The sequence below is a fragment of the Limosilactobacillus albertensis genome (assembly GCF_014145555.1).
Taxonomy (GTDB): domain Bacteria; phylum Bacillota; class Bacilli; order Lactobacillales; family Lactobacillaceae; genus Limosilactobacillus; species Limosilactobacillus albertensis.
Genome location: NZ_JACIVD010000077.1, coordinates 1 through 57,671 on the forward strand (window position 1 = coordinate 1; position 57,671 = coordinate 57,671).

The following is a 57,671-nucleotide window of genomic DNA, read 5'->3' on the forward strand; positions in this document are numbered from 1 at the left end:
ATATTTAAATCGGGTTCATTAACATCTCTCTCCCAATTCGATAGTGCCTGCCGGGTAACATTCAATTCCCCGGCTAGTTCTTCCTGTGTCATTCCCAATTGTGTTCGCAGATGACGTATTTGCTTTCCTGTTGTAATATTCGTCTGTTCCTGGTTCAAAATAGTTTCTCCTCTCTGATACTGATTTTATCAATGATATTTCGCAATAGCCAGCAATGAACGCTTGCATTGCGCAAGACGTTACATTATCTTCTGAAACATATAGCGCACCTTGTCCAGGCGGCTGTTTGGACGGCGGGGCTGGATGACTGGCTTGCCGACAGCGGCCTGATACCCTTTCAGTTCTGTAAGGCATACGCTCTGCCCGTTGGTGTAAAAGGCCAGATCAGTACGGTATGCCTGTATACAGCGGGCGGGAATCTCGCCAGTAAAGACAACTTCATCCTTTTTTACCTGGACCGTTTCGATGGTGGCACAGTATTTCGGTGCATCATGATAAGCCCTGGAAAGATATTCCCGGGGCGCATAGAGGGTGAAGGAGAGATAAGGTTCCAGCAGTTGCGTCCCTGATTCCTTCAATGCCTGTTCCAATACAATCGGGGCCAATGAGCGGAAGTCCGCCGGCGTGCTGACCGGACTGTAATAAAGCCCGTATTCAAAGCAAATCTTACAGTCCGTTACGTTCCAGCCGAACAAGCCCTGCTCCAGCCCGTAACGGATACCATCCCTGACAGCGTTTTGAAAACTCTGGTTCAAGTATCCCAGCGAAACCCGGCTCTCGTATTGTACACCGGAGCCAAGCGGGAGTGGTGTAACAGACAGTCCGATGGATGCCCAAAACGGGTTGGGCGGCACCTCGATATGGATGGTGTGGCTGGCTGCTTTGAGCGGCCGCTCCATATAAATGACGGTGGGTTCCTTTACCACTGTTTCAAGCTTGTATTTTTCCGACAGCAAAGCGGAAACAACCTCCAACTGCACCCGGCCCAAAAAAGAAAGAATGATCTCATGGGTGATGGAATCCACCTCGCAGCGCAAAAGCGGGTCAGTATCCGCAAGTTGCGTAAGAGCGTCCAGCAGCCGTTCTCTTTGCGCTGCCGTTTTCGGCGCAATCGACGTCCGCAGCATGGGGAGGGGGTCCTCACGCCACCTTTTACGAGGGAGCCGGGTTGGGTCCCCTAATACATCGTTTAACCTCACGCTGTCGCTGGGAAGGATAACAATTTCACCCGGATAAGCGGTGTCTGTCCGAACAATTTCCCCTTTGGATGGAATACGCATCTCTGTGATTTTCAGCTTTTCTCTCCCGGCCAGGGCCACCGTATCCCGCAGGCGCAGCGTTCCGCTGTATAGCCGTAGATAGACACGCCGCTGGCCGCAATCTGTATACTCCACCTTGAAAACGCTGCCGCATAGGGCGGCGCTCCCCTGTTCCCCAATCGGTTGGAACAGCCCTGTCACCGCATCCATCAACGGTTGAATGCCAAGGCCCTTTTTGGCGCTGCCATAATAGACCGGGAACAGGGAGGCGTCTTGAACCCGCCGCTGTTCCTCCCGCACAAGTTTTTCCCGGCTGATTGGTTCTCCTGCGATATACTTTTCCAATAATTTATCGTTATTTTCGATGACCGCATCCCATGCTTCTATGTCGGTATTTTCCTCCAGGACTATTTCCGGGGACAGCGACACCGTCTGCTTGATGATAATATCGGCGGAGAGCTTATCCCGAACAGACTGAACCACGCTCTGCAAATCAACGCCAGCCTGGTCGATCTTGTTGATAAAGATAACGGTGGGAATGTTCATTTTCCGCAGGGCATGGAACAGAATACGGGTCTGGGCCTGCACGCCATCTTTAGCGGAGATCACCAAGATGGCCCCATCTAAAACAGCCAAAGAGCGGTACACCTCCGCCAAAAAATCCATGTGGCCGGGCGTATCCACAATGTTGACTTTACATCTGTGCCACTGGAAGGAAGTGACTGCCGCTTGAATGGTAATCCCACGCTGCCGCTCCAAAAACATGGTGTCCGTCCTCGTTGTCCCTTTTTCGACGCTCCCCGGTTCTGAAATGGCTCCGCTGGCATATAGCAGGCTCTCCGTCAAGGTCGTCTTTCCAGCGTCTACATGGGCAAGAATTCCAATATTGATTATTTTCATGTGATTGTCCTCCCTTTACTGCCCCGAAGGGCATAAAAATCCCCAGCAGTAAAATACTTTTACCACTGGGGATGATAATTTGCGGACATACACATATACAGCATACACCTGTTTGTGAGTGCTGTTTTTGGGGATATGTCAAAATTGATAAGGCAAAAGTATTCTTTTGGGTACAAAAAACTAAGCCCCTACAAAAGGGACTATCATAATCCTTTGTTCCCACTATTTGATTATAGTTTTATTTAAGAATACCTTGCCGCATATTTTTTACTCCTTTTCTGGAATTGAATTATATCACATCAGTTTTAGGAAAACAAGTATCTAAAAGAAATTTTTCTTCCCCTTATATGTAACAATCATACCGGCTTCCTAACGTTCAGAATGGTTTCTACTGTCTGCTGCGGTGTTTGGTTGGAATTGTCCAGCCAAAAGCCGATCCGTGGTGTTGTCTGCATTTTACTAAATACAAATTCAATGTATACAGAAAGAAATATATAAGGAGTGGGAGGGATTCCGCCGTAGTCGGCATTGTAGGAAAATCCAAAAGTTTAGATTTTCTCAAAATGCTTATCTTTTGGTCTTTGGTTCGGAATAGTGTAGTGCTGGCGGTCTATCTATTGTTTTCGGTTGCTTGCTTCTTTACCGTACATGAGCATTATGCCCGGGGTTAAAGAAGCAAACGCACTTGAAAAGATGTTAAAGCAGCACCCGGTTTTTGGAATGGAGTATCGGATTGTCAACGTTGTTAAAAATGGGGATAACGAAGGAGTTGCCTCCGAAAGCGATGTTGATTTAGTAAAAGATGCCATCGGAGATGACCCGGCCAAGACAAAGACGATTACCCTCACAGTCCGTAAATTGACCACTGGGGTTACCATCAAGCCGTGGACGGGCGTGTTGTTCCTCTCTAACACTAATAGTGCGATGCAGTACCTACAGGCAGCCTTTAGAGCACAAACGCCGTATTCTTCAGAATCATTTGGTACAAAGACCGACTGCTATATTTTCGATTTTGCTCCAGACCGAGCGTTAACTGTCATGGCAGCGTCAACGCAGCTAAACACTGGTGTTGGTAAACGAACGAGTTCAGCGCAAAAGGGCAAAATGGCTGAACTCATGAATTTCTTGCCGATCATTGGTGAAACCGGCAATGGGATGAAGCCGTTTAAGGTCGATACCATGTTGGCCAAAATTAAGCGGGTTTATGCTGAAAAGGCAGTCCGAACCGGCTTTGATGATGATTCACTCTACAGTGATGAATTGTTAATGCTGAAAGATGCTGATCTAAAGGATTTTAATAATCTTAAAGCCATTGTAGGGACGACCAAAGCAGAAAAGAAACCGTTAAAAGTTAAAATCAATGATCAAGGATTGACAGACGAAGAATACAATGATGCCTTAAAGGGTAAAAAACGTAAAAAGAAAGATCGGACTCCAGAGCAAGAAGCTGCAATGGACAAAATGAAGCAGTTAAAGAAGCAGCGGAAGACGATGATTTCCATCCTTCGGTCCATTTCTATTCGAATTCCAATGATGATTTACGGAATGGATGTTGAGCTGGATGAGGATGTTAACATCAACAAGTTTACTAACAAAGTTGATGATCAATCGTGGAAAGAATTTATGCCCAAAGGGGTTACTAAAGAACTCTTTAAGAAATTTTCTAAATACTATGACCAGGATGTCTTTATTGAGGCAGGGCGAATTATTCGTAATCGGGTCAAGTCACTAGATCAAAGTGACCCAATCGAGCGGGCTCGACAGCTAGTAATGATTTTTGGCACCTTTAGGAACCCAGATAAGGAAACCGTCCTGACACCATGGCGGGTGGTTAATATGCACCTTGGCAAGACAATCGGCGGCTATTCTTTCTACGATGATGACTTCAATAACACGACGGTTGATGGAGTTGATGCCAGTCACTGGATTCACACCGATTACACTTCTCAGGTCTTTAAACGTGATTCTCATATTTTGGAAATCAACTCCAAAACTGGCCTTTATCCGCTTTATGCTGCAATGTCCTTGTATTGGCAGGAATTTCAGAAGCAAAAGCAAGCTACGGCTGACAATGTTTCCTTTGAAAATAAGCTGATGATTTGGCAACAGATTCTGCGTGAAAATATTTTTTGCGTTGCCAAAACACCAATGGCAAAGGCGATTGCGACGCGAACTCTAGTTGGGTACCGAGACTTTGACACTAACATTGAATTTGTCGATAACATTGTTGAGAATGCAAAGAAGGATGCCAAAGCGGAAGCGGACAAGATTAAGGAGGTATTTGGTAACTTGAAATTTGATGTGGTGATTGGGAATCCTCCTTATCAACAAGAAGGCAAAGGCGATAATGCTCGTGACGAACCAATTTATAATGATTTCATGGAGCTATCCTATAAACTAGCTAATCTGGTAACTCTTATTACTCCTGGGAGGTTTTTATTTAATGCTGGCCAGACGCCAAAATCCTGGAATAAGAAGATGCTTAATGATGAACATTTGAAGATAATCTTATATGAACAGAATAGTGACAAAATCTTTCCAAGGACAGACATAAAAGGTGGTGTAGCTATTACTTTAAGAGATAGTCATCAGCAATTTGGTAAGATTGGTGATTTCACTCCATATTCAGAATTAAATTCTATACTGAAGAAAGTATGGCGTAATGATAAAGAATCCTTTAGCACTCTGGTTTCTTCTCGTGGAACATTTAGATTTTCAAACAAATTCTTTGAAGACTGGCCCCAAGCTAAGAAAAAATTAGGCAAAGGATCGGGTAATATGATTGTATCTAATGCATTCGACAAATTACCTGAGATCTTTAGAGAACAAGGATCAATTGATGATGGCGATTTAAAACTTTTAGGGCGTTTAAATGGACATCGCTTATTTAGATATATTAAACGTCAATATGTTCTTAATAATGGTTATATTGATAAATATAAGATTATGGTGCCTGAGGCTAATGGAACAGGTGCTATTGGTGAAATATTAAGTACCCCTCTCATTGGAGAGCCCCTCATCGGAGCTACTGATACTTTTATTTCTATAGGTCCCTTTGATAAGAAAAACATTGCTGAAAATGTACTTAAATATATTAAAAGTAAATTTGCTAGAACGATGCTTGGTGTAAAGAAGATTACGCAACATAATCCGCGTGCAACATGGGCTAAAGTACCAATGCAGAATTTTACTCCAGAATCAGATATTGATTGGTCAAAATCAATTTTTGAAATTGATCAACAGCTTTACAGAAAATACGGACTTTCAGAAAATGAGATTAATTTTATAGAGTCAAAGGTGCAGGAGATGAAGTAATGGATAGATTGGATGAAATACTAAGATCGCTGGCATACCTGATGACACAAAAGCAATGATTAATAGTCTCGGTGATGATGCTAAGGCAGCTTTGAATTCGTACTATGATGAGACATCGGCGTTTTATCAGAATGCTCAGCCAGCATTATTGGCGCATCGTTTTTTAGCAGACCCTGAGGATAATCCCATACTGTTTTACTACACTACGGCCAATGCAGTAAAATCTATTTTGAGATCAAAAACATTTTTGGTTGGTTCTATCAAACATATGAATGATGGTCTTGAGATTAAGTATACTGTTAAGTTATGTTGCAAAATACTTAAGCAACTTGGTGCAAGTTCAAGTGAGATTGAAAATTTCACGAATCATTTTCAAAATAAAGCGGATTTGTTTGACACCTATATCTGGTGTTTTAATCCTAATGGTGATTCCATGGCTATGGAACGATATGGAGATATTGCATTAGGATTTGACAATCAAGAAGTACAAAAAGAAATGGCTACTGAATTGACTCCATTAAATTTTGCACATGGCTTTATGAAGATAGGCGACGCGTTCGTTTTCCCGCTAAAAGTGAATTATAATAAAAAATTTCAGACAAATTATTTAATGCCAATTATTAAGGTTATACTGGCATGCATAAGGAATATTAACATTGATCCTTATGATATGAATCAAATACTAGATAGTAGCATTAGTTCACTATACCTTTTGTCGCTATGCTTTAAAAGAGAATCAATCCGTGAAGAGAATGAGATTAGATTTGCTGCATTAAAATTGACAAGCAACGGAGAAACACAAGAAGATGTAATTTATGATAATAAACCTATGATTAAGGTACAATTAAAAAAAGCAATGCTGAGATTTGTGGTTATTAATCATGACTGGGATGGTCGTGAAAATGAAATTAATGATTTAGTTAGTCAGGCAGAATTTGATATGGCAACAGTAAGAAAAACTAAAATTCCTTATAAAGGTCGATGGTGATGGAAAAAGTTATAAAATCATCTGATCGTGTTAAAGATCATGGTGAAGTTTTTACCCCTAAACGAATCGTGAATTTGATGCTAGATCAACCTGAAATTCAGTCTAAAATTAATGATTTGCAGGCAACATTTTTTGAGCCTTCTGCAGGAGAAGGGGCTTTTCTAGTTGAGTTGTTAAAAAGAAAACTTAAGGTTGCAAAGAATGAAAGCGTTTCCGCTAAATTGTTTAATACTAAAAGCTTGCTGGCCTTATCAACCTTGTATGGTATCGAACTTCTGGAAGATAATGTTGAGATGTTAGTAATGAATATGATTACGACCTTTAATATTGAGTACAGCAACATTATTCAGGAAAAGTTTGGTGGCAAGGTTAACCAGCACGTTTTCGATAGTGCTAAAGTAATTATTCAGGCTAACATGGTTCAGGGAAATACATTAGAAAAAATTACTTCTGATGGTTCACCTATTATTTTTAGTGAGTGGAAACCAGTGTCCGGCAATAAAGTGCAGAGGACCGAATATACTTTTGAGTCGATCATTAATCAAAGTGGACCAACAGGGACGGTTCAAGGTGCTACAGAAGAAATGGATTTATTTGCGGATACGGACTTTTTTGCAGATTTGCAGAAGAAAGAGCCTCGGATGAAGAAGTATGCCCTGTGTGGTTGGACTAGTATTTATAAACAAGAAATTGTGTAAATGATAGTAGATGAAATTTGAGTGCAGATAAAGCTAAAATGCAATAATACCCCACAATTCAAAATGAGTTGTGGGGCTTATTTATAGGTCAAACATATTTTTTAGTTTGGTACCAATAATGTGGTGAGCTGTTTTATCTTTGAAAAATTGAATAACTGCTTTGCTATTGTATTCACCCTCAAGGTAGTTCTTTAATTTTCCACGCATTGCAATATATTTAGCGTTACTCTTATGAAGGTTGTTTACTGTATCTTCATATTCGTTGAGGCGACTTCTAACATATGCTTCAACATTGCCATACTGCCTGGTAATACCTTTATCAATTGCACGAATGTCGTTATCCGTTAGAACTACTTTGAAGGCATCACTATTGCCCTTGATAGCATTTGGCAAGTTTTTTCGGATGTATTTAATTACTGGTTCTTTAGAGGGGATCATATCATCTAAACTTGCCATTTCTTTCTTTATATGGATACCCTTGCGTGTTTTGTAATGATTTAACAATTCGTCGTGTAACTCAAGGTTTACGTAGCTTTCAACACTGTTTACGTTTATCTTCGAATCACTAAAAATATCATTTGGACTGACTTTAATTAACTCAAATCTCTCTGGGTTAGCCTTTTTAAAATCTTTTGCTTTCTTAATGAGTGTTTTTGAATTAATATTCGTATTTGGTGCAGAGACATGCCCATATGCCTGATGCCCTTGGATCTCATAAGTCGTTCTAGTAATACTATAATAAAGCGGAGGAAAAGCATCTTTAGGGTCATATTTTTCGATCAGTCCCCATGATTCTTCTATGTATGGTGAATTGTCATTTTTTGTATTTTTTGTTGGATTCATTGTCCTAATTGAATTAACCAGTTTTACCATGTCAGTACTACTGATAACATTTACTTTATTTAGCGAAGCAGTATGTTCATCATTTGGATAGGGTGCATGGTAACCAATTATTAATTTAATCTGGGATCTATCTAAAGTTCGCCAATCAATATTGCTTTTCTTCATAATTTTGTTAAGCCTAGTAGGCGAAATACTATTGGCCTGATTGGCTTCTGTTTGGTTGTTAATGATTCTTAATACTTCTTCAATAGCAAAATAAACTTTACCATTATCCAGGTTCAGATAAGTCTGTTCCTGGATTTCTTTGTATTCTGACATATTCATCCTCCAATTCTTGAACGCAAAAAAGTGTCCGTATTTTTAATTTTGCATATGAGTCACAATAAGAGTGTCAAAAGGAAAACGGCCGTTTGAAATTTGATATCAACAATTAAATTTTAGCATTCTCTACAAAATAAAGTGTTAATGGTCGTTAGTAGTTGGTCAACGGTTAATTAGGAAAGTTAACTTGAACTACTGATATCACAACACTTACGGCGTGCAAACGCCGTTGCCGAGCTCCGTCAACGGCAGTCGCCAGGAAAGCCGTCAGGACAGCTTTCGTGGTAACAGCCGAAGAGCAGTGGGTTGGTGATGAATGTGCATGAAATCAATGATTATTGAGCATTATAGGGCTAATAACAATAACAGGGTAGCTTGAACGAGGATGACGGTTAAAAGCCCTTGCTGTCAGTCTTACAACCGCTACCCAGAAAGGATGAGAAGTAATGTCCGATGATAAGAAAGCCGAAACCATTGAAGAACAGTATGCAAAAGCTACTGATTACTTGAAGCGGTATTCTCATTCCAATCGACAACTATATCAAGCAATTCTACACGCGTTACCACCACTGAAAATCAATGATCAATTTAATTCAGAAAATATTGATTTAGCTATTAAAGCTGGTGAGGTACTGGATCTGCTTGGTGAGGCATCGCGAACCTGGAACATTTCGATTCACTGGTTATTCACAGTTTGCAATCCGAAGATTACTGATCAATCCAACCCAAAGTACAGTCCAGTATATAAGCAGCATGCCACTAAATTACCGCAAAACCGTTTCGGTGAACTGAATCGGCTAGTGATGGATGAGAGTGGAAATCTAATTCGAGCTGGTGACAAATTGGTGGGTGATGATCGATTTGTTGGTACAGGTTGCGAAGATTATGGCTCAGCTTGGGATAACGATGGTGATGTTATTAAGCGTGATGCTCATGGGCAGCCAATCCTAGATGGTTTTACTGAATGGGTGGCACAACACGTTAATGAACTGCAACAAATGTGTTGTCGGAATCCGAACCGTGACCGCCACTTTGCAGCATTTCAAATCAACCATACGCGAGATGATCAGCAGAACCAGCGAAATGGTGACGTTGAACATAAGGAGTCGCATAGTCATCTGGTGATAGATATGCCTACTCGTCGGACACGTTACAGGATGATGGAATTGATGGGGTATAACTTTGATGATCTTGTCGAAACGTTTGAGTGGATTGATAAGATTAATAACAAGCGAAACGAACGCATTAAGGCATTTCTTGGGACGTTGCAAGGTGCCATGCAGAATTATGTTGTGACTAAGCACTACATTTCTTCACTGCAATATTTGGTTCACCAGAGTTCCAAGGCCAAATGTGACCAAAAAACGCCATATGCGATCAATGAAGTGATTAGTTGGTTACCCGATGACCCAGGTAAGTCATATTCCAGTATTGCCGGTGTGTATGATGACGAAATAGTTGCTAACGGTATTGATTCGGCGATTGTTCGTAATTTACACAGCCCATATAATCTAGCTCACCACACAGCGAGATTGGTAGGACGAAACGATGGCGATCGAGTTTTTTCTGGTCATCAGCTCTCTAAGCTGAGGAGTTTAGGAACCAAGGGTGCTGGGAAAATGAACTTCAGCAAGCAATCAAAAAAGCTTATTTTGGATCAGTTAATGGAGTGGATTTATTCGGGTCGGATGCAGGTGACTGATTGGAAAGATGCTCTTCATGCAGCCTTTGATGATAGTGATGCGACAGGCTTAATTGCTGATCAAGATTTCATTAAACGATTAACTGCTGTTATGAATGATCAGCGGGAATCAACTATTAATGATATTAATGCTGACCGTGACATGACTACAATCTTCATTACCGCAGCGCAGGGCGGGATCGGTAAGTCTTATTTAGCGAGCCGATTGTGTCAGTATTTAGAAAAAGGACGCACACCTTATATGACGGCAGCGGAAGACAAAGGTAAGACGGTCGACTATTGGCAAGATTATCAGGATCAAGCTTCTGCTGTAATTGATGAAGTATCGCCGTCATCAATTGAGTGGAGTGCGCTTAAGGATATGTTAGATCCTCACAAGATTCCCAGGGTTTCTAGTCGTTTCCATAACACCAGTCCTTGGAACTTGAACCTTTTGGTGATGACCAATGTTTATGCCGATGGGGTTGCGGAATATGTGAGAGATGTTCTTCATTACGCTCCTGGTGTGGTAAAACTCGGTTACTTAGAACAAAGTGATTCATACGGTAAAACTTGGGAATTAAAGACCGATGATCCTGAGGCTGGGCAAGTCTATTTATCTCAGCTAAGTCAACTGTTACGACGACTTCCAATCAATGTTCATATGATCCCGACAGACGATGGTAAAGGAACAGAAATTATTGTTTCAATCATCAATTTCCGTCCCGGTGGGCGTGCTATTCAATATTACGATTACGTCTATACTCGTGAATCTGACCATATCTTTAATGTTGTAATTAATGAAGATTTATCTGATCAGGATATGGAACGTGTTGTAAAGCATGTTGCCAAAATGATTAATAATCTTAAGAATCAAGCTAAGAAAGTTTTTCAAAAAGATCCCAATGCCATTCTTAATGGCTCAAACGGATTTTTGGAACGACGAGCTGACTTTGGAGTCTATCTTCGAAATGGGAAAGCTTATCTTTCTGAAGAACAGCATGAAAATAATTCAAGTTACCAGAATCTGTTTAACGATTCAGCGACAACCTCATCTGCAACAAATATGCTATCTACTCTTAATAAGTTGAAGTATGAATTATGGCCTGAATTTAAAGGTAAGGATGCGAATTTCCAACCAGAATTGAACCAGTTTACAGCGCTGATGCGTGGCTATTGGGTGCCAATTCGACGAGATTATGGCGATGATTGGGTAGTAATAAAACTGAGCAATAAGGCGATGAATTTGCTTAGAACTCATCGGGCTACTGATGTGGTTATGCATCTTAACACAATCACTTCTATTAATGATGACGATGACTTTTTCGAGATGAGTAAGAGTAGTGAAGTTGCCCGGATTTTAACTAGTTGATAATGAGTGAGTGCCGTACAAATGCGGCGGGTTAGTGGTGGGTATTTGCCTACTTTGAACTTGAAAGTAGGGCGTGTTCTGGTTCTCTTTTCGTCAAAAAGAGAAGGTGGAACCCAAACTAAACAGGACCCAAATTGGGTGGCTTAGGTTGCTGAGTTTTGCTTCGTTTGTCGCACTACAAATGATGGCCCAAAGGAGATTATTAAGAACAAAATCGGCAGACTTAGTTCTTGATTATAAGGGTGCAGGGGGAACAACATTCCCTTTGCCAAGTATGCCTGGTGATATCACCAGGTAACTACTTGCCCGTTGCTTTTCTGACCATCATTGCTAGTGGATTGACACGTGTAGTCAATCCACATGAAAGAGGAAACTAAAAGGCCTGAAGGCCTTTGTTGACGAAATGAAGCTTAGCAATTTAATTGGTGTTTTGACACCAATTAACGGCCAGAATTGCAACGTTAGAAAGGGGTAATTTAATGCTAAACAATGATCAGTTAATCAAACGGAAACAACAAATTGATTCACATCGGCGAGTGCCTGAAAAAAAGCATTCTTACCTGCTACGAATTCCGCAAAGCGACTTTGAAAAATTGCAAGCAATCGCCGGTAATGAGTCGATGAGTAAAGTGTTGCTTCGCGGACTGAAAACAGAATGGTATTACTATTTGGCAGTACAAAGTTTGATGAGCGAGCTACCAAATTTTACGTCGACTCAACAACTTGATCAGTGGCGATTTGAACATTTTAAGGATTGCCCTGAGTTGCTAGCCAGTTATGTGATGCCGATGATGATTAAAGCCTATTTGATCCGTCTGGAACAACACGATAAGTTGCAGCACTTTGCGTTGATTCAATGGAATGCCATTGTTTACTATCTGAATCGAATTGGCGTTAACGTGAATCAGTTAGCTCATAGGGCGAATCAAGGTGGTCAAGTAGATGGTGAAGAACTGCGAAAGCTAACACAGGCAATTATGACCTTGTCACAAATCATTAATGACAAATTTAAGGAGAGTGGCGCTGATGTACGTGAAAAGTAATTACATTACAAATATGTATGGTCGACTGAAGTATTTGTTTGATGAACCGGCACATGACGGTTCCGCCCATCGGGTACTTGGTGTTAATGGGTCCCATGTATATCTATGGGGGTCACGTGGTCAACCCTACCCTGCTCAGAGTGGTTATTTTATTAACCAACAATTCAAAATGGTTAGACGTCGGGCGATGAACAAACGAAAACGGCAACAGGCCCAACACTTAATTTGTTCCTTTTCCGATCGTGAGATGCCAACTGGCAACTCGGACAACATTAATGTAGAAGTAGGTCAGATTAATCAACTTGTGGGTGGATTTATGAAACAGTACTTTCCCCAAACGCAATGGGTGTCCGCAATTCAGGCTGATGGGCAAGAAGGCCACAAGCTTCATTGCCACATTTTGATTAACAGCGTGCGGCCAGATGGCAAATGTGTTCGAACTAATGAGTTTAGTGTTGGCAGGTTACGGCATGAGTGGAACAACTACCTTAAAGAACACTATCTAGAAGTGACCGGTCATGTGTATGTCAATCCTTTTGACAAAGCTAGACCGGGCAAGGTAGTTAAGCCGCAAGGATGGCAAGCAGTTCTAAAAGGAACATTACAATGGGCGCGTGATCAAGCCCAGTCCATTAAAGAATATTTGGGATTGCTAAAAACAAAGAATGTGACTGTAACTAAACGCAACAAGAAGGGTGACTGGTCATATCACACTACTGTCAATGGTAAGAAGAAAACAGTGCGTGATTTTTACCAGCGACGCGATCGAAAGACAGGTTTAGTGAAAGCTACCCGTGGTATGGGCCAAGAATTTACCCCATTTGAATTAAACAAATATTTTAAGCAGAAGCAACAAGGCAAAAACAAGGAGGTTTCGGTTGATGAAGAAAAATCTCAACAATGCGATGGGCGATCTAAACGGCTTGCTGAATCCAGAAGACAACAGCAACGGTTCAATGCCTACATCGCAAAACAACAGCTTGAAGCAGATGATGAAGAATCTAGCTACCAAACAGGATCTTCAAAATTGGACCGGCGACGTCACCAAGTCCCTCGACAATCAGCAGATGACCTTGAACCAGGGAGTTAGTGACATTGCTCATCAAGCAATTAAGGATGCCTGGCAGAACGGACGTACAAAGTCATATGAAGATCTGGAGCAAAAGTTTGAAGGTCAGCAGGCTCGAATTGACCGGATGAACGCTTCAAAGGTGCAGTCTGAAGTGATGGCTAGTGCTGATCATTCAAAGGTTGAGCAGTTGAACCAGGTTGTTAATAAGTTAGTTAAAGTGATTAATCATAATAGTAACTTGTTGCAACAGTTGATCAATGCCGTTCAACAGCCGATTAACATTGATGGTCATGACTTATTGCGCGTGATGCGTGAAGAAGCTAATTCAACAACTAATCAGCTCCTGAGTAAGGAAGTTGTTACCTATATCAACCAAGTCAAAGATTCGATTGCAGAAGACAAACAAGAGGTTGTTCAGTCACACCAAGTAATGAAGAATGTTCTAACTAAGTTTGCGAATGGGTCGTTAATTGTATTAGCCGGAGTCGTTTTAGCCAGTGTCATGCCCTGGTGGCCGGTAAAGGTCATTGTTGGTATTGGCTCAATTATTGGAGGTTTTATCTATGGTAAAGATGAATAAGCGTCGTTGTAGTGGCTTTAATGGTGAGGTACAAAAGGCTTCACCGTTAGCAATGGAAAATACACAGGAGTTTCGTGACGTTATTGCGATGGCAAAGTTTAAGCTTAGTGCAAGCGTTGATTTTTTGGAAAAACCGTTTGATCGATTGGCCAATTCTATTCAGAAGTTGTGGCTGGATGAGGGAGCATCAGTGCCAGGTTTTGCTACCAAATTTGTCGATTGCTGGTCAGTTACCGATTATGCAGTATTTTGTGAACAAGTAAAACTATGGGCGTTAGATCATAATGTTGATCCGTTTAAAGAGTTACGGCGCCGAGTACGGGAGCTTATTTTGTGTGATAAGAAGTCTCTTCAGCTACTAACAATCACTAAGTTGCTTAATAATGCGAACGATGATGAGAAAGTTTTGTTTGTCCAGCAAGCTAATATTCAACAGCTATGTAATGAGATTGGTGACAAGGATGATCAAATCTTTGTAGAAAGCAACGATTTTAAAAATTCAAGCAGTCAGTTTGAACGATTAAAGTCATTAATTCAAGCAATGCGGATGCATTCTAGTTATCTTGTTAACCAACGTTATACTCGTCGACGTTTGGTGAGTGTGAATGCGGAAAAAGAGGCTAACTTTATCACTAAACCTGTGAAGTCGAATCAGGCGCATAGCTATTCTAAAGTGACTAAAGCAAAGGATCATGACGATGAACTGGAAATGTAAACAAAAAAGCGACTATCCCCAGCTACCAACTTTGGAAAGTCACTTCTTAATAACAATACTAATGTTGTTATCCAGTTCATTATCCACCTTGAAAGTGTAGATGTAAATCACCTGAGTAGTGATGGAATGAAGCTTTGAATTAGAAGGAAGGATGATGAATGTTATGAAGAAGGTAATGAATTATCAAGATTTACGAGATCTTGGATATCCACAAAATCAAGCTCGGCGAATTATTCGCCAAGCTAAACGTAATCTTGTTAAACAGGGTTTTGCCTTCTATAATGGTAAACGAGTTGGCATTGTACCAACAACTGCCATTGCTGAAATTATCGCGCTTCCTGAACTGGAGGACGGTAAGTAATGAAATCAATGAAAATTGATGGATATAAATATGTCCGGGTCGATGAGAACGGGCATTTTTTCTACCAAGTGTTTTTAGGACGCGATAGTGAAGGCAAACAGCGATTTAAAAAGGGTCGTAAAGATCAAAAGGGACTGAAATTTAGTTCACCTAAGGCGGCCGAAGCCGAGGCCATGCGAGTTAAAGTTGAATATATGAACCGACAAGCTGAAGACTTGAAGCGTATGAGCTATGGCAAATTTATTCGTCAGGACTTTTTACCCAAGTATAAGGCGGATGTGGAAGCTAGTACCTATGATTCACATCAACGGATGATTATGTTATCGGTGGACAGGTTTGATACAAAAATCTTGGATGAAATTAGTGTTCGGGATTGTGAAGAATATCGAACTTGGCTAATGAGTGATTCAGGGTTCTCACGTGACTATGCTAACGTATGCTATGTAGCTTTTCGGCAAGCACTTGGATATGCTGAACACTTAGGATTGATTACTACTAATGTTTCAATGAAAACTAAAGCAATTCCAAAGGGAAAAGCTGTAGCTAAATATTGGACGAAAGCAGAGTTCGAAAAGGTTTTAGCACAGATTAGCACCCAAGGCTTCTATGAACATTGCATTTATGTCATGTTGCTATTCTATTATCGGACTGGTGTACGGGTCTCGGAGGGCTTTGCTCTAACTTGGAATGATATTGACTTAGTTAATCAAAAAGCACGGATTTTCCATACCCTGTACTATAAAAATAAGGACAATTACCGAATTAAGCCTTATACAAAGACTAAAGCTGGCAAACGCATTATCACCTTAGATGATGAAATAGTTCAAATTTTGCGAGAATGGCGTGAGTTGCAATTAGCTCATGGTGTTAAGAAATTTGTTCTTTCCTATGATGATCGGCCTATGATTAAATCGACGCTTAATAATGTTTTGCATAAGTATGCCAAGTTGGCTGGTGTGCCAGGTATCAATGGCCGGGGGTTACGACACTCCCATGCTTCGTACTTGATTGCTGAACTGGGTGCAGACGTTTTAACGGTTTCTAAACGGTTAGGTCATAGTAGTCCAGCAGTTACGCTTCGGTATTATGCGCACATGTTTGATCGGAATGATGAACTAATTGCGGATAAGATGGTGGGTTCAATGGACCTAACACCAGCTAAGAAGTCACAAGTTAAATTTAACGGCAACCAGATTATTCCATTTAGTAAAGTGGTTTGATGTTTGCCAAAATGTTTGCCACAAAAGTAAATAAACGCGCAAACCCTTGATATGAATGACATGTAGAATTAATTTCTATTATTGAGTACGAATAATGTTGCTTTTTAACTTGATAGCGGAATACCGATATAACGGCATTTGAACGGTACTAAATCAATTCAAATCTACTAAAAACAACATTATTCCCTACCAAAACCCTACCAAAAATTATTAGGGGTATTGTCTTAATGTTATGGGAAAGGTACTACGTAAGTTCTATTATGTAGTATCTTTTTTGGTATAAGCTTTAAGAAATTAAATTTAGTGAGGCATTGGAGAAATGGATCATAAAACTTTGACTAATATAATAAAGTTCGCACCAAATGAGAATGAAACATGGGATTTTAAGGAAAAGTGGCATGAATCAAATGGTGAATTATTACGTGATATCATTAATTTTGCAAATACACCAAGCCATGGTGACTCTTATATAATATTTGGAATTAGTGACGAAGATGGTAGTGTTCATGGGGTTGATAAAAATGATCCTAATAGGAAAAATAAGCAACAATTGCAGGATTATTTGAGAACTATACCATTTGCTCAAAATTATTATCCTAAAACTAATGTGGAAACTCTGGAGATTAAGGGGAAATTAGTTGATATTTTAACAGTTTATAATACTAATAATGTTCCTTTATTCTTAATGCAAGATGTTGTCAGAGTAGATAACAATAATAAGAAAAAGAAAAAAGGAAAGCCTTTAGAAAGAGGCTTAATTTATTCAAGAATAGGTGATTCCAATACTCCAGTTGATCAATCTACTACTGATGAGAGAATGGAAGAACTGTGGCAGAAAAGGTTTAGATTAGATGTAAATGTATATGATCGATTTAAATATATTTTGAAAGATTATAAGAATTGGACATATGTGCCTCGGCTAAATAATGCTACTTATTACATATATACAAAAGACCCTGACTTTCTTATTGAGGAAATATATGATGATGAGCTTAAAAATAGAGATTCATTCATGTCATACTCTTTATCCCAATTTAAGTTGCGAATTGGATGGAATATAGTTAGACTAAAATATCGAGGAACTATTTTGTATGATAATTTCTTTAACTATTTTGACAATGCAACTTTTGGTGCAATCATACCTGATGAAAGGTTTATAAAGATTCATGATAAAGATTATAGTAGTGGTGCATACTCTTATTATTTAAAAGATGATTTTCCCTTTTTAATAACTATGCTTATTACTAATTTAAGGGGTGGACTAACTAACGATCGAGGACGATTTACATTTAATACATTTAAAAAGGATGTATTGCTTATTGACGATGAATCTCAAAGGTTAGAATTAGAAAAGCAAACTGAAAACTATCTAAAAGATAATATAAGGGAAGTTATACCTAAAGCTACCGAAGTTAAGAGCGTTAAATCTCAGATGAAATTAGATATGGGAATAGATGATAAACCAAAATATGATGATCAAAAGGTAATGAATATGATACTAGATAATAAGCTGACTCATTTAATGATAAAAATATACAATTCAAGTAAAAATAATAGCAAAGAGGAAAATTAAAAATATGAATTATAATCATTTAATAATTTCAGAGCTTAGTTTTATTACTAATACATCAGATTTTGGCTTTTTTGATAAAGTGTTAACGGAGAAAATACCACAAAAAATGGTTGTAAGAAATAATAACGATTTTTTGAAAAATAACATTCAGGTTTCAAAAAAATTTATAAATTCTTATGGAAGAATGAGATATAAAGAAGCCTATAATAAAATGGGTCTATTTTACTGGTTTGATTTTCCAAATGATATGGTAAAGCAGTTGGAGGAGATAAGGCAAGGAATTATAGATAATAATGATATTCCCGCTAAAAAGATGGTTGATAATGTATATGGCCTATTTTTAAAAAAGGTTCGAAAAAATTTAATTGTATTGTCTACGGCAATATGGATGGTTAAAGATTCGTGTGTGCAAGAGAATTATACATATTTATTTACAAATACGGGGTATGAAAATACTTCAACAATAATGAGAGATTATTCTTTAGCTAATGGTGAACATCATACTATAGAATTAACAAATTTTGAGTTAAAACAAGTGGAAAAATATTATAACTTATTGATGCCAATTATGTTAAAAGATTTAAAAGCGTCTCCTAAGAAAAACTATAGTTCAGAGGTAGCTTACACAATTGAAGTGGATGCACTTGATAGGAGTAAAGAATCAAGCTTTGTCAGAGCATTAATTGCTTTACAAAACGCACGTTCAAGTAGTCAACTACCTGTAAAAATTGATTTTTATATCCAGCTTCTTCAATGTATATATGGCCTTGAAGGTAAAAGCCAAAGAATTAAAGGAATGTTGGAAAAATATACTGTAAGATTGCTAAATTTAAACAATGAGGAAGCCTCGTCTTTTAAAGAAAATTTAAATAGGATTAAGAGCTTAAATAATACAAGAGAAAGGATAATCGGAGCTGCCTTTAATATAAGATCTAAGCAGACTCATGGAAATAAAATAAATAATGATAGTGAAGAGATAAAAGAAACGGCAGTCTTACTTGATGAGTACATTCGTGAAATTTTAAAAATTATTTTGCCTCAAAAAGAATTAGATTATAATACTAAAAAAGAAGCCAAAGAAGTAAATAAGTATTTTCGTGATTTAGTAAAAAAATAATACATATAATAAGGTAGGTACTACATAATTGTCAAAAGTGTAGTACCTACCTTATTTAGTAGAATTATTATTCTTTATTGAGGTTGATCAAGCCCAGAACATTCTTTGAAACTTGTTCAGCCTTTTCATCATCCATCTTGTTAAGGGCCTGCCAAAGTTTCTTCTGGTAGTAGCCCATTTCAGCCTCATCAGTTGAACCATTTGCCAAATTATCCATACTTGTCTTAAGTACTTCCGCTATTGATAGTAGCGTCTTAGCACTGACATTATTAGCAGTTCCAACTAACCCAACCACGCCTACTAAGCCAGATGATGGCAACAAGGATCATGGTGACACACCAATCGACCCATCTCAACCTTCTAAGGGCGATGATAACAAGGGTGGCGAAACGCCAACTAACCCAACCACACCTACTAAGCCAGACGATGGTCACGCTTCCTCAGCAGGCACTCAAGGTCAATACATCAACGTTGTATCTAAGGACAGTGTAGCTTCACAAGCTGGTATTCAAGCACCTGCAAGCATGGAAACTACTAGCGTAAGTTTTTGGTACTAAGATGAGTGAACCAATGACTCGTGAAGAATACAAGGCTCAACAAGCTAAGTTGCCACAAACTAACGCCAATAGTAAGGAAGAAAACACAATGGCAATTGCTGGATTAGGTATTCTGGCAGCCACTACCTTTACTACCTTGGATGGTGCTACTAAGCGGAAGTACAACTAAGATTAAGACGTAATATGTTATCCAATTTTCGATAAGTTAAAAGGCGATGGACAAATTTGTTCATCGCCTTTTTTAGATGTAATAAAAACGAAGCTATGTTATAACTTCTGACGATTCCATCTGATATAATAAGAACTAATCAATTTACTGGAGAAAGTATTAATTATGGATAACTCTAAGTTAAGTTTTGCAGATCAAATAGAATGGCTAAAGAATCATGGTGTCGGTGTAGAAGACGAACCTGAAGCCCAGAAATATTTGAAGTATAAGTCTTATTTTTATAAGATGATTTCTTTTGTTAAGGTGTTTAACAGTACGGAGAATGGTGAACAATGTATTAACAATTTCAATATGTTAGTTGACATATCAACATTGGATATGGAATTGAGATACTGTTTACTGAAGGTTTGTTTGGATATAGAACATGCTATTAAAACGTATCTATTGCGAATCATAACAAATGATCCTGATGAAGATGGATACCATATTGTCCAGGAAGTAATTAATAGAGATGAAAATCCTGAAGGCTTCAAAAGAAAATTATTTTCGAGTGTTTCTCATTATGATAACAACGGTCATTTCATTGTAAATGAAGAATATCAACAATTTTACGATAACCCTCCAATTTGGATAATTATAGAGATTTCTAGCCTAGGGAAATTACGATCATTTGTTGAGTATTTGAGTCGTAAACGCCCCAATAATAAAACGCTGCAACAACTAAGAGAATCTTTTAAATATATTAATAGACTTAGGAACAGTTGTGCTCATAATAGAGTACTTTTCAATAAAGATGCATTAGTTAACGAGGAAGAACCAGTTCCACACAACATATATTCTGTATTAAGAAATGATGATTTAACAAGTAGTGAAATTCACACTCCATTATTATTACAAATTTCACTTGCATTACGTATTCATAAAACTATGTGTAGTCAAAAGTCACATCAACATAAAATAGATGATTTAAAAGAATGGTGTACTAGGATGCAGAGGAACTCTGACTTGTACCAAGGTAAGATTTTTAGTGATCTATTTAATAGTATTTGCAATAGTATAACCATATACAGTGATTAATTCATTGACTATTTACCATGGTAAGGTATAATTGTAGATAGAAAATATGGCGAGAGCCGCTTCACCCCTTTATTAAGGGGTGTTGTATTTTTAAACTGAAAAAGGTGATGAACAATTTCTGCTCATCACCTTTTTTGATTTTTCCAGTTAATAGCGATATATGAATTAGCTAATGATATAAGAATTCGAACACGAAAATTGAAAAAGTTACGAAAGCCATAAGCTGTACGCTTAATTACCTTAATTTTATTATTAGTTCCTTCAACAGGTCCGTTAGTATAGGTATCATATTTGAAACTATTGTAAATCTCTTGCCTATGAGTACGTAGTGTGCGTTGAACTTTTTGAAGTGGTTGTGGAAGTTGCGTCCATTTAACAGCTAAAAGTTGATCTAATGCCTCTCTCGTTGTCTGATGGCAAGAACTAGGTCTTGATAGTAGTGATATAGGCTTGCTTTAAGTCTTCATCGAAATCTAACAGTCGGTGGACGACTTCAACGTCAGTTAATTGGGCATAGCCAAAGTTACGTCGTGACCAATAATTATTGTATTTAAGATTGCCAGCTGGTGTTAGGATTAGTTTCCAGAAATGTTTTAGCGCCCGCCACTACCGCGTTCCTTTTCCTGCTCGATTCATTACCTGAATTCGAATTTTATTTAATGCGCGGTATGCTTGCGTGACGACATGAAAATGATCGGCAATAATGATGGCATGGGGGAAAAGGTCACGAATTAAATGGCGGTATGGAGTATACAAGTCGACGTTCACCGTCTGAACAGCTAGGCGCGCTGAACGGTCATAGCGCAGAAAATAGTTTCGCAAATAACTGTTGCGTCGCGAATAAATAATATCAAGAGTTCGTTTGTTTTCAATGTTCATTAGGATCGTGCTCATTCCGCTGGGCGCAAAGCGCCCAGATTTGAAGTCATCAAAGGCAATATGGCGGGGTAACCAATGGTAATTAGGCTTAAATGATTGATCTAAGTTAGTGATAACGCGTCTAACTGTCCAGTCAGAAACCCCTAATTCCTTACCAATATCGGTTTCCGATTTATTTAGGCTCTACAATATTAAGTACTGATGGAACTTAACATCAGTACTTATTTTAGTTTAAAATTTAAAATAAAAAACGAAAGATGGCTGCACTCCCGTCTTCGTTTAAGAAAGGACCATCTTTCATGGATAATTCTACCAGAACTGCATTGGGAATCAAGAACTCACACATCGAATTAGACAATAGTTTTGCCGAGACAATTGAAGACCAGGGTGACCGCATTATCGTCCACTTAATACAAACCTACTCTATGACTTGCCCGCATTGTGGCAAGCCAATGAGTAAAAATTGTTTTAATAAAGTTTATATTTTAGTCCCTTCCCTACACTATAAACCAACGATTTGGGCGATTAAAAAGCAAAAGTACATCTGTAAGCCTTCAAAAGACTGTCCAGAGATAATTACTAAACTAGCCAGTGTGACTAATCATATTTCACAAGATGTTAAGCAACGCATCATGATGCTTTTAACACTAAATAAAGGGTTATTTCATTATTAACTATTTGACATTATCTCGGAAACCAATATTTATTCGCAAATTTACCAATTGCTTCGCCAAGTTGTTCTGGTGAGGCTTTTATTTTTCCCTGAAGCCAGTCGATAAAGATACCAAATATTCCTGAGACACCATAGACATTCCCAATAATATACTCAAGATCTTCCGAATCATTATAGTTAATTAGTTCTTGTTTGAACTGATCTTGTAAGTAGCTAATAGTTAACCTGTTATTCCGCTTATTAATGAGGATAGAGAATAGCTGCTGTTGTGATGAAACATAGTCGGATAAGGCCCGAAACAGTGGAATGAAATTATTTCCTTTTATAGCCGGTGAGTAGTATTTATCAAAAATCTTTAATAATTCTTGTGCTAATTCATTAATTAATGACTGATACAGGTCATAAATGTCTTGGTAATGAGTATAAAAGGTACCACGACCAATATCAGCTTGCTCGGTTATTTCCGAAACGGTAATTCGAGAAATTTCTTTTTCACTCAGCAGTTTAATAAATGATTCTTTTATTTGACGTTTAGTTCGATTTACGCGACGATCACTCATTTAGCTTTCCTCCGACAAATTATTATGATGTGTTCAAAAATTGACACTGTTGCAAAGATTAATTATTGTTCAGGTTATTGCCCAATAATATACTATACAGTTGTTAAATAATCAACAGATGTTCAAAAAAGGAGAATTTAAACATGGGCTGGCTTAAAAAGAATCACATTGCCGCAATTATTATTTGGCTAGTACTAGCAGTTGTCGCGGTGGTTACCCTCCCTGATATTTCGACATTAGTTAGGCAACAGGGGCATGTTATCTTACCTGCAAGTAGTGAAAGTGCCCGTGCTAATAAACTAGCGCGGGAGATGAGTACGGAGAAAAATACGAATTCGATAGTGGTTGTCTACCATAAGGACGGTAAATTAAATGCTGATGATCAGCAGCAAATTAACCGCAAAGTTAAGGTTCTTGATGAGCATCGTAACCGGTATAATGTGACAAGAATTACTAGTGCTCGAGATGGTCAAGATGTTGCTAGTCAGCTTATTTCAAAAAATCGTCAAACAGAATTAGTAACTGTTAACATTAAGGATACTGCGAAATTTGATCACCAAGCACAGCAGGTAAAGCGTCAATTAAAGGTTAAGGGTTTGCAGACCTATGTGACGAGTGATGATTTATTATCAGATGAATTCTCTAATACAACGGAAAAAGGAATTCAAAAAACTGAAATCATCGCAATTATCTTTATCTTTGTAGTTTTAGTATTAGTTTTTCGTTCGGTTATTATCCCGTTGATTTCGTTACTGACCGTTGGCATTGCAATGATCGTTTCTCTTAGTTTAGTAATGAATCTTGCTAAATATGCTAATTTCCCAATTTCTGATTTTACCCAAGTCTTTCTGGTAATTATTTTATTTGGGGTTGGTACCGACTATAATATTTTGCTTTACGATAAATTTAAGGAAGAGCTGGGCAAGGGTAACCAGTATCAAGCAATTAATGTCGTTAAACAATCAGCAGGTCGGACAATTATTTATAGTGGATTATCTGTCTTTATTGGTTTTGCAGCGCTGAGTTTTGCTAAGTTCTCATTTTATCAATCGGCAGTTAGCTGTTCGGTCGGCGTTTTGGTCCTATTGGCAGTACTGCTAACTTTGAATTACTTCTTTATGGCAGTTTTGGGTCGAAAAATGTTTTGGCCATCAAAGAATTTCCAGATTCAGCAATCCAGTAAGGTATGGCATTTTCTTGCGCAAAGAGGACTACACCACCCGTTGCTTTATATGGTTATCTTAGCGGGAATTGCAGCAACAGCTATGCTTAACACGCCACACTTATTAAATTATAATTCTGCTGATGAAGTACCAAACAGTAATTCAATCAAGCAGGGATACCTAATTGCCCAACGTGACTTTTCAAAGGGGAAAGTTTCGCCGACAACTATTGATATTAAGCTAGACCATCCTTTAGATAATCAAAAAGACTTAGCGGCAATTGATCAAACTACAAATACAATTAAGAAAGATCCGAATGTTAAAGCGGTGAATTCGGTTACTCAGCCGACAGGAAAACCAATCAAGCAGCTTTATGTTAAAGATCAACTTAAAACTGTTTTGCGAGGATTAGATAAATCGCAGAGTGGGTTAACTACTATTCGTAGCGGCCTGCAAGATACTAGTGATCAAATTGGTCGAGCTAATATCCGGGAAAGTGTCAAGCAAGTTCAAGAATTAGCCAGTGGTAGTCAACGGTTAGCTAATGCTAATGGTCAATTTAATAGCGGTTTAAATCAATACATTACAGGAACTAATCGCTATATTCAGGGAACTAGTCAGCTTACTAGTGGGATTGGTCAGTTAAGAGTGGGGGTTAATCCGTTTGCAACTGGAATCGGTCAAGTTACGGCGGCAAGCCAGCAATTGAATCAGCAAGTCGCTACGGTTAATAGTCAAATCCAACAATTAAACCAGTTGATTAATAACCAAACAAGTGGCTCCTACGCAACGATGTCGATGCAATTAAGCCAAGGAACAGGCCGCCTGACAAGTGCGTTAACGGCAATTAATCAACAAGTTCCAGTGTTAGAAAATGGGATCGATCAATTAGCTGCTGGAGGAAGTCAACTCGATCAGGCAGGTTCCCAACTTTATGCTGGTGGCAGTACCTTAGCAAGCAGTAGTCAGCAATTGGGGAGTGGCATTAACCAGGTGAATGGTGGTGTTCAGCAGCTTAATCAACAATTACAGGGAATGGCTGGGCAGGTCAGTCAGTTGGAAACTGGCCTAAACCAAGCAGTTAATGGCCTAACAAAGGTTCAAGCAGGGATTAATCAAGTTCAATCTTATTTGGGAGAATTAAAAAACTCACCAGCAGGGAACCAATTAAATATTCCTCGGAATGAATTAGGAAACCATCAATTAGTCGATTCTTATAACATTTATATGTCGAAAAATCGGCATATCACCCAAATATCAGTTACCCTGAAAGATGATCCAAGCAGTCATGCAGCAACACAAGCAGTCAAACAGTTAACTCAAGATGTCAAGGCTCAAGTTAAGGCCACATCGTTAAGTAAGGCCCAAGTTGCCGTTGGTGGACAAACATCGCAAATTGCCGATCTAGAAAAACTATCGCAAAGTGACTTTTCGCGAACCGCGATGATTATGATTGTTGGAATCGGCCTTGCGCTATTGATATTTACTCGCTCGGTCCTTCAACCAATAGTGATCATTATAACCCTGATTGGAACTTACTATACGGCAATCGGTTTGACGGCAGTAATTACGCGGCAGTTGTTGCATGAAAGCATGTTGACTTGGAATACACCATTTTTCACTTTTATCATGTTAATTGCACTTGGTGTTGACTATAGTATTTTCTTAATGATGCGCTACCGCGATGAAGAATTAGTTGCTCCGGGGAACCAGGTTAAACATATTTTGCAAGCGGCGACAGTAATTGGCGCAGTTGTGATGTCGGCAATAGTTATTTTAAGCGGAACCTTTGCGGCACTAATCCCATCTGGCGTGATGACTCTGATTCAGGTAGCGATTGCCGTTATTATTGGATTAATAATCTTATTAACAGTACTACCGATTATTATGGCTGCCTATGTAAAACTAACTTATGATTCAGCGGTTAATCGGGGAATTGGAATGAAGCCTTGATAACAATTTAATTAGGTAAATACCCATTTCTACCAGCCGCCATGGCGAAATTAAATATATTCATGTATGATTAGTGTATCAAGCGCCAAAATACTTGAATCCAAATGAAATAGAAAAGGTAAATTCAAAATGCATAATTTAATTTTTCCTAAAGACCTAACAGATCCTGAGTTAGACCCTTATGTCCGATATAATGAGGTTCAGCTTTTTCATTCTATGGAACCCAATCCCGGCTTATTTATTGCAGAAAGTCCGAAGGTAATTGCGCGCGCCTTACATGCGGGATATCTGCCGGCCTCTATTTTGATGGAGGAAAAGGCATTGGACCGTGATCTGGCCGACTTAGATCATGAAATGGCAATCGGTCCTGCAGGAGGATTAGGTCAAGTACCAATTTATGTTGTTAGTAGTGAATTACTCAGCCAACTGTCTGGTTATAATCTTTTACGAGGAGCACTCGCAGCAATGTATCGAATCCGGCGTTTTGACATATCTCACTTTTTGACAACAATGCCGACGGATCATCCCCGAATTGCAGTGTTGGAAAGCGTTGTTAATCCCACCAACGTTGGAGCAATCTTTCGTTCGGCAGCGGCACTGGGAATAGATGGAGTGGTTGTAACGACCGACTCTGCTGACCCGTTTTATCGTCGGGCCTCACGGGTAGCAATGGGCACGGTTTTTCAAGTACCGTGGACTTATGTTGATGCGAAGGTTTGGCAGTCAGAAGGAATTAGTCTTCTCCACCAGCTAGGCTATCAGACGGCAGCGATGGCATTGCGTCACAACACTGTTAGTATTAATGATCCGCAGTTGGATAAGGTAGATAAATTGGCTATCATTCTTGGTTCAGAAGGTCCGGGATTGAAAGAAAAGACAATTGCGCAGAGTGATTTCACGATTAAGATTCCGATGGCTGCGGGAGTTGATTCTTTAAATGTCGCAGCTGCCTCGGCACTCGCTTTTTGGGAATTAGGTAACCGGAAAACTGAATAATAACCTGTCTCATCACGACTTAATTTAAAGATGCCTAGTAATAGGTGTCTTTTTTTCTTGGCAAAAGTTCCAAAGCAAAGACAAATGTCCCCAGAATTGCATCAAGATATAGTAAAATGTTAATTTTAATGTATATTAAAGGACAAGTGACATAGAAAATTGTAAGCGCTAACCGATATAATGATGATAAAGAGTGAGGGTGATACTCTTGAATATTAATGAAGTGTATAAGGCAATTAATTCAAACGAGCAAGTTCGGCAATTGGTAAAAACGGCGCCCCTAAATATTATTGAGCGAATGCAGGTTAAGCATTTTGATGCGAAACAATTTGTCCTTTATCAAGGGAATAGTTATCAGGATACTTATATTTTAGTTGAAGGGCGGGTAAAAGTCTTCTTGAACTCGCCAAGTGGTAAACAGGTTGTTTTAGACGTTTATGATTCTGGAATGTTTCTTGGGGAACAAGAGGCAATTATTAACCGGCCCTATAGTGCATCGATTATCAACATTACGCCGATAACGGTTCTAGTTATTCGTAATCGTGATTTTGTCGAGTGGTCACAAAAGGATCATCGCTTTGCAGACCGTCTAATTAAAAATCTTTCGGAGCAGATTTACCATCTAACAAATCGGATGGAGCGTTATAGTATGCATTCAGCGCTACAGCAAATTGGCTTATTTTTACTTCAATGTGATGATAAACAGGTGCCGATTACCCGCGAACTAATCACTTATGAAGTTGATACTTCTTATCGTAATATTAACCGCGTGTTGAAACGATTAGCTGATCTCAATGTAATTAAGATTAATCGTTCAACGATCAAAATCACCGATTATCAGACCTTACAAAAGATTATGGAAACGGAGGATTAATCATTATGACAGAAGAACCACAACCACACACGCAGCTAACTACCGCGATTGATACTGACAGCGCAGTAATTGTCGGTGATCCTGCACGGGTAGATAAAGCTGCCGAATTATTAAACAATGTCCGAAAGTGGGCCTTTAACCGCGAATATAAGTCGATCCTTGGCACTTATCAAGGTAAACAAATTTTAGTCATGTCGACAGGGATCGGGGCACCTTCAGCTGGAATTGGGGTTGAAGAGCTTAATCGAGTTAACGTAAAAAATGTAATTCGGGTTGGTTCAGCCGGAGCAATGCAAGCTGGGATTAGCTTAGGACAGCTGATTATTGGCGAAGGAGCTGTTCGTGACGATGGTTTAACGAAAAAATATGTTCCAGAAATCTATCCTGCAGTGCCGTCCTTTAAGTTAATGATGTTAGCACGCAAATATGCTCCTGAAGCGGTTTATGGAATTATTCGTTCCCATGACGGCTTTTATATGGATAATAACTCTGAAGTTGAGGCTTTCTGGTCAAAATTAGGAATTGTCGGTGCCGATATGGAATCTGGCGCTTTGCTGACTATTGGCCGTCAACGAGAGATGGAAACATTATCAATCTTGAATAATGTCGTTCTCTATGAGGGAGACCTATCTTCAGGAGTTAATGATCTGGTTAATGGGGATGACCTCGTCGCTAAAGGTGAGACTGCTTCGCTTAAACTCGCATTTGACATTCTAAGTGATCATAGTTTGGAGGAAAATTAAGATGACAAATACAACTAATAATCATGGCTGGCTCTTTACCCAGCTTTTCAGCAAGTGGAAAAAATTTGAAGTAATTTATGTTACAATTTTGCTTTTACTCCAAGTTGGTGTTTACCTGATTGCACCTGATAGATGGATTGGAATGATGTCGGGGGTCTTTGGTACGCTTGCTCTTGTTTATGGGATGAAGGGACGGAAAGTAACATTTATCTTTGGGTTCATTCAGTGTGTAGCGATGACCTATGTTGCTTGGCAAAGTCATACTTGGGGAACTTTTGTGATGGATATCTTCTACGTGATCTCGCAACCAATCGGCTGGTTTATGTGGGGACATGATGATGCGACTAAGCGATTCAGTCCGCAAGTTCGGCGGTGGGTATTCGCTGGTGTCGTAGTTGCCTACTTTATTGGTTGGTACTTTATCAGCCTTTTTCATGGTCAGCTTCCATATTTTGATTCCTTTAATTTAGTTGTTAGTTTTATTGCCCAATTACTTTATATTCTTAAATACCAAGAAAATTGGTCACTGTGGATTTGGGTAAATACAGCAAATATTATTTATTGGATTATCCTAGCAGTTCGTTTCCAAATGGGAATTCATATTGGGACGTTCGGCGGTGATTTATCGCAAATTGCCTTGCAGGCTGCGCTATTATTTAATTCTATTTATGCAACTAAGGTCTGGGCAAGCGGTGAAGCTGACAATGAGGGAGGAACAGCGGATTAATGGCGGATTATAAAAAATATCAACGTATATTTGGAATTGTTTTAGATTCGGTCGGTACTGGTGCAGCAGCGGACGCAGTTAATTATGGCGATGTTGGTGCAGATACGCTTGGACATGTTGGTGCTGCCTACCAGGGAAAATTATCATTGCTTAACTTAGGGGGCTTAGGAATTAGCAATTTACGTGAAAAGGCGATCCTCGGTGTTCCAAAAGCTGAGCGGCCATTAGCGTATTATGGTAAAATGGCAGAAATTTCAGCTGGTAAGGATAGTATGGATGGTCACTGGGAAATGATGGGACTACCGGTGCAACAACCGCTGTCTACTTTTCCAACAGGGTTTCCACAATCGATCATTAATAAAATTGCGGAATTTGCTGGACGTGATGTTATTGTTAACAAGCCATATTCTGGTACAAAGGTGATTCATGATTACGGCGAGCGCCAATTAGATACAGGAGAACTAATTATCTATACGTCTGGCGATTCGGTAATGCAGATTGCTGCCCATGAAGATGTGATTTCTGTAGGGGAACTTTATAAGATTTGTCAGTTTGCGCGGACTCTGTTAAACGGACCTAAGTATACAGTTGGTCGGGTAATTGCGCGACCGTACATTGGACCGGATAAAGACCACTTTACCCGAACTGCAAATCGCCGCGACTTTAGCTTAGAACCAACAAGCTTAACGGTTATTGATCGAATGCACCAAGCTGGATTAACAACAATTGCTGTCGGTAAAACAAATGATATCTTTTCTGGACGAGGTTTTACTCGGGCTTATCATAATGAAAGCAATATGGACGGAATGAACCATGTTGATGAAGTGATGAACCAAGATTTTACTGGTTTTTGTTTTACTAATTTGGTTGATTTCGACACGATGTATGGTCATCGGCGCGATCCGAAAGGGTTTGGTCAGGCATTGATGGATTTTGACCGGCGTTTAGGACTGGTATTAGATACTCTGCGAACTGATGATTTATTAATTATTACTGCTGACCATGGTAATGACCCTGGCTTTCAAGGAACCGATCATACTCGTGAAAACGTACCATTACTAGTCTATTCACCCGCAATGCAAGCAAGTGGTTCTCTAGGAACACGACCAACTTTTGCTGATTTGGGTGCGACAGTGCTAGATAACTTTAATTTAACCAGTGGTAAATACGGGACTAGTTTTTTAGACTGTTTGATCTAAAATAGAAAGTCAAATAACTATCTGACAAGCGACTAATCAAAATCAAAGATGCCCAGCAATGGGTGTCTTTTTTAGTTTTGTTTCTTGGCAAAAGTTCTAAAAAGTTCTAAAACAAAGGAGCGTATTGCATATGGTTAAGAAGCCTTTTAATCTTACCCTTAAAGATATTCCTAAAATTTATTTATTTTTATGATATTGAATAAGACGTTTAATTGACTATAAATTTAATATTTGTTTGAAGATTACAATTTTTATCATTATCAACTAACGACTAGTGTATAATGATAAAAATTATTTAGTAGGATGAGATTGGAGGCAAGACGGGTATGTTTAGTGAATTCGGAAAGAAGATTATTAATGAAAATCGCGCAAATCTATTAGTTAACTTTTTAATCGGTCTGGAAGTTGAACGCCAACGGATCGATTCTGATGGTCATATTAGTTCGTTTCCTTATCCTCAAAATATTGGTGATCAGCAGACAAATCCGTGGATTACTAATGACTTTATGGAAACAATGACGGAGGTAGTAACTCCGGTAGCAGCAACTCCCGAAGATTCATTATTATATCTTGAAAAAATAAGTAACGTTTTAAGAAGAAACCTCCATGATAATGAGTACCTATGGCCATTATCAATGCCTCCAGAACTCCCCCTAGACCGGAGCCAAGTTGATGTTGCTCATGCCAATGAGGAAAAACGCAACTATTTTTTTACATGGTTAAAATCGCATGAACTACAAGAAGCAACACCTTGTGGGATCCACGTTAACTTAGGCTTGAATCCGCAGCTTACTAAAGAATTAACAGTAGCAGAAAAGAATCAGCTATACATTATACTTGCACAAGGCTTTTTACGTTACCGCTTTATGTTAACTTATTTCTTTGGGGCAAGTCCGCTTGCTGAGCAAAATTACTTCTTAAATGATCAGGGACCGCAAAAGTTAGTCCGCAGTATTCGGCAAAGTACGTATGGCTTTGGTACGAAATATGATGGTGATTTTTCGGATATTGAACACTATCAGCAGCATATTTTAGCAGGTATTCGTGATAAGAAACTTTTGGCAGAGCATGACTTTCATTCGCCTGTTCGCTTGCGCAAAAGCGGTAGTATAAAGGACCTTTCAGCAACTAGCCCAGCTTATTTAGAATTGCGGATGCTGGACCTTAATCCTTGGGCAAGTATTGGCATTAGTAGTGATGCGGTTAATTTGCTGCGTTTGATGGCCGCTTACTTTTTAGCTAGTCCATCAGCTGCCTATGATTTGCAAGAGTTTAACCAGATGAATGAGCAGGTTGCACTAGAATCTCCTGGTGAACATTGTCGATACCAAGACGTGATCCTTGCTTTCTTAAAAGAATTAAAGCAGTTTGCGGCAACAATTCAGGCTAGCCAAAGTGTCTATGATATGCTTGACCGGTTTGAAACCATTACCTACCAGCCGTCTTTGACAACTAATGCCCGTTTAGCCAATGAAATACAGAATAATTCATTGACGGCGTTTGCGATAAAGCAAGCACGATTATTTCAACAGCGATCGGCACTAGCAAAAAATGTGTATGAAGGCTTCCGTCATGAGAAGATTCCATCAGCAGAAGAATTAGCGCAAGCTTTATCGAACCAATAAAGAAATCAAAGCTATTGGCCTTATAAAAGCGATTGCAACCAGCTAGCCTTTTTGATATACTAACAGTGTTAAATATGCTTTCTGTTTGTCAGAAGGTACGTTTAAAGGTGAGGGTGCTGGATAAAATACCGATGTGATCGGTATTTTATCCAGCTTTTTTTGTTAAATGAGAAAGGAGTTAAGTATATGTCTAAATTTCGCCTGCAATCTATTGTTTTTGTTTTGACAGCATTTTTAATGGGGTGTAATGAATTTATGGTTGTTGGGGTTATTTCCGATATTGCCAAAAGCTATCAGGCTTCATTATCAACAGTTGGTTTCCTAGTTACCAGTTTTGCAATTATTTATGCTATTTGTACACCCTTGATTACTACATTTACGGGGAAGTTCGATCGCTTTAAGGTTCTAATGGTACTGATGCTGATCTTCTTGTTAGGAAACACGCTAACAGCAGTAGCGCCTAACTTATTTTGGCTATTTGTTTCACGAATTATAACTGCTGCGGTTGCTGGAACAATTATTTCCTTAATTCTCGTGTTTGTTACCATGATTGCGCCGATTGAAAAACGGGCGATGCTAGTTGCTTCTACTTTTGCCGGATTTAGTATTGCAACGATTGTCGGCGTCCCGGTTGGAACAGCAATTAGTAATGCATTTTCCTGGCGGGATAGTTTTGCCTTGATATCAGTTCTAACAGTGATTATTTGCGGCTTTTTATATTGGCTAACTCCGCGGAACAGCCGTCAAGCCAATGCTTCATTAGGCAACCAAGTCCAGCTTTTTAAGGACCGGCGAATCGTTCTCGGCGTGGTAGTAATGATTACTTTGATGTCCGCTGAATATACTTTCTATACTTATATCCGCCCGATTATTACTAATGTCCTTGGCTTTAGTACGACTGATTTAACTTGGTTATTAGGACTTGTTGGGATTACATTTATCCTTGGTAATATGTGTGCAGGGGTAATCGCAAACCGGTTTGGTATTACAAAACTAACCGTTATCAGTAGCGCTGTTCTTGTTTGCTTATTATTGATGAATGTTATGTTCCATCTTTCATGGTTAGGAATTATCTTACTGTGTGTTGTCTGTTTTGTTCTGGGGATGCCAGGTTCAATCCTTCAAGTAATGTTCCTTAACGTTGCCGATCAGGAATATCCTGAAGCGATGAACCTCGCGTCGTCATTGAACCCAATTTGTACTAATGTGGGTGTTTCCATCGGTTCCCTTACCGCATCGATTAGTATCAATTTTGTTCAAATTAACCAGATCGGTTATGTTGGCGCTATTTATGCTCTTATTGCAGTCGTGGGGTCATTTTACCTTGTTCGGGCTAAATAAGTTATTTAGTGTATTTTTTGCGACGAAGAAAAATAGCAGCGCTAAGTGCGAAGATTAGGGCAATCCCTAGTATTAACCAAAAACCATAAAGATCATTTTTCCATGGCATTCCACCGACATTCATCCCCATAAAACCGGTAACTAAAGCTGCGATTGCAATAATCAGACCAGCTGAGTCAAGAAACTGCATTAAATTATTAAGGTGGTTGTCCATCATGGCAGTAAAAAGATCGCTAATTGACGCGAGAAGGTCACGAAAGATATGAATAGTTTTGGTTAAACGCCGCTGTTGGACTTCAAGCTCTAATCGTTTTTCAATTGGAAAATACTCGCAGTGCTTATCTTCTAAAAAAGCAGTAATTGTGGTTGCTTGATCGTTCATCGTATGCTCAAAAAAGACAAGTCGTCGTGTTAAAGTTGTTAATGCCCGTAATGAATCATTGCTAAAACCTACTCGGGCTTTTTGATCTAACTCATCGATTTCTTTTTTGTAGCTTTTTAGAGTCGTCATTAAAACATGCTGACAGGCTATAAGGTAATCAATTAGAATCCCTGCAAGGGTAGTAGGAAATTTTGCCAGCACTTGTTGAATCGTATCTTGACTGTCGCTACAAATAATTAAGTGGTGATTATCAAAAACAATTAGTGATGGCGATAATTGATTCTCAATCTTCTTGAATGCGGGGATAAAGTCATAAATTACTAGGATTGCCGGATTGGTTAAGACGTCGCTGGTTGTTCGATGAAATCTCGATACTTCTTCTGGAGATGAGCGATATTGAAATGTAAATGGACTTAAATCAAAGCTTTGACACACCTGCTTGATTTCATGATCGCTCGGTTTCACCAGGGTGACTAATTCCGCGTTGGTTAGGACACCTTGATGTTTTTTTGCCCCGGCAGGAGTAAGAATGTATTTATTGATCATATTGTTATTACCTCGTGAGTTATAAACGCTATTGATTGATAAAAATATTATTTCAATAAGCCACGAAGATTATTTGTCAGAAAATACAAGAGAAGGTAAAAAAGTTAAAGCTTATCTTAACGCAGACATTTTATAGCATAATCCATGTTAAAATAACGATACGTAGTTCACACTAGCAGCTTGTTTCATGATTAGACGAAGCAAGCTGCTTTTTTGCAAAAGGAGGGAATACCATGGCGATTTACTTACGGCAAGCAGTCTTAGATGACCTTAATAAGGTAATGATGATTATTGAACAGGCACGGGTACAGTTAAAAAAGAACGGCAACCCGCAATGGCAGGATGGGCACCCCTTTCTAACGACAATTAAGAATGATATTATCCGTGAACATAGCTGGGTCCTAATTGATGGCCAAGAAGTCGTCGGTACTGCTGTTTTACAATTAACTCCGGAACAAAATTATGATGAAATTGAAGATGGTCAATGGAAGTATCCCAAGGAGCCGTACGCTATTATTCACCGGGTAGCCGTACTTCCTGCCAAGCGGGGACAGAACCTTGGCCGCTTTATATTCTCTAACTTACTCACGGTCGGTTACCTGCAGGGGATCCGTAATTTCCGTTATGATACGCACTACAAAAATATTCCCGTCCAAAAGATAGGGGAAGAACTGGGCTTTGTTAAACGGGGAACAATCTACATTGAGGATAAAATAGATAATAAGCACATGGGGTTTGAACTTAATCTGTAGATATTTAAAACGCTTCCAAAACATGAAATTGTGATATAGTTAACATAAGGAGATTATGAGAAGAGCAAGGAGTTTAAGCCTAGTTAACTATTGAACTATTATCCAGTGCTTTTCTGAGAGTAGATTAGTGCTGGTTATTTTTATGGGAGGGGTTTGTGATGTCGGTTACTGATATTTTAATTGCCTTAGTGCCTGCGCTAGGACTCGGTTTTCAAGTTATTTGTATGCAATTAATTGGTGGAAAGTATACCAATAAGGTAATGGGGATGGCGATTGTTACCCTGTTAGTTGGGATTGGCGTATATTTTATTAAACAGCCGGTTTTAACGCCCGCACTCTGGATGGGAGCGGCATTAAGTGGGATTGGTTTTTGTATCGGAATTATTCTGCAGGTAAAAAGTTTCTCACTAGTGGGTGTATCAATGACGATGCCGATTTCTGTTGGTGAGCAGCTGGTCGGTACTGCATTGGTAGGAGCAATTTGTTTCCGTGAATGGACAAATGTCAACCAGTGGCTTCTAGGAGTTGGGGCGTTAATCCTAATCGTTGTTGGAATTGCGTTAACCGCCTATCAAGAAGATAGCGATCAGGGAAGTAATTTCAAAAAGGGAATGATCTATCTTTTAATTTCTTCACTAGGTTTTGTAGCCTATGCTTCATTTCCCACGGCCTTTCATCTCGGTGGCTGGGACATGGTTTTTCCACAGTCGGTTGCGATTTTCATTACGATGCTAATCTTATGTTCATTTGAGCATGACAGTCAGCTGTTTGCTGTAAAAACATGGCAAAATATGGCAACAGGGGTCTGTTTTGCGATTGCTAACCTCGGTATTATTTTTTCAAATGAAATCAATGGGGTTGCTGTCGGGTACACAATCTCGCAATTAAATGTCGTTATTTCAACACTCGGCGGGTTATGGATCCTGCATGAAGCAAAGACCCCGAAAGAAGTACGGTTTATCATCACGGGAGTAATTTTGGTTGTTGCTGGTGGAGTAATGATTGGAATTACTAAATAGGCTGCGATATTAATTCTAGCGGACGCTAATGTGATGATGTGGTATAGTAAAAGTGTAAATTTTTTAGTAAAGCGAGGAAGAATCATGGCTAAGTACACAGTTGAATTGAGTGCAGAAGATATTCAAATGATTAAGGATTGCCATTCCAAGAATCCTTCAATTATGAAGGCAATGGAAGAAGCTAAAAAGGTAGAAGATTAATGTTAAAAAGCAGTTTTTGTTTAGGCTAACGTTTAAGCATGAGCTGCTTTTTTAGTAACCTTGCAGTTATGTGCTGGCAATGACCCTATTCAGAAAATGAATGGTCAGCAATAACTTTCAAGTATTTTCTTTTGTCAAATTTTAGTATTAAAATGTAAGTAGCTAAAATAAGGAGGCAGTTTCAATGAAGAAAGCAATTTTTGAAAAAGCAGGTCAAATGAAGGTTGTTGATGTAGACCGTCCAACAATTGAACAGCCTGATGATGTAATTATTAAGGTTGTCCGGACTTGTGTTTGTGGATCTGATTTATGGAACTTCCGCGGAATTAACCCTGTTGAAAAAGACTCAGAAAATTCTGGTCATGAAGCAATTGGAATTGTTGAAGAAGTTGGTGATGACATCACTACTGTACAGCCAGGTGATTTTGTAATTGCACCATTTACTCATGGCTGTGGTCATTGTGCTGCTTGTCGAGCAGGCTTTGATGGTTCTTGCCAAAGTCACAGTGATAACTTTAGCTCTGGCGTTCAGGCTCAATACATCCGCTTCCAACATGGTCAATGGGCGTTAGTTAAAGTACCTGGTAAGCCAAGCGACTACAGCGAAGGGATGCTTAAGTCTCTATTGACCCTTGCTGACGTAATGGCAACAGGTTACCATGCTGCCCGTGTTGCTAATGTTAGTGATGGTGACACAGTCGTTGTTATGGGTGATGGCGCGGTTGGCCTTTGTGCAATTATTGCTGCTAAGATGCGTGGTGCCAAGAAGATTATTTCTACTAGCCGTCATGCTGACCGCCAAGCTCTTGCTAAGGAATTTGGTGCAACTGACAATGTCGCTGAACGTGGTGACGAAGCAGTTCAAAAGATTATGGAATTAACTAATGGTGCAGGTGCCGATGCAGTGCTTGAATGTGTTGGGACAGAACAATCTACTGATACCGCAATGAAGGCTGGCCGCCCGGGTGCAATTGTTGGACGGGTCGGCTTACCGCACACGCCAAAGCAGGATATAGCAGCGCCGTTCTACAAAAATACGATTGTTGCTGGTGGCCCGGCTTCTGTAACGACTTATGATAAGGCAGAATTATTAAAGGCGGTTCTTGATGGTGAGATTAATCCAGGAAAAGTATTTACAAAGAGCTTTAGTCTTGACCAAATTCAAGAAGCATACGAAGCAATGGATAAGCGGGAAGCAATTAAGTCCTACATCATTATGAACGGATTTGAACGTGAATAATTAAGTATAAATTTAATTTTTGACTCAGGGTATAAATTCAACGGTACTCTGAGTCTTTATTGTACTTACAAAAAATCAGGGCAACATTAGGGCATAAAAAGTTGAAGCGTGATAAAATACCAAGATAGAGTATAGAACAAGCGGGATGATAAAAATGCGTCGGTATAGCTTCTTAGCACTGGCGATTATCTTAAATTCAATCGGGCACTCAATGACAATCGTAACTAATATGGGGAGTATGCCCTGGCCGGCCTCGATTGTTAACATTATGCATATGATGAATTGGACCATGACCGAAACTATTTTTACGGAAGGACTTTTTGTGATTGGTCTTAATATCTTATTAGTTGGCGAATTTGTTCCTAAAGAGTTTGCTTGGGAGCTGACTTTTCTAATTCCTTATAGTGTTTTTATGCAACTATTTGCTGATTTATGGCGGTGTTGCGGAATTGATACCATGCATATACCTATCCGGTTTGCCTTTGACCTATTAGGATTAGTGATTGCCTTTGCTGGCTATGCGCTATATCAACAATGCGATTGCTGTTATCACCCGCACGATAAACTAACTGTCTTTTTAAAACGACGGGCTAATGTGAAATTTACCAGGTATTTTAATATCGTCTTGCCAGTTATCATTATTTTGCTATGCACGATAAAAAATCGGACAGTTTATGCGTTTAACATTGGAACATTGATTGGCTTTATCGGTCAAGGACGGGTAGTAAGCTTCTGGCAGGAACGGTTAGAACCACGTTGTCATTTCTAAAATTAATTACGGGGGTGATTAAATGCGTCGTTTCTTATTAGCATTACTGGTTGCAGGAATGGTCGGTTTGAGTGGTCACCAGGTTATAGCCGATGCAGATGTAAACTCACAGCCGTTTCAGTCCTCCTTTTTTAATCAGGATTCAAACGATAGCAATGATTTTCAATTTTCTAACCCGTCGCAGCGACCTAATGCGCAGCGGTTGCCAATCCCTGAAAATACACCGACGCCATTAGAGGGTATTCGGTGGAAGAAAAAGAATATAACTATTTATATGGAGACGGACGATCCAAAGTTAAAATGGGCTTTTAGGGATGCAGTCAAGAAATGGAATAAGACCAAGGCTGTCCATATTCGCTGGATAAAAGACGAAGACAAAGCTAATATCGTTGCGGCAGACGGTGATTTATCACGTAATACAACGGGTAACAATGGTGTTGGCTATACGACTTCTGAGCTTGGTTCGACACGAACTGAGTATGATCCAACAACTAATACCCTTCATAAAGCTACCTCGACCCTGGATCCGAACCAGCTAGATTATACGAACGCAGAATTTCGCAGCGAGGTTGCCCAGCATGAATTGGGACACGCCTTGGGACTGGCTCATGCTCCAGAATATGAACATAGTGTAATGATTCCACGAAATATTAAAACGGGGATTACTAAGAATGATGCTAAAACCCTACGAATGCTCTATGCTGAATAAAAAATTGCAAATAGGTGTTGACATTTTGTAAGGATAACGATATTATAATGACAATTAAATTAGAAAATGCTTAGAAAAGATGAGTAATCATTTAATACTTTTACAGAGAGCCGGTAATGATGAGAAACGGTATTGTGGATAATGATGAAGATGGTCTTGGAGCAGACTAATGCTGTGAGCGGTTAACGTTAGCAGCAAGCGCTTAGCACCCGTTATCGTGCTGGAGTATTCAAGCGAGTACTTCATGCGGATCTTACTGTGAGGTAAGGTCGAATTAGGGTGGTATCACGTTAATTAGTATTAGGCGTCCCTAGGAATTGGTATTTTACCGTTCCTAGGGATTTTTTAGTTCCAAGAGCAAGCACGCATCAATTAATAAAGGAGAGATTTATTATGGCTAAAGTTGAAAGTTTTACATTAGATCACACCAAGGTAAAGGCGCCTTACGTTCGTTTGATTACAGTTGAAGAAGGACCAAAGGGTGACAAGATTAGCAACTATGACTTACGGTTAGTTCAGCCAAATGAAAATGCTATCCCAACGGCGGGGCTTCACACAATTGAACACCTTTTAGCTGGACTATTGCGTGACCGCCTTGACGGAGTGATTGATTGTTCGCCATTTGGCTGCCGGACTGGTTTCCACTTAATTACTTGGGGTGAACATTCAACAACCGAAGTAGCAAAAGCTTTGAAATCCTCCCTTGAAGAAATTGCTTATAAGACAAAATGGGAAGATGTTCAGGGAACAACGATTGAATCATGTGGTAATTACCGTGATCATTCCCTATTTTCTGCTAAGGAGTGGTCAAAAAAGATTGTTGAAGAAGGTATTTCAGACAAGCCATTTGAACGACACGTGGTAGATTAATAAAAATAGCAGGCTAACGATTTCTCTAGAGTAAAGACATGTCGAATCCCGTTGGCTGTTGCGATTAGTTATGACGAATAGCGAAAACAAAAGTAAAGGGGAATCTTTAAGATGAGAAATAAAAAGCATACTAGTTGGTGGATTATTGGTATTGTCGTTGTAATTTTACTTGGCGTGGGGCTTAGTGTGGGCGCTAATGGCGGCTTTGCGCGGAAAGATGAAGTTACGGTCGGGACGATTGGACCTGATGTGCAGATTTGGCAACATATTGCTGACAGTGAGCAAGCCAAAAAAGCTGGTTTAAAAATCAAGGTGAAAAGTTTTACTGATCCGGTCGCCTTGAACCGGGCAACTGCCAGTGGGGAGATTGATGTTAATGCTTTCCAATCATGGTCATACCTGCAGGCTTATAATAAGGAAAATAAAAAGGCACAATTGGCAGCTTTAGGAACAACCTACCTAGAACCGATGGGCCTTTACTCTGATCGTTATCATAATGTTAAAGAAATTCCTGATGGTGCAACAGTAGCGATTGCCAATAATCCGGCTAATACAGCGCGGGGCTTGTTATTGCTGCAAAGTGCAGGCCTAATTAAATTAAAGTCAAATTTTGGCGCAACGAGCGGAACTAATGATATTGCAGCTAATCCAAAGAACTTACAATTTAAGGAAATTGATGATACAACCGGGCCACGGGTGTTAAAATCAACGGACCTTGTATTGATTGGTAATACTATTGCGTTGACCGGCCACTTAAATGTACTGAAAGATTCGATTTATCATGAAAAAGTTGACCAAAGTACGAAAGATAATATTAATGTTTTGGCAACTGCTAAGAAAAATCGGAATAATGCTGAGTATAAAAAGTTAGTCAAGTTATATCACAATCAACAAATTCAACAATGGATCAACAAAAAGTACCAAGGAACTAAGGTAAATGTTGATAAGCCATTGAGTTACTTAGAATAAAAATTAAGACGAGTGAGGACGAGAAAGTTTTTACATTTTCCCATCCTCACTCGTTTATTATTAATGGGGATATTTTATATTTTTGAATAATGTTATTATAAATTTTCTAAGAACGAGACGATAAGATAACTAGCTAGAATAGAAAGATGTATAATAAAAATAATAGTAGGAATGAGACGGAAACGGGGGATTAAAATGAATTTATTTAAAAAACTTGTTCAAAGTATGGTCACAATAATTTTACAAGCATTAGTTGCTCGGCTAGTCTTTAGGCTCTTTAATCGAAAAAAACAATCGGTGCCAGTTAATAAGAAATAGGATAATTAACATGAGAGATCGGGCAAGCAAAGTGGAATTAGCTTATTGTTCGATTTCTCATTTTTAATATTATTGTTAATGGTTAGTTAAATTTTCTGAATTAATAATAGCCAGCTTTTTATCAGATGAATAGCTCAATCTGTGACAAATATTCTTTATAAAAATAGGATTTTGCGGGTTAGCAACATAAATCAGCTTTGCATTCGCTTACAAGAAATAGTTTGATCATTCTATTAATTGAAAGTGAAACTTACTAACCTAAAATGAGTTATAATTATAAGTATGTTTATAACAGTGAAATATTAATTATTTAGAGAGGGAGATTTTATGAGCAAAAACGATCGATTGAGGAAGGTGAACTCAGAGAACCGCAATTATAAATTGTATAAGGCGAAAAAACAGTGGGTGACTGCTTGTGCTACTTTTATGTTGGCATTTGGAGCAACAGCAGTTATCAACGCGAGTGCGGATGCCAAGCCGGCCTTAAATGAACCGGAAGAAGTGGCGGCCTCAGCAACGAAAACGCCTGCTCAAACGGGGGACAATCTTCAAAATAATTCTACGACAACTGCTGACAAGGCTACCCTAAATTCTGCACCAACATCGCAGAAATCAGCTGATGTTGTTTCAACTGATGATACAGCAGCTGCTAAAACAAAGGTAGCAACTGATAAAGAATCAACAAACAGCGGTAATTCTGTTAACCAGCCTGTTTCATCAGATAAAGATAAAAGTCAGCAAGATAGTACTACTTTGGCCATCAATCAAAATGGTAAGTCTAGTAATGCTCAGCAATTAGCTGCAAGTAAGGCTGAAACTAATATCGCTCCGGCTCCATATACTTTTGATAATGGGGCAACAGTAGTAGCAGGCAGTAATATGGCTGAAATAGATCCAGCTGATTTATTAGAAAATGGTGCTGCCTTAGAAAAAGCCGGTGCCAAAATTACTTGGAATGTGTTACCAGAAAATCCTACACAAGAGGGTTCGCAAAACGGTACAGAATACTCAGGTAGTGTTACGGTCACATATGCTGATGGCACGAAGGTTAATGTGAATGTTAGCTTCATAGCTGAGCCACAAGTGCAGCTTGCTCCAAACAAGTTTTACTATGTTAGTCATGTAGGCGATAACGTTGATCCAATCACTACGCCTGATGCTAACGGAAATACGATTTTTAATTTTGATGATCCTAACCATAGTGTTACTTCCGGTAGGAGTATTGGTGTTATAGGGCCTAACATTGACGTTAAGTTACTCACGCCACTTGATACCAGCACAATTGGTATTCACTGGGCAGAATTTCAATTTACTGATCAAAACGTGTGGACTAACGCCAATACGGGTGAGCCTTTTAAAATCCCAGGAACGTCCTATACTGTTAAGCTTCCATATGTTGTGAATACAATTCCATTGAGAACTGATATTCCAGTAGATAGTGCAGGCAACCCGGTAATCAATGCTCAGTTAGCAGATAATGGGCAGGTTGCATTTATGAATATAAATTCAGCTGGTCAGATTACTGATAATACTAGTACTTTGGGACAATACTTCTATCAAGACTATGCCTTGGCATATGCTTTGGGGATTGCTACTAATGTGACCGACTGGACGCCAACTGCTGCAGAAGGTACAAAGACTAACTCATTTAAGTTTACTTTGCAAAATTTACCAGATGCACCAGCTCAAACAGTGCAAGTAAACTATGTTGCTACGCCTAAGCCAGATACTATTTATATTTATAATCAAGGTAAGGCTGGTTATCGAGTTAACCGGATTCTTAATCAAAACGAAGTTAATAACCAAATCACTAGTGGGTTAGAAAAAGATTCAATTGATATAAATGTTGGCGATCAAGTTTACCACCCAACAAGTTTGCAATCATCTGATGCGGATATGGATGGGAACATCTTTTCCGGTAAATATAAAGGCACGATGACCATTAATTATAGTGGTGGTTATAACAAAGCTGGACAGCCAATTATTTTCACAAATAATACAGTGAACGGTCTCAGCGGTACAAGCGATTTCATTAGCCAGTTAGGGCATTGGTATCAAGTAACAAATAATGCTAACCCAGCAAACATAAGTCAGGCACAGACGGCAGTTCAATGGACTAACGTTCCGTATCATGCAGTTGCTTTAGCGCCAACTACTTCGAAGGATGCTGAAGAACCAATTGCTATTAATACGCCATATACTGGAGCAACAGAAGTAGATATCAGTGCAGGTCCGATAACTTTTGGTGTAGGAAGCGGGGAAACTTCACTAAGTACTTTAGTTAAGAACCCAGCTTGGATAACAGGTTGGTCTGGAGTAAGTCACCCTAACCCGATACTAGATAACAACACCACCTGGCCTAAGGGCACTACGTTTGAATGGCTAGGCAGCGATGGTAGTGCCACCTTAGTTTTAGATAAGGCTGGTGAAAAGAAGAGTGGCACCGTTAAGGTTATTCTTCCTAGTGGTTCATCATGCGAAGTGCCACTTACAATCGTTACTAAAGCTAATGTTGAAGTAAACAGCGAAACCGTTGACTACGGTACCACGTTAACAGCCGCTCAGCTGGTTAAAAATGCGGATGTTTTCCCAGAAGGAACCGTATTCAAATTTGTTAATAATGAGCCAACCTGGCAAATACCAGGTTCTTATAGTAATGTCCAGATTACTGCCACTTATAAGGATGCTGATGGCAAAGAGGTTGTTACTAGTCCAGGGACGGGTGCAGTTGCAATCAATGATGCTCGTGGTATCAATATTTTAATTGGTAGTACTGTGCCAAGTGCTGATGAAGTGCTCAATTTACCAAGTACTTGGCCAGCCCACACTGCTACATGGACTACCCCAATCAACAGTACTGCCACTAATCAGGGTGAAATTACTGTGCATTACACAGATAGTGGCCTTGATCAGATTATTAAAGTTTATGCTTCAGTAATTCCAAAGCAGAGTGCAGTTAATGGGCAAAACTTCTTTACTAACGGTAATCTCTATAATGGTCAAACTGGCAGTATTGCTAACGGTACGACTACCAGTACGGTTTTAACTTCAAACGGTACTAAGGAAGTTTCTTATAGTGCTTACAATAAGGGCGGCAATCCAGGACAACAAGCTACTTTCACTCAAGGAACTGATAGTTATCAGCCAAACTATATTATTTTCGGTTTGCAAACCAATGCTGATGGCTTAGTGAGTGGCACGCAAACTGCTACTATCCGTGTTACGGTTCCTGCCAATACTGTTGGTGCTAAGTATGATGCAGATGGTAAGTATTATTACTACGAACTGAATGCTAACGTTAATGTTGCGCAAAAAGTAACATTTGAATTTGTAGACCAATACAACAATAATGCGGTTGTTGGTCAAACTTATTCACAAGAATTTATTCCTGGTGTTCAAGCTAACCTTAACTTTAATATGACCATTCCAACTGATCCACAAGGCTATGGTTATGAATTAGCAAATGGTACTTCAATTCCAAGCCAATATACTTTGCCTGCACTTACGCAAACTCCAGCAGTTGTGCAAGTGCCAATCCACCAAAAGATGCACTTTAATATTAGATTCCATGATGAGGATTCAAATACTGATTTAGGGACGGTTGATGTATCTGGTGCACTTGCTGGAAATAGTGGTAACGATCCTAAGGTTGTACCACAATTAAAATTCCCAACAGGCGCTAACGCTGGGGACTACTATTCTGTTTCCACTTCTGGTGTTCCAGAAGGTGTTACATTAGCTGGTAGTTTTTGGACACCACTTACTAATCCTGACGCTACTTGGACAGTTCCAAACTATAAGTGGGAGACGACTGAGGCTGTTGAAAAGGCGTTAACAGGCGCAACGATGACGATTAATCTTAAGCACAAGATTAAGACTACTCAAGAGCAACAAACACGGACTGCAACGGTTAACTATGTTAAAGCCAAAGTTAATGCTGACGGTACCTACACCCAAGATGGTAGTGCAGCGCAATCAGCAGTTCTTGATATCTACTACAGTCGCAATAAGTATCAAGATCAGGTTACTAAGAATATAACTTATTCTCCATGGCTCTGGGATACTAACCAAGGTCAAAATGGTTATCATGTTGTATCTGGTAAGTGGACAAGCTTGCCAGCAAATTGGGGAGCAGTTGTGGCTGATGTGCCAACTATAGATGGTTATACCGCTGCTGTAATTACTGATAAGTCTGGTAAACCAGCAAACCAATTTGTTTACCCAACTTGGAATACTGCTGGTGCAAATGGTGATACGGATCCAACTCAAGCCTCACAAGCATATACTAAAGATGCTACTGCATATGAAGCTCAGCCAGTTCATACCGTTTTGTATATTCCTGTTGAGAATCATACAAGTACAGTAACTGCAAAATTTGTCATTGCTGGTGGTAATGAGAATGGGCAACAATTTGCACCTGATGCTCAAATACAAGTATTTTATGACCGAACAGGCACTTTAAATGTTGCCAACAATAAGATTACTTACGGTAATTGGGCCTTTGATCAAAATGCTGGTGATAAAGATACCCCTGGCTTCCACGTTATCTCTGGGAATTGGTCAGATGCAATTAAGAATGGAGCTGGAGGTGGCTTTAACGTTATTCCACCAGCTGGCGGTGATGATTATGTTGCAGTAACCAGTTCTATCCATCCTTATGTTGCCGGGATTTACTTTACTACGACGCAATTTGGCACTCCAGCAGGAACAACGTATCCGAATGCGACTGATAATACATGGTTCAATCGTAATGTATTAACAACATACTATGTTCCGACTTCAATGGTAACGAAAAAGGTAACTCGTGTAGTTAATATTACCGAACCAGGAGAAGCGACTCGAACTTTTTCTACTGAAACAGTTGTGCTAAATCGTCAAGTAAAGGTTAACAATGATGATACCGGCGTAGTCTTTGACGGGTTTGATGGAAGTGGCTGGAATACTCAAAGTTGGACGGCATTAACCAATTTACCAACTCATGATGGCTATACTATGTCAGCTACTAAAACAGTAAATGGTGTTACGACTCCACTTACACTGGTAAATGGCCAAATTCCAGCTGAAACAGTAACCGATACTACACAAAACACAACTATTAATATCACTTGGGGCGCTGTAGCTACAGCAACCTTAACAGGCAATGGCGAAAGCACATATAATGGTCAAGCGATTACTAATGGTGAACTTAATGCGGACTTGAAAGTAACAGTAACTGGACCTACTGCAAATGCAGGTACCTATACTTTGCAAAATGGGGACGTTGAATTTTCAACTGACGGCACAACTTGGTCAACAAACATGCCAATTAATGCAGGTAAATATCAAGTTCGTTTAACCACACAAGGTGAAAATGGCATCAAGAACAAGTTCGGCAACAATAGTATTGTCTGGACTAATGATGGGCAATCAACGATTACCAGCAGCGCAACTTACACAATTAACAAGCTTGCTAGTGCTGCAACAATGGCTAATGCGCAAGCTGGCAATTATGAAATGACCTACAATGGCGCAGCTCCAAGTGCAATTGATCCAGCTAAGTTCCAATTTACGGCTATTGTTAATGGTAAAAGCGTTGTCTTAGATGCAACGGGCTTGACCAGTAGCGACTTTGACTGGGCTGATGGTGCAGCTCCAGTAAACGTTGGTACTTACCAAGTTAAGTTAAACGCAACTGGTCTAGCACAACTGCAAAAGAATAATCCAAACTTTACTTTAACTAATGCTGGCGACGGGACTTTCACTATTAATCAAGCTAATGCTTCAGCTACACTTTCAGGTAGTGGCACGCGTCCGTACAATGGCAATGCTGTTAGCGTTGATGATTTAAATGTAAGTAATGATAATAACAACATTACTTTGACGCTGCACTATCCAAAAGACGGTAATAGTGATTACTCAACTACGGTTAAGTTAACGGCTAACGACTTTACTTGGAATACACCAAATGGTCAAGCTCCAGTGAATGCAAGTAGTCAGGCTTATACCATTACGATTAACTCAGCAGCTGTCCAAAAGATTATTGAAGATGCTGTTGGCGCTGGTCAAAACGGCGTAAGTAATGTGAAGTTTGCAAATGGTACAATCACGGGTACTGCAAACTACACGATTACGCCATTAAATACTGATGCTACATTGGCTAACATTAGTGAAGGCAATTACACTAAGGTCTATGACGCACAAGCTACTAACCAGATTGATCCGTCTAAATTCCAAGTTACTGTGATGGTTAATGGTAAGAAGGTAACGCTAAATACCCAATCGCTTACTGGTAACAGCTATGAATGGGTTGATGCTAACGGTAATGCGTTAACTGAAAATCCAAAGAATGTTGGTACTTATTACGTTAAATTAACTGATGCAGCATTTAATGTTCTCCAAGCTCAGAATCCAAACTTTACTTTGGCTAACACTGGCTTAGGCGTTTACACAATTACACCAGCTGAGGCAACTGGAACTTTAAGTGGTTCTAATAATAAGGTTTATGATGGATCTGCAATTAGCGATGCTCAACTTAACTCAAATGGTGAAATCAAAGTCAGCCTTAACTTCCCAGGTGTAAATGGTCAAACTTACACGTTAAAGCAAGGTGACTACACGATTAGTGGCAACGCAACGGATGCTGGTAAGTACATCGTCACTTTGACTCAATCAGGGATTACTAATGTTGAAAACTACATCAAGTCACTAGCTGGCAGTGGTCAAAACGATCAAAGCAATGTCCAATTCGCAAATAACGCAATTAGTGGACAAGCTAGCTTTGAAATTACTCCTTCAGCTAATGTAATTAGCGTCAGTGGTACGCAAACTGAAACTTACAAGGGCTCACCATATAACGTGGTCTACAATGCCGATGGAACTAATAGTGTTACGGTTTCAATTGCTAAAGCTGATGGCAACACTACTGGTGCATTGGCAAGTTTGATGAATGTAACCCTTGATTCAGGCGACTTTACAATTGTTAATGGTCCAGCTGTAAATGCTGGTAGCTATGAAGTTCAATTGACTGCTGACGGTTTAGCCAAGGTTCAACAAGCACTTGGTAATAATTACAGCATTAGTCTTGCAAACAGTACTGGCAATTTAGTCATTAATAAGTACAAAGCAAGTGCCGAATTTAGTGGTGATCCAGAATACACTTATACTGGTACTCCAGTAAGTAGTGATGATTACCTAGGCCAATACTCAATTAAATTGAATGAACCAAACAATCCAACTTACAAGCTAGTTGCTGGCGATATTGAATTCAATGTTAATGGTACTTGGACAACTAATGTGCCAGTGAATGTTGGTCAATACCAGGTTCGTTTATCGCAACAGGGCTGGAATAATATCAAGGCCATTAATAGCGCTAATGTTGAGTGGTCTGCTACTGCATCTGCGGGAACTGGTACTTATACTATTAATCAAGCTAAAGTTACTGCTGATCTTAGTGGTAACAATTCAATGATCTACAACGGCTCAGCTGCAACTACTGGTGATTTGTATACTAAGGGTTCAACAATTAAGGTTGCAATTAACGGCACTGGAATTGCTAACTTGCCAGCTACCTTTACTTTGAGCGATGGCGACTATACTTGGTCAACTGAAGATGGTAACGCACCTGTAAATGCTGGTAATTACACTATTAAGTTGACTGAGGCAGGGATTAACCATATCCAAGATCAAATTGACCAAGCTGTTGGTCAAGGGAACGTTGCTCTAACTACAACTGCTGATAAGGCAGGAACTGCTAGCTTTGAAATTAAACAAGCGGTAGCTTCAAATGTCCAATTATATGGTAATGAACAATCAACATATAATGGTCAAGCAGTTGTCTTTGATCCAACTAATAGTGAAACGGCTAAGAATTTTGGCTTCCACAATGTTGAAAACTTAACCCTTCCTACTTTGTCTACAAGTGACTTCACTTGGTACGATGCAAAGGGCAATGAAATTTCTGCGCCAACTAATGCAGGAACTTACTACTTGAAGTTGAATGCCGCTGGTGAACAGGCATTTGCTAAAGCCAATCCAAACTATACCTTTGAAGATAAGGGTAAGAGTACAATTAGCGGTCAAATTACCTACACTGTAAATCCGGCAGAACTAGTGATTGAAGTTGCTGGTAGCGCTTGGAAAGTATTTAACGACAAGAGTGCAGTAATTACGCAAGATCAAATTAATAAGGGCGATATTAAACTTGTTTGGGGCAATTCAGATACTGAGCCTACCGGTTTAGGTAAGTTCAATCTAACACCAGATGATCTTGAAGTAGTAGATTCTCAAGGTAACCCAGCGCTTCATGCTAATGCTGGTATTGGCACCGATGGGCAACCTATTAAGGGAACACCTTACATGGTTCGCTTAACTGCTAGTGGTCTTGAAAAGGTTAAGCAATTAACTGGTGCAAACAATTACGCAATTAGCCAATCAGCTAAGAGCGGGGAATACTTCATTTATGAACATAAGGCTGAATTAACCTTAACTGGTAATCAGACCACGGTTTATGGAACTGCAATGCCATTTGATCCAAGTGCATATAAGCTGGACTTTACTAATTGGTTGAATACAGATAAGCCGATTCCAAATCTTACTTGGAAAGACGGTAAGCTTCTAAATAATGGTAAAGATACCGGACTTACCTGGGATGCTGGTGACTTATATGTTGACGGTTACCCAGATGGGGGGGTACCAACTAATGTAGGAAATTATCGTGTCAAGATCTCTAAGCAATTGACTGATAAACTGCGTAAATTGTTCCCAGACTATGACTTCTCAGGTAATGTTGGTAAAACTACTACCACTGATAGCAATGGTATTCTTAGTGAAAAAGATGTGGTAGAGCCTAGTCATACCCCAGCTTCATATGTCATTACCCCAGCGCAAACAACAGTTACAATTAATGGTGCTGAACATATTAAATATGGCGAAAATGCAACTATTAATTATGGCGGTAATAACGGCTACTCAATTTCAATCACTGCTCCAGTGCATGATGGCGGCGTGAATAATGACGCTGAGCCAATTTACACCAATGTAACTTTAAGCGATGGCGATCTTGAATTTGTTAGTGAGCCAGGTAATGTTGGTCATTATCAAGTTAAGTTATCAGCACAAGGGTTGAAGAAGCTGCAAGATTTAACTGGTTCAAGTAACTATGACTGGAAGCAAGCAAGTAATGCACGAGCAAGTTTCTATGTCGATCAAATGCCAGTCACGATTACTGTATCAGGTCAATCAAGTGTTGATTATGGTAGTCAAGAATGGCTTAACGTAATTGGCAAGAATCCATCTGGTTATACTTTGACGATTACTACTGAAAATGGTACCAACTTAAGTTACACCGCTAAAGATGGCGACTTAGTATTTAACCAAACTCCAGGCAATGTCGGTACTTACCAAGTTGAATTATCTGCGCAAGGTTTAACTAACATCGAAAAGGCGCTTGGTACTAACTATGCATATCCTCAAGTAGCCGCTGATGTAACTACGAAAGGTACGCTTACGGTTAACCAAGGTGCAGTTACCGTTACTCTTAATGGTAGTGATGGTAGGACTTATGACGCTAAAGAGACTTTGCCAAATACCCTTGATTTAAGTAAATACGATGTTGCTTACTCAGCTCCTGTTTACTCAGCAAACGGTACAGTTCAAACTCTTACTTTGACGGCTGATGATTTACAAATTGTTGGTAATGCTATAAATGTTGGTACTTACCAAGTTGAATTATCACCAGCAGGTCAAGCAAAACTTGAACAGTTGACTGGTAACAATGGTGCTAACTACAAGTGGACATTTACTACTAAGGCTAATTACAATATTACGGCAGCAACTGCTACAGCTGAACTTAGCGGATCCAATGAAAAGACCTTTGATGGTTCAGCAGTAACTACAGTTGAAGTTAATAGCAATGGTCAAATCTTAGTTCACTTGACTTATCCAGGCTCTAACGCTCAAAGTACTTACACTTTACAAGATGGCGATTATACTTGGAATACAAGTGATGACAAGGCACCAGCTACAGTAGGTAACTACACAATTAGTTTGAATAAGGATGCTATCTTAGCTCACTTGCAAGAGGCTTTGAATAGTCAAGCAGGTAGTGGCAACGTAACAATTGCAGCAGATGATTTATCAGGACAAGCCAGCTTTAACATCACGCCAAAAGAAATTAGTAATGTCACTATTTCTGGCAGTGATCAAAGCAAGACTTACAATGGTCAAGCAGCTGATCTTGATGTCAGGGGCTTAACGATTTCAGCAAATGGGACGTTAACTGATACGCCATTAGTAAATCCAGGCATTGAGGCTAGTGACTTTGACTGGTACGATGCAGATGGCAATAAGCTTGATACTGCCCCAGTTAATGTGGGTACTTATGAAGCTCACTTGAAGGCAAGTACGTTAGCTGCATTACAAAAGGCAAATCCAAACTACATGTTTAGTTCAGTCAGTGGCGTAATCAACTACACGATTACTCCAGCGACGGCAACTGCAACAATTGGTGGTAGTGATAGCCGCACTTACAACGGTCAAACCACTTCAATTGCTGATGTAGTAAATAATGTAACTTGGGGTTCAACTGGTTTCGTTTCAGAACAAACCCTTAACACAGCTGGTATTACTGCCGATAGTTATGCTTGGTACACTAAGGATAGTGATGGCAACTACCGCGCAATGACTGGTAGTCCGGTTAACGCTGGTACTTACTACTTGAGATTGACCGACAATGCAATCAGTCAGCTTCAAAAGGATAATCCAAATTACAAGTTTGCTGATAATGCAATCGGTGGCGAGTATACTTACACAATCAATGTTGTTGCAGGTCAAGCAACGCTTAGTGGTCAAGCTTCTAAGACTTATGATGGTCAAGCGGTAACACCTGCCGAGGTAGATAGTACTAACGGCAATATCATTGTTCACTTTACTTTCCCAGGTTCAACTGCTCAAAGTATTTATACTTTGCAAGATGGTGATTACACTTGGGAAGATGGACAAGCACCAGTTAATGCTGGCACTTACACCTTGAAGTTAAGTGATCAAGGGTTGGCTCATTTACAAGCAGCAATTGATAAGTATGCAGGAAACGGCAACGTAACTCTTGATGCTAGTGGTCTTTCAGGTTCAGCTAAGTTCACGATTAAGCAAAAGACGCTTGATGTTACATTAGGTGACAATACTCGCGGTACAGACGGCAAGATTTATGATGGTCAACCAGCGACAATTAATACCCAAGATACTAATTTTGGCGTATTCACTGCTAATGGCCTAGTAAATGGTGAAGTCCTTAATACCGCCAACTTAACTAGTGACGACTATGAATGGGTAGATGCAGATGGTAATGCAGCCTCAGCACCAACTAATGCTGGAACTTACTATATTGCATTGAACAAGTCTGGTTTAGCAAAACTGCAAAGTAATAATCCAAACTATGCAATTTCTGAAAGTGGACAGTTCAAATATGTAATTAGTCCGGCACAAGCTAAAGTTGCAATTACTGGTAGTCAGGAAAGTACTGAAGCTAAGATTGATGGTGCAAACTTTAAAGTTAACGTTCCAAGCGGAATTACAGTTCCAGCAGGGATGGCTTATCAGTTTGCTTCTGGCACTACCCCAGATCAGTCAGGTGTTTACTTAATTAGCTTGACGCCAGACAGCTTAACTGCTCTTGAAAAAGCAAATCCAAACTATAAGTTGAATCTTTCTTCAACCGCTGAATTCACTTTAGACGCAACCTTGAAGATTGTGTTTGAAGATACCCAAGATGGTAATAAGCAGGTTGGTAAGACGATTACGGAGACTGGTGTTGCAGGTTCGACTATTGATAATCTGGGCTTAGCTGTTCCAGAAAATTATGAGCTGGCTCCAGACCAAACGCTACCAACGAGCTATACCTTCACTAAAGCTTTGAATCAAAACCTGTACATTAAGTTAGTTCATGAGATTTCAAAAATTAATCCGGTTGATCCAAGCACCAACCCAGATCCAACCAATGAAAACTGGTTCAAGGAAAATGGTTTGGTTAAGGACGTAACGAGAACGATTAATTACGAAGGTCTAAGCACTGAACAATTGGCTCAGATTCCAGCAGATCAAAAGCAACAAACTGTTGAATTTACGAGAACCGCAAAATACGATCTAGTCACTGGCAAGATTGTTGCGGATAGTGAAGGCCCATGGACAGCAGTTGATGGCAAAGCTACATTTGCTGGTTTTACTCCATTTACATTTGCTGGATATACTGCAAATCCGGGTGCTGTGCCAGAAGTTACGGTAACTGATAAGGATAGGGACAGGACAATCACTGTTACTTACACTGCTAACGAGCAACGAGTAAACATCAGGTTTGTTGATGATGACAAGGATGGCAGTCAAGTTGGTCCAACCATTACTGAAACTGGTGTGACTGATCAAACAATCAACATTACTAATGTTAAAATTCCAGCTCACTACGAATTAGCTGCTGGTCAAACGTTGCCAACTAGTTACACATTTAAGGCTGATGGAAATAACGATATTGTAATTCACTTGGTTGAAAAGACCGTCACTGTTAATCCAGTTGATCCAACTACCAACCCAGACCCTGCTAACCAAGATTGGTTCAAGGACAACGATTTGAGTAAGACTGTTAACCGGGTTATTGTTGACAATTTATCTAGTGGAGCTAAGACAACTACTCAGTCTGCAACGATCACTAGGACTGCAACTTACAATGAAGTTACTCGCAAGTTAACTAACTATGGCAATTGGACTACGGCTGCGTGGGATGCATATCAAGTTAATACGCCAGCTGGTTACACGGCTAAGATTATTCAAATTTCTGATGGACAAGATCAAGTTATTCAATCGATTCCTTCAGTAAACGTGACAGCATCTACGCAACCAGTACGCATTAGCATTACTTACACTGCCAATGCGCAAACCGGTAAGATTTCCTATGTTGATAGTGATGGTCAGGGAATCGGGCAAACTACTATCAACGGTAAAACTGGTGAGCCTGTAAAGGTAACGCCACAAGTACCAGCAGGCTGGAAGATAGTACCAGGTCAGGATATCCCGGCAACAGTTACAGCAACCGCTAACGGAATCCCAGCCGTAACTGTAAAAGTAGAACACAGTACAATTACGGTTACTCCGGATACACCAGAAAAGGACATTCCAAGCGGCAAAGTGCCAGGTGATCCAAGCAAGAATTACGAGAAGATGGAAAACTTAACGGCAAAGCCAACTCGTACGATTGTGGTAACTAGTCCAAGCGGTGAAAAGACAACCATAACCCAAGCAGTTAGCTTCACCAGAACGGCCACGTTTGATGAAGTAACTGGTGAGATTAGTTACAGTGATTGGACAAGCGCACAATCAGCAGAATGGTCTGCTTACACTGCGCCAGAAGTTGCTGGCTACACGGCAAGTCAAGCGGTAACCGCACAGCCTGTCACACCAACAACTAAGAATGAGACAGTAAATATTTCTTACGCAGCTAATACTCAAATTGGTAAGATTATTTACCGCGACTCAACTGGTAAAGAAATCGGGCAAACATCGTTAACTGCTAAGACGGGTGAAACCATTAAAATCACGCCAGTAGTACCAACTAATTGGCAAATTGCTCCAGGTCAGGACATTCCAACTGTTGTTACGGCAACTGCTAATGGAATCCCAGCGGTGGTTATCACTGTTGAACCACAAACAGAAACTGTTCAAGAGCATAAGACCGTTACGCGAACGATAATTGAACACTTACCAAGCGGTGATAAGAAGGTCGTTCAAACGGTTAAACTCACTGGAACAGGCACCAAGAACCTGGTAAATGGCAAAGTCACTGCTCTTAAATGGACCACGGGACAATTTGCCGCCTTTACTCCAGAAACGGTTCCAGGCTACACAACAAATATGAGTATTGTTCCGATCGAAAATATCACATTTGAGAGTGCCGATAGTACGGTTGAGATTACTTACTCCAAGATTCCGACACCGACTGATAGTCAACAAGTTATCCAGTATCAAGATGAGAACGAAACGATTATTAGTACGGAAACTATTAAGGGGCAAGCAGGGACAGAAGTTGCATTTAACCCGCAAATCCCAACTAATTGGCAAGCGGTTAATGCTGTTCCATCGACCATTAAGATTGCTGGTGGAACGACCGTTATCTTGATTAAGCCACAGGTAGAAGCGGTTCAGGAACATAAGACCGTTACCCGGACGATAATTGAACATTTGCCGAGCGGTAATAAGAAAGTTGTTCAGACAGTTGAACTTACCGGAGACGGCACCAAGAACCTGGTAACTGGTGAAGTATCTAATCTTAAGTGGAACAGTGGTAAGTTTGCGGCCTTTACACCAGAAACCGTTGCTGGCTATACTGCTAGTCCAGCGGTTATAGCGGTTGAGCCGGTGACAGTGGATACTAATAATCAAACTGTTGATGTTGCTTACACTGCTAATGAGCAGACTGGTAAAATCATTTACCGTGATCAAAATGGTAATGAAATTGGTCAAACCATTCTTACCGGTCGTACTGGAGAAACGATTGCGGTCACGCCAGATCTCCCAGCTGGATGGCAGCCAGTTACCGGACAAGATGTTCCAGCAACGGCTGTGGTAACAGCAAATGGAATTTCAACGATTAATATTACAGTTGAACATAAGACGATTGTTATTGTTCCTGGTCAAGAAGCGCCAACGGGACAAGTACCAGGGAACCCTGATACTACCTACGAGCATATGGACGCATTGACGAATGGGATTACGCGGACGATTAAGGTTGACAATCCGAACGGGCAACAACAAATTGTTACGCAAACCGTTGAATTTACTCGTACTGCAATCTTTGACGAGGTAACGGGACAAGTAACGTACAGTGCTTGGCAGCCAACCGGTGATACTAGCTGGCCAGCATATAAGGTGCCATCAGTGGTAGGTTATACTGCTGATTGCCAAGATATTCCGGCAGAAACTGTTGCACCAGGGATGAGTGATCAAAGTATTACAATTACGTATACAAAAGATGCTCAACCAGTAGAGCCAACAACGCCAACTCAGCCGGAGAAACCTAACCAGCCGAACAAGCCGGCCACGCCACCGCACAAACCATCGATGCCAGCTCAACCTGCTGTTCCGACGCCAGGTGAAAACTTGGTTAGTGGTAATAATCATGAAAAAGCAGTTGTACCTGATCAGGTAGTCAATGACCATATTGCAAATCGGCATTCGATTTCGACACAATTACAACAATCATCACAAATGAATAAGCAACGAGTTAAAAAGCTTCCGCAAACTGGTAACGCTACGAATAAAGCAGCAGTTACGCTTGGGTTCGCCTTTGCAACTTTGGCAAGCATCTTTGGCTTAGCCGGAATGAGAAGGAAGCGACGGACGAAGTAATTAACTTGTTAGTGATTAAAAGTCTGATTAATGGTTTTAATATCATTAATTGGGCTTTTTTATTTATTACATTATCGTTGTTAAAAGAATAATTATTATTGTAATTAATGATTTGAAAGATTTAATCAGTAAGGATAACAGTTTCGTCACTTTGATAGCGATAAGTTATTTTAAATTGAAAAACGATTAACAAATGAAAAAGTTATCATTTGTTGTAAAAAAATTCATATATTTTTATATTTTATAAACCCCTTGTTATACCTAAGGATTATCGTTAGCTAAGTGAAAGAAGTGAATTAAGTCAGTTGTGATTAGACAAAAAATGATTTGTGTTTTAAAGGAAAACAGGTAAGATATTATGTGTATAAATAATTACTATTATAGTTTCAGCACTATATAGTAATGGTATTCAAGGGGGACGGATGATGTTATCACGTAATAATCATCAAGAACAATTTAAGAAATATGAACCCAAGAAACAACGCTTCACCATTAAGAAATTATCTGTTGGTGTTGCCTCTGTTTTACTGGGTATTTCTTTTGCCAATGGTGTATCAGCTGATACAACTGATAATGCAAATGTAAATTCTGGGGGAGATAAAAATGGCTCCTCAGAAGAAACTGATCATAATTTAGTTTTAAATTCTGCTGGTGCGTCAACTCTTAAAGAGGCAACGGCAGCTAATCAAGCTAATAATGCGTCAGCAGCAGTTCAAAATCCTGCTGGTGATGTAACCACGCCGACTGCTAACGAATATGAAGCAGCAGTTAGTGCCGCAATGGCAAATACAACTACGCCGGATACTACAGCTGATAGCAATGCAGCTAGTCAGGGGAGTCAAAGTACAACACCTGCGCAGCTATCAGCCAATTCGCAAGCAACTACTGATAGTACGATCAATCAACCTACGTCTAATGCGGTAGAAACACAAGCGT

The 57,671-nt window shown here is 39.6% G+C and carries 37 protein-coding genes, 3 pseudogenes and 1 other annotated feature (1 of these 41 running past the window's edge); of the genes and pseudogenes, 33 read left to right on the forward strand and 7 right to left on the reverse strand.

Annotated features, from left to right (window positions below; genetic code table 11):
• Both H5S41_RS11485 and tet(W) read right to left on the reverse strand, forming a co-directional pair.
• The coding region (locus H5S41_RS11485; protein ID WP_041822118.1) for a helix-turn-helix domain-containing protein at positions 1–158 on the reverse strand (158 nt) is incomplete at its 3' end.
• Positions 159–239: 81 nt separating this feature from the next.
• Positions 240–2,159, reverse strand: a complete 1,920-nt coding sequence (gene tet(W) / locus H5S41_RS11490; protein ID WP_000691721.1) for a tetracycline resistance ribosomal protection protein Tet(W) — start codon at positions 2,157–2,159, stop codon at positions 240–242.
• A gap of 654 nt (positions 2,160–2,813) precedes the next feature.
• Here tet(W) and H5S41_RS11495 point away from each other — a divergent pair.
• From H5S41_RS11495 to H5S41_RS11505, 3 genes and pseudogenes are all read left to right on the forward strand, one after another.
• A pseudogene (locus tag H5S41_RS11495) lies at positions 2,814–5,474 on the forward strand (Eco57I restriction-modification methylase domain-containing protein); the annotation flags it as partial.
• Positions 5,475–5,529: 55 nt separating this feature from the next.
• Complete coding sequence (locus H5S41_RS11500) at positions 5,530–6,462, forward strand: hypothetical protein (protein ID WP_182603409.1); 933 nt, start codon at positions 5,530–5,532, stop codon at positions 6,460–6,462.
• Positions 6,462–7,160 carry an N-6 DNA methylase gene (locus tag H5S41_RS11505; RefSeq protein ID WP_182603410.1) on the forward strand — a complete coding sequence of 233 codons (699 nt, stop codon included), beginning with the start codon at positions 6,462–6,464 and terminating at the stop codon, positions 7,158–7,160. Before H5S41_RS11500 ends, H5S41_RS11505 begins: the two co-directional genes overlap by 1 nt.
• A gap of 81 nt (positions 7,161–7,241) precedes the next feature.
• On the opposite strand, the gene H5S41_RS11510 is transcribed toward H5S41_RS11505, so the two are convergent.
• Positions 7,242–8,321, reverse strand: coding sequence for a hypothetical protein (locus H5S41_RS11510; RefSeq protein WP_182603411.1), 1,080 nt, complete (start codon positions 8,319–8,321; stop codon positions 7,242–7,244).
• 449 nt (positions 8,322–8,770) lie between these two features.
• Here H5S41_RS11510 and H5S41_RS11515 point away from each other — a divergent pair, with 449 nt between their 5' ends.
• The 9 genes from H5S41_RS11515 (at position 8,771) to H5S41_RS11555 (ending at position 19,058) form a co-directional block, all read left to right on the forward strand.
• Positions 8,771–11,377, forward strand: a complete 2,607-nt coding sequence (locus H5S41_RS11515) for a P-loop NTPase family protein (RefSeq protein WP_182603412.1) — start codon at positions 8,771–8,773, stop codon at positions 11,375–11,377.
• A gap of 479 nt (positions 11,378–11,856) precedes the next feature.
• Positions 11,857–12,420 carry a plasmid mobilization relaxosome protein MobC gene (mobC, locus tag H5S41_RS11520; RefSeq protein ID WP_182603413.1) on the forward strand — a complete coding sequence of 188 codons (564 nt, stop codon included), beginning with the start codon at positions 11,857–11,859 and terminating at the stop codon, positions 12,418–12,420.
• Positions 12,404–13,510 (forward strand): relaxase/mobilization nuclease domain-containing protein, encoded by a 1,107-nt coding sequence (locus H5S41_RS11525; protein WP_182603414.1) that lies wholly within the window; start codon positions 12,404–12,406, stop codon positions 13,508–13,510. Before mobC ends, H5S41_RS11525 begins: the two co-directional genes overlap by 17 nt.
• Positions 13,494–14,072: a hypothetical protein gene (locus H5S41_RS11530; RefSeq protein ID WP_182603415.1), complete on the forward strand. Its 579-nt coding sequence runs from the start codon at positions 13,494–13,496 to the stop codon at positions 14,070–14,072. Before H5S41_RS11525 ends, H5S41_RS11530 begins: the two co-directional genes overlap by 17 nt.
• Complete coding sequence (locus H5S41_RS11535) at positions 14,056–14,787, forward strand: hypothetical protein (RefSeq protein WP_182603416.1); 732 nt, start codon at positions 14,056–14,058, stop codon at positions 14,785–14,787. Before H5S41_RS11530 ends, H5S41_RS11535 begins: the two co-directional genes overlap by 17 nt.
• Positions 14,788–14,941: 154 nt before the next feature.
• Positions 14,942–15,148 (forward strand): DUF3173 family protein, encoded by a 207-nt coding sequence (locus H5S41_RS11540; protein WP_231833150.1) that lies wholly within the window; start codon positions 14,942–14,944, stop codon positions 15,146–15,148.
• Positions 15,148–16,368 carry a tyrosine-type recombinase/integrase gene (locus H5S41_RS11545; RefSeq protein ID WP_231833151.1) on the forward strand — a complete coding sequence of 407 codons (1,221 nt, stop codon included), beginning with the start codon at positions 15,148–15,150 and terminating at the stop codon, positions 16,366–16,368. Before H5S41_RS11540 ends, H5S41_RS11545 begins: the two co-directional genes overlap by 1 nt.
• A gap of 319 nt (positions 16,369–16,687) precedes the next feature.
• Positions 16,688–17,941, forward strand: a complete 1,254-nt coding sequence (locus H5S41_RS11550; RefSeq protein ID WP_182603417.1) for an ATP-binding protein — start codon at positions 16,688–16,690, stop codon at positions 17,939–17,941.
• 4 nt (positions 17,942–17,945) lie between these two features.
• Positions 17,946–19,058, forward strand: coding sequence for a hypothetical protein (locus H5S41_RS11555; RefSeq protein ID WP_182603418.1), 1,113 nt, complete (start codon positions 17,946–17,948; stop codon positions 19,056–19,058).
• A 67-nt stretch (positions 19,059–19,125) separates the two neighbouring features.
• Here the strand turns inward: H5S41_RS11555 and H5S41_RS11560 are convergent, their stop codons facing one another.
• Positions 19,126–19,380, reverse strand: coding sequence for a hypothetical protein (locus H5S41_RS11560; protein WP_231833152.1), 255 nt, complete (start codon positions 19,378–19,380; stop codon positions 19,126–19,128).
• Positions 19,381–19,628: 248 nt separating this feature from the next.
• Between H5S41_RS11560 and H5S41_RS11565 the strand changes: the two genes are divergently transcribed.
• Positions 19,629–19,784: a hypothetical protein gene (locus H5S41_RS11565; RefSeq protein WP_182603419.1), complete on the forward strand. Its 156-nt coding sequence runs from the start codon at positions 19,629–19,631 to the stop codon at positions 19,782–19,784.
• Positions 19,785–19,949: 165 nt separating this feature from the next.
• Positions 19,950–20,861 carry an Abi family protein gene (locus H5S41_RS11570; RefSeq protein ID WP_182603420.1) on the forward strand — a complete coding sequence of 304 codons (912 nt, stop codon included), beginning with the start codon at positions 19,950–19,952 and terminating at the stop codon, positions 20,859–20,861.
• Between the two features lie 125 nt (positions 20,862–20,986).
• On the opposite strand, the pseudogene H5S41_RS12225 reads toward H5S41_RS11570, so the two are convergent.
• Positions 20,987–21,896 (reverse strand): annotated as a pseudogene (locus tag H5S41_RS12225) (ISL3 family transposase); the annotation flags it as partial.
• A 143-nt stretch (positions 21,897–22,039) separates the two neighbouring features.
• On the opposite strand from H5S41_RS12225, the pseudogene H5S41_RS11580 reads away from it, so the two are divergent.
• A pseudogene (locus H5S41_RS11580) lies at positions 22,040–22,396 on the forward strand (transposase family protein); the annotation flags it as partial.
• 28 nt (positions 22,397–22,424) lie between these two features.
• Here the strand turns inward: H5S41_RS11580 and H5S41_RS11585 are convergent.
• Positions 22,425–22,973 (reverse strand): TetR/AcrR family transcriptional regulator, encoded by a 549-nt coding sequence (locus tag H5S41_RS11585; RefSeq protein ID WP_153709068.1) that lies wholly within the window; start codon positions 22,971–22,973, stop codon positions 22,425–22,427.
• A 143-nt stretch (positions 22,974–23,116) separates the two neighbouring features.
• Here H5S41_RS11585 and H5S41_RS11590 point away from each other — a divergent pair, with 143 nt between their 5' ends.
• The 8 genes from H5S41_RS11590 (at position 23,117) to H5S41_RS11625 (ending at position 33,594) form a co-directional block, all read left to right on the forward strand.
• Positions 23,117–26,089, forward strand: a complete 2,973-nt coding sequence (locus H5S41_RS11590; RefSeq protein WP_182603422.1) for an MMPL family transporter — start codon at positions 23,117–23,119, stop codon at positions 26,087–26,089.
• A gap of 129 nt (positions 26,090–26,218) precedes the next feature.
• Positions 26,219–27,085 carry a TrmH family RNA methyltransferase gene (locus H5S41_RS11595; RefSeq protein ID WP_182603423.1) on the forward strand — a complete coding sequence of 289 codons (867 nt, stop codon included), beginning with the start codon at positions 26,219–26,221 and terminating at the stop codon, positions 27,083–27,085.
• Between the two features lie 199 nt (positions 27,086–27,284).
• Positions 27,285–27,959, forward strand: a complete 675-nt coding sequence (locus tag H5S41_RS11600) for a Crp/Fnr family transcriptional regulator (protein WP_231833157.1) — start codon at positions 27,285–27,287, stop codon at positions 27,957–27,959.
• 5 nt (positions 27,960–27,964) lie between these two features.
• Complete coding sequence (locus H5S41_RS11605) at positions 27,965–28,702, forward strand: nucleoside phosphorylase (protein ID WP_182603425.1); 738 nt, start codon at positions 27,965–27,967, stop codon at positions 28,700–28,702.
• Position 28,703: 1 nt separating this feature from the next.
• Entirely contained in the window at positions 28,704–29,429 is a 726-nt protein-coding gene (pnuC, locus tag H5S41_RS11610) for a nicotinamide riboside transporter PnuC (RefSeq protein ID WP_182603426.1), read from the forward strand.
• Complete coding sequence (locus H5S41_RS11615; RefSeq protein WP_182603427.1) at positions 29,429–30,628, forward strand: phosphopentomutase; 1,200 nt, start codon at positions 29,429–29,431, stop codon at positions 30,626–30,628. The genes pnuC and H5S41_RS11615 overlap by 1 nt, the downstream gene beginning before the upstream one ends.
• Positions 30,629–30,954: 326 nt before the next feature.
• Positions 30,955–32,253, forward strand: coding sequence for a glutamate--cysteine ligase (locus H5S41_RS11620; RefSeq protein WP_182603428.1), 1,299 nt, complete (start codon positions 30,955–30,957; stop codon positions 32,251–32,253).
• Between the two features lie 186 nt (positions 32,254–32,439).
• On the forward strand, positions 32,440–33,594 hold the full coding sequence (locus H5S41_RS11625) for an MFS transporter (protein WP_182603429.1): 1,155 nt from the start codon (positions 32,440–32,442) through the stop codon (positions 33,592–33,594).
• A 1-nt stretch (position 33,595) separates the two neighbouring features.
• Here H5S41_RS11625 and H5S41_RS11630 read toward each other — a convergent pair whose 3' ends face one another.
• Entirely contained in the window at positions 33,596–34,522 is a 927-nt protein-coding gene (locus H5S41_RS11630) for a magnesium transporter CorA family protein (protein ID WP_182603430.1), read from the reverse strand.
• Between the two features lie 233 nt (positions 34,523–34,755).
• Between H5S41_RS11630 and H5S41_RS11635 the strand changes: the two genes are divergently transcribed.
• The 10 genes from H5S41_RS11635 to H5S41_RS12050 form a co-directional block, all read left to right on the forward strand.
• Positions 34,756–35,274, forward strand: a complete 519-nt coding sequence (locus H5S41_RS11635; RefSeq protein ID WP_182603431.1) for a GNAT family N-acetyltransferase — start codon at positions 34,756–34,758, stop codon at positions 35,272–35,274.
• 158 nt (positions 35,275–35,432) lie between these two features.
• Positions 35,433–36,293, forward strand: a complete 861-nt coding sequence (locus H5S41_RS11640) for a GRP family sugar transporter (protein ID WP_182603432.1) — start codon at positions 35,433–35,435, stop codon at positions 36,291–36,293.
• A gap of 385 nt (positions 36,294–36,678) precedes the next feature.
• On the forward strand, positions 36,679–37,734 hold the full coding sequence (locus H5S41_RS11645) for a zinc-dependent alcohol dehydrogenase family protein (RefSeq protein WP_182603433.1): 1,056 nt from the start codon (positions 36,679–36,681) through the stop codon (positions 37,732–37,734).
• 154 nt (positions 37,735–37,888) lie between these two features.
• Positions 37,889–38,503, forward strand: coding sequence for a DUF6198 family protein (locus H5S41_RS11650; RefSeq protein ID WP_182603434.1), 615 nt, complete (start codon positions 37,889–37,891; stop codon positions 38,501–38,503).
• Positions 38,504–38,525: 22 nt separating this feature from the next.
• Positions 38,526–39,212: a matrixin family metalloprotease gene (locus H5S41_RS11655; protein WP_182603435.1), complete on the forward strand. Its 687-nt coding sequence runs from the start codon at positions 38,526–38,528 to the stop codon at positions 39,210–39,212.
• Between the two features lie 62 nt (positions 39,213–39,274).
• Positions 39,275–39,527 (forward strand) — a binding site (T-box leader).
• Between the two features lie 78 nt (positions 39,528–39,605).
• On the forward strand, positions 39,606–40,082 hold the full coding sequence (locus H5S41_RS11660) for an S-ribosylhomocysteine lyase (protein ID WP_163704577.1): 477 nt from the start codon (positions 39,606–39,608) through the stop codon (positions 40,080–40,082).
• A 111-nt stretch (positions 40,083–40,193) separates the two neighbouring features.
• A complete protein-coding gene (locus H5S41_RS11665) occupies positions 40,194–41,051 on the forward strand; it encodes a MetQ/NlpA family ABC transporter substrate-binding protein (protein WP_182603436.1) in 858 nt (285 codons plus the stop codon).
• Positions 41,052–41,246: 195 nt separating this feature from the next.
• Positions 41,247–41,369 (forward strand): hypothetical protein, encoded by a 123-nt coding sequence (locus H5S41_RS12045; protein ID WP_259395141.1) that lies wholly within the window; start codon positions 41,247–41,249, stop codon positions 41,367–41,369.
• A gap of 327 nt (positions 41,370–41,696) precedes the next feature.
• Positions 41,697–56,735, forward strand: coding sequence for an MBG domain-containing protein (locus H5S41_RS11670; protein ID WP_182603437.1), 15,039 nt, complete (start codon positions 41,697–41,699; stop codon positions 56,733–56,735).
• A gap of 425 nt (positions 56,736–57,160) precedes the next feature.
• Positions 57,161–57,671 carry the 5' portion of a YSIRK-type signal peptide-containing protein gene (locus tag H5S41_RS12050; protein ID WP_231833154.1) on the forward strand. The gene runs 350 nt beyond the window's last position, so only the first 511 of its 861 coding nucleotides appear in the window; it begins with the start codon at positions 57,161–57,163; its stop codon lies off the right edge, out of view.

What these genes read in the sequence shown, in the direction of transcription:
- H5S41_RS11515 (WP_182603412.1), top strand. Translation starts at nt 8,771, where the DNA reads ATGTCCGATGATAAGAAAGCCGAAACCATTGAAGAACAGTATGCAAAA.
- H5S41_RS11605 (WP_182603425.1), top strand. Translation starts at nt 27,965, where the DNA reads ATGACAGAAGAACCACAACCACACACGCAGCTAACTACCGCGATTGAT.
- H5S41_RS11540 (WP_231833150.1), top strand. Translation starts at nt 14,942, where the DNA reads ATGAATGTTATGAAGAAGGTAATGAATTATCAAGATTTACGAGATCTT.
- H5S41_RS11590 (WP_182603422.1), top strand. Translation starts at nt 23,117, where the DNA reads ATGGGCTGGCTTAAAAAGAATCACATTGCCGCAATTATTATTTGGCTA.
- H5S41_RS11625 (WP_182603429.1), top strand. Translation starts at nt 32,440, where the DNA reads ATGTCTAAATTTCGCCTGCAATCTATTGTTTTTGTTTTGACAGCATTT.
- H5S41_RS11595 (WP_182603423.1), top strand. Translation starts at nt 26,219, where the DNA reads ATGCATAATTTAATTTTTCCTAAAGACCTAACAGATCCTGAGTTAGAC.
- H5S41_RS11635 (WP_182603431.1), top strand. Translation starts at nt 34,756, where the DNA reads ATGGCGATTTACTTACGGCAAGCAGTCTTAGATGACCTTAATAAGGTA.
- pnuC (WP_182603426.1), top strand. Translation starts at nt 28,704, where the DNA reads ATGACAAATACAACTAATAATCATGGCTGGCTCTTTACCCAGCTTTTC.
- H5S41_RS11500 (WP_182603409.1), top strand. Translation starts at nt 5,530, where the DNA reads ATGATTAATAGTCTCGGTGATGATGCTAAGGCAGCTTTGAATTCGTAC.
- H5S41_RS11535 (WP_182603416.1), top strand. Translation starts at nt 14,056, where the DNA reads ATGGTAAAGATGAATAAGCGTCGTTGTAGTGGCTTTAATGGTGAGGTA.
- H5S41_RS11585 (WP_153709068.1), bottom strand. Translation starts at nt 22,973, where the DNA reads ATGAGTGATCGTCGCGTAAATCGAACTAAACGTCAAATAAAAGAATCA.
- H5S41_RS12045 (WP_259395141.1), top strand. Translation starts at nt 41,247, where the DNA reads ATGAATTTATTTAAAAAACTTGTTCAAAGTATGGTCACAATAATTTTA.
- H5S41_RS11550 (WP_182603417.1), top strand. Translation starts at nt 16,688, where the DNA reads ATGGATCATAAAACTTTGACTAATATAATAAAGTTCGCACCAAATGAG.
- H5S41_RS11620 (WP_182603428.1), top strand. Translation starts at nt 30,955, where the DNA reads ATGTTTAGTGAATTCGGAAAGAAGATTATTAATGAAAATCGCGCAAAT.
- H5S41_RS11640 (WP_182603432.1), top strand. Translation starts at nt 35,433, where the DNA reads ATGTCGGTTACTGATATTTTAATTGCCTTAGTGCCTGCGCTAGGACTC.
- H5S41_RS11670 (WP_182603437.1), top strand. Translation starts at nt 41,697, where the DNA reads ATGAGCAAAAACGATCGATTGAGGAAGGTGAACTCAGAGAACCGCAAT.
- H5S41_RS11525 (WP_182603414.1), top strand. Translation starts at nt 12,404, where the DNA reads ATGTACGTGAAAAGTAATTACATTACAAATATGTATGGTCGACTGAAG.
- H5S41_RS11660 (WP_163704577.1), top strand. Translation starts at nt 39,606, where the DNA reads ATGGCTAAAGTTGAAAGTTTTACATTAGATCACACCAAGGTAAAGGCG.
- H5S41_RS11615 (WP_182603427.1), top strand. Translation starts at nt 29,429, where the DNA reads ATGGCGGATTATAAAAAATATCAACGTATATTTGGAATTGTTTTAGAT.
- H5S41_RS11655 (WP_182603435.1), top strand. Translation starts at nt 38,526, where the DNA reads ATGCGTCGTTTCTTATTAGCATTACTGGTTGCAGGAATGGTCGGTTTG.
- H5S41_RS11665 (WP_182603436.1), top strand. Translation starts at nt 40,194, where the DNA reads ATGAGAAATAAAAAGCATACTAGTTGGTGGATTATTGGTATTGTCGTT.
- H5S41_RS11650 (WP_182603434.1), top strand. Translation starts at nt 37,889, where the DNA reads ATGCGTCGGTATAGCTTCTTAGCACTGGCGATTATCTTAAATTCAATC.
- mobC (WP_182603413.1), top strand. Translation starts at nt 11,857, where the DNA reads ATGCTAAACAATGATCAGTTAATCAAACGGAAACAACAAATTGATTCA.
- H5S41_RS11630 (WP_182603430.1), bottom strand. Translation starts at nt 34,522, where the DNA reads ATGATCAATAAATACATTCTTACTCCTGCCGGGGCAAAAAAACATCAA.
- H5S41_RS11505 (WP_182603410.1), top strand. Translation starts at nt 6,462, where the DNA reads ATGGAAAAAGTTATAAAATCATCTGATCGTGTTAAAGATCATGGTGAA.
- H5S41_RS11645 (WP_182603433.1), top strand. Translation starts at nt 36,679, where the DNA reads ATGAAGAAAGCAATTTTTGAAAAAGCAGGTCAAATGAAGGTTGTTGAT.
- H5S41_RS11545 (WP_231833151.1), top strand. Translation starts at nt 15,148, where the DNA reads ATGAAATCAATGAAAATTGATGGATATAAATATGTCCGGGTCGATGAG.
- H5S41_RS11555 (WP_182603418.1), top strand. Translation starts at nt 17,946, where the DNA reads ATGAATTATAATCATTTAATAATTTCAGAGCTTAGTTTTATTACTAAT.
- H5S41_RS11510 (WP_182603411.1), bottom strand. Translation starts at nt 8,321, where the DNA reads ATGTCAGAATACAAAGAAATCCAGGAACAGACTTATCTGAACCTGGAT.
- H5S41_RS11565 (WP_182603419.1), top strand. Translation starts at nt 19,629, where the DNA reads ATGACTCGTGAAGAATACAAGGCTCAACAAGCTAAGTTGCCACAAACT.
- H5S41_RS11570 (WP_182603420.1), top strand. Translation starts at nt 19,950, where the DNA reads ATGGATAACTCTAAGTTAAGTTTTGCAGATCAAATAGAATGGCTAAAG.